The organism is Variovorax sp. VRV01 (assembly GCF_014852545.1).
Lineage (GTDB): Bacteria > Pseudomonadota > Gammaproteobacteria > Burkholderiales > Burkholderiaceae_C > Variovorax > Variovorax beijingensis_A.
This window is the reverse complement of record NZ_JACVBS010000008.1, coordinates 170,391-226,286: the sequence shown is the minus strand read 5'-3', so window position 1 is coordinate 226,286 and position 55,896 is coordinate 170,391. Positions and strand designations below refer to the sequence as shown.

The following is a 55,896-nucleotide window of genomic DNA, read 5'->3' as shown; positions in this document are numbered from 1 at the left end:
GTGAACATCAGTGCGTCGGTCGACGAATTCATGGTCAAGTTCTTCGCGGCCCTGCTGGTCGTCATGCTCGTGAGCTTCCTGAGCATGGGCTGGCGCGCGGGCCTGGTGGTGGCTGCCGCGGTGCCGCTGACGCTGGCCGTGGTGTTCGTGGTGATGGCCGCTACGGCCAAGAACTTCGACCGCATCACGCTCGGCTCGCTGATCCTCGCGCTCGGCCTGCTGGTGGACGACGCCATCATCGCCATCGAGATGATGGTGGTGAAGATCGAGGAGGGCTACAGCCATGTGGCCGCATCCGCCTATGCCTGGAGCCACACGGCGGCGCCGATGCTCTCGGGCACGCTGGTCACCGCCGTCGGCTTCATGCCCAACGGCTTCGCACCGTCGACCGCGGGCGAGTACACGAGCAACATGTTCTGGATCGTCGGCATTGCGCTGATCGCCTCCTGGGTGGTCGCCGTGGTGTTCACACCGTACCTGGGCGTCAAGCTGCTGCCCAACTTCAAGAAGATCGAAGGCGGCCATGCCGCGATCTACGGCACGCCGCGCTACAACCGGCTGCGCGGCGTGCTGGCGCGCGTCATCGCGCGCAAGTGGCTGGTGGCGGGCGCGGTCGTCGGCCTGTTCGTGGTGTCGATCCTCGGCATGGGCGTGGTCAAGAAGCAGTTCTTTCCGATCTCCGACCGCCCCGAGGTCCTGGTCGAAGTGCAGATGCCCTACGGCAGCGCGATCACCCAGACCAGCGATGCCACGGCCAAGATCGAGGCCTGGCTGTCGGCGCAGCGGGAGGCCCAGATCGTCACCTCCTACATCGGGCAGGGCGCGCCCCGCTTCTACTTCGCGATGGGCCCGGAACTGCCCGACCCGTCGTTCGCGAAGATCGTGGTACGCACCGCCAGCCAGGAGGAGCGCGAAGCGCTGAAGCACCGGTTGCGCGAGGCCGTCGCCGACGGCCTCGCGTCCGAGGCGCGGGTGCGCGTGACGCAGCTCGTGTTCGGGCCGTACTCGCCGTTTCCCGTGGCCTACCGCGTCAGCGGACCCGATGCGAACGAGCTGCGCAGGATCGCAGCCGAGGTGCGGCAGGTGATGGATGCCAGCCCGATGATGCGCACCGTCAACACCGACTGGGGCACCCGCACGCCCACGCTGCACTTCACCCTGAAGCAGGACCGCCTGCAGGCCGTGGGGCTGAGCTCCAGCGCGGTGGCGCAGCAACTGCAGTTCCTCCTGAGCGGCGCGCCGGTGACCACCGTGCGCGAGGACATCCGCACCGTGCAGGTGGTGGCCCGCTCGGCCGGCAGCACCCGGCTCGATCCCGCCAGGCTCGCGGACTTCACGCTCGCCGGTGCCGGCGGCCAGCGCATTCCGCTGTCGCAGGTCGGCGAGGTCGAGGTACGCATGGAAGAGCCCGTGATGCGGCGGCGCGACCGCATGCCCACGATCACGGTGCAGGGCGACATCGCCGAAGGGCTACAGCCCCCCGACGTGTCGAAGGCGATCACCGCGAAGCTGCAGCCGCTGATGCAGAAGCTGCCGGCCGGCTACCGCATCGCCGAGGCCGGCTCCATCGAGGAATCGGAGAAGGCAACCGCGGCGATGCTGCCGCTCTTCCCGATCATGCTGGCGGCCACGCTGCTCATCATCATCTTCCAGGTGCGCTCGATCTCCGCGATGGTCATGGTGTTCCTCACGAGCCCGCTCGGGCTGATCGGCGTGGTGCCGACCCTGCTGCTGTTCCAGCAGCCCTTCGGCATCAATGCGCTCGTCGGGCTCATCGCGCTGTCGGGCATCCTGATGCGCAACACGCTGATCCTGCTCGGCCAGATCCACCACAACCAGCAGGAGGGGCTCGATCCGTTCCATGCGGTCGTCGAGGCGACCGTGCAGCGTGCGCGGCCCGTGATCCTCACGGCGCTGGCGGCGATCCTCGCGTTCATTCCGCTGACGCATTCGGTGTTCTGGGGCGCATTGGCGTACACGCTGATCGGCGGTACTTTCGCGGGAACGATCCTCACGCTGGTGTTCCTGCCGGCGATGTATTCGATCTGGTTCAGGATCAAGCCAGGCAACGCGACCCAACCCGCGCACTGACGCGCCTCATCACCATTCATCAAGATCGAAGGAATTGCCATGTCGAGTTCATCAGTCGTTGTCGTGACGGGCGCGTCCTCGGGCATCGGGCGCGCCGCTGCGGAAATGTTCGTGGCGCGGGGCTGCCGGGTGTTCGGCACCGCGCGCGACCTGCGCAAGGCACCTGCGCTGCCCGGTGTCGAGTTCGTCGAGATGGACGTTCGCGAAGAGGGCTCGGTCCAGGCAGGCATCGAATCCATCATCGAGCGGGCCATGCGCATCGACGTGCTGGTCAACAACGCGGGAATGATGATGATCGGCGCGGTCGAGGAAACCGCGACGGCCGAGGCCGCGGAACTGTTCGACACCAACGTCTTCGGCCTGCTTCGCACGACGCGCGCCGTGCTGCCATACATGCGCCAGCAGCGCCGCGGGCGGATCGTCAACGTGAGTTCGGTGCTCGGCGTGCTTCCGGCCCCGTACATGGGGCTCTATGCGGCCACCAAGCACGCGGTGGAAGGGCTGTCGGAATCGCTGGACCACGAGGTGCGCCAGTTCGGCATTCGCGCGACGCTGGTGCAGCCGGCCTTCACGCGGACCAACCTCGATGCCAACGCACCGCGTGCCAAGACACGGATCGCGGGCTATGACCGCGAACGCGACCAGGTGGCGCTCTCCGTGGCCGCCAGCGTCGGCGGTGCGCCCGGGCCGCACGGCGTGGCGAGCACCATCGTCGAGGCGGCGCTCGGCCCGTGGCGCATGCGCTGCACGCCGCCGGAGGAGGCGTCCTTGCTGACGAAGCTGCGCCGCTTCATGCCTGCGGGACCGGTGGACGCGAGCCTGAGAAAAAAACTCGGACTCGGTTCCTTCTGAGCGCGCGCCCCGTCCGGCAGCGAAGGAGAACATCATGGACAGCCTGGATCTCCTGCGCACCTTCAGCGAGGTGGCCTCTTCCGGAAGCTTCTCCCGCACTGCCAAGCATCTCGCGCTGTCGCGGGGGACCGTCAGCAAGTACATCGCGGCCCTCGAGCACCGCTTCGGCGTGCGGCTGCTGAACCGGACCAACCGCGCCGTCAGCCTCACGGACGCAGGCCTCCTGCTGCTCGACAGGAGCAGGCCGATACTGGAACTGGCCGACGTGACGCGCGCCGAACTGCAGGACCGCGCGCGCATCCCGAGCGGGCGCCTGCGCATCTCGGCACCGCACGGCATGGACCTGACGCAGCTGCCGGCACTGATCAACGACTTCCTCGGCCACTATCCGGAGGTCAGCATCAGCCTCGTGCTCTCGAACCGCCTGGTCGACCTCTCGGAGGAGGGGGTGGACATCGCGCTTCGCTTCGGCCCCTCGGCCAACGAGAACCTGATCGTTCGAAAACTGGTGCCGATGGCGCTCAGCGTCTGCGCCGCGCCCATGTACTGGCGCAAGCACGGCGTGCCTGCCCATCCCGCCGAGCTTGCGCATCACACCGCGTTGATCAGCACCCAGCTCCATCCGCTGCCGAAGTGGCGCTTCGAAGCCGACCGCCAGCCGATCGAGGTGGCGGTCCGCGGCAGGCTGGACGCAACGGAAACCGGCCCGCTGATCCAGGCGGCGCTTCTGGGCGCAGGCGTGGTCTACCTGCCGTCGGTGATGCTCGAGCCTTACATCGAGAGCGGGCGGCTGGTGCCCGTGCTGTCCACATTCGTTCGCAGCGACATGTGGCTGTCGGCTGTCTATCTGCAACGCCGGCACAGCACCGCGGTGCAGCGTGCATTCCTGGATTTCCTGGCGGTGCGGCTCAAGCCTGCAGGCAAGGAGGGCAGGACGGACCGTTCAGATCCACCGCGCCCTTGAGCGCGAGTTCAGGCGTGACCAGCAGCTGCTCACGATGGATCTCCTGATGGTTCGATTCGGTGCGTCAAAGGGCCTGCCGGGCTTCATGGATCCGCATGGCTGTTCAGCCACGCTGCAATCGCTGCGACGCTGCGGAAGTCGTCGCAGGCGCGCGCGGGAACGCCGGGATGGCGCTGGTTCCACATGCGCGAGAGCGCCTGGCCCGGCCCCACCTCCAGCACGCAGCGCACCTGCCGCGCCATGATGTTTTCCATGCATTCGTCCCAGCGGACCGTCTGTGCAATCTGGGCAGCCAACGCCGCGCGGGCAGACCCTGCATCGCGGACGCGGTCCCCTGCATTGCTGAACAGCACGACGCGGGGCGCCTGGAACGGCACCTGCGCCAGCGCCAGTGAAAAGCTCACCGCCGCTTCGCGCATCCAGGGCGTGTGGGACGCAACGCTGACCCGCAGGCGCGTGCACTGCGCACCGGCGGCCAGGGCGATGCGCTCGGCATCGTCCAATGCAGCAATCGGGCCGCCGAGGACCACGCTGGCGCTGCCGTTGCGAATCGCGAGTTCGAGCCCCGCGTCGATGCGCAATTGCTCCAGCTTCTGCCCGGGCAACCCGCTGACGGCCAGGAGGCCGCCGGGCGCACGGGCGGCGCAGCGGTCCATGGCCTCGGCCCGCAGTGGCGCGAGTGCTGCGGCCGCGCCCGCATCGATCACGCCGGCCGCGCTGAAGGCCGCCAGTTCGCCGACGCTGTAGCCGGCGACCGCGGCGGGCGGCGGAACCATGGGCGCGAGTTGTGCCCAGGCCGCCAGGGCAAGGCCGGTCAGCAGCGTCTGCGCGTTGTCGTTGCGTTCGGCCCAGTGCGGGTCTGCGAGGGCGCGGCGCCAGTCGGCGACCCCCAGCCGCACGCACATGCCGTGCACGAGTGCGTCGTCCGCGAGCCAAGGCAGCATCGCGGGATGCTGGGTGCCCTGGCCGGAGAAAAGCAGCGCGAAGCTCATGGGCCTGGACACACGCGCTGGAGCCAGCAGGCGGCGGCCAGCGTGTCTGCCGCGCCGCCGGGCGACAGGCGTCGCCGCACGAAATCGTCTGCAATGGCCTGCGCCTCCTGGAGCCCTTCGGGCCGCGCGATGCCGCCTCGATCGAGAAAGCCTTGCGCTGCGTGCCGGGCGTCGCGCAAACCGGCCAGGCCGCCACGGTGCGCGAGATTGCTGTCGTCCAGCACGGCGATGATGTGGAACAAGGTATCGAGCCGGGCCAGGCGGGGCGCGAGGCCCCGGGCCAATGCCTTCCTCAGTGCCGGAAGCGCCGTCTCGAACAGCACCGGAAACACCAGCGCCGCCTCTTCCGATGCGCTGCGCAGGCCATGGCGCCGTGCAGCGATGCCGCCGGGGAGGGCGGACGGCCGTTGGCTCCGCTTGGCGAGTGCGTCGCCCCAGTGCCGGCGCAGCGCATCGCGCAGCGCTGCCGGGTGCAGTGGACCGTCTTGCTCGCGCAGTGCCGCGCCCGCCGCCGCGCACAGCAGGCCGAGCATGAAGATCGCGCCGCGGTGCGTGTTGATGCCGCCGGTGGCAGCCAGCATGCGCGCCTCCGCCGCGATGCCGTGGCGTTCGAGCACCGCGAAATCCGCGCCCGCAGCCCCGGCCTCGGCGATCCGGACGAAGTAGCGGCGCAGCGAGAACAGGCTGCGCATGAAGGTGTGCGCGTCCATGTCGTCGTGGCTGCCGCAGTCGATCAAGGTGACCAGGCCAGGCTTGGGCGACAGCGACAGTTCGTCGTACAGCGCGAGCGTGGCGGCGCGACCGATCGCTGCCAGTGTCGGCCGTGACTCCGGGGCCAGAGAAAAGGCGGCGTTCCTCATGCGACCGGCTCCATGATCTCGGCTTGCCCGCACCAAGTGGTATCCCGCTGCAGGCACACGCCGTCCAGGCGCTTGACCATCACCGCCCGCGCACGTCCGGCGCGCCACTCGCGCCATTCACGCCAAGCCACGGCCGCGCCGTCCGCGAACATGAGCTCGCCATCCAGCCGGGGCCGTTCCGCCTCGAAGGACCCGAGCGCACGAACCACGGCATCCGCATGTGCCGCGTCGTCGACGGGGATCGACAGGTCGAGATCGGAATCGTCCCGTACGTGATCGAGACCGCTGATCGCCTGCCAGCCGAAGCTGCCGAACACGCGAGGGGTCGCATGGCTTGCGTCGAGCCTGCCGAGCAGTTCACGCACTGCGCCACGCGCCGGCGGGGGCAGCAGCTTCTGCATGTCGTCGAGCCGCGGGAATTCGCCGAGGCCGTGCACCGCGGCGTGCGGCACCTGCAGCGCAATCCGGCGCCTGTCCCAGCGCGCAGGCGCAGGCAAGCCGAGCGCGATCCATCCATCGGCCATGGCGTCTGCCGGCTGGCGCGTCACGACCAGCGGTAGCCGGTGCGATGCCCAATGCGCGAGGCAGTCGCGCGCCTGCGCATCCCACGGCCGGCCGAGCACGGCGGCCCATCCGCTCGTGGAGAGGCGGGCGAGCTGGTGGCGGCGCAGCGGAACCATGGCGGTCATCACATTCAGGCGGAATTCAAGCGGCGTCCAGCACGCGCTGCACGACCGAGGCGGCGAGCCGGCGGCCACCCCGTTCGGCGCCGTCCCGCGCGCGCTGGTCCTCGGTCGGCGCATGGGCCAGCGCCTCGCGCAGGCAGGCCTGCAGGTCACCTTTCCAGAGCGAACGCACGCCGCCCATCGCCACGTAGTTCTGCACGCCCGGTGCGAACACCGGGTTGGACTGCGACAGCGCCGTGAGCTTGTCCTCCGGCAGCTTGGTCACGCGCGCCATCGCGGGGATGCGCATCACGCGGATCTCGGCGTCGGGCAGCGCATAGCAGGCGTCGGCGATCAACCCCGAGGTGATGAAGCCGCCGGACAGCGCCTGGTCGTACACCAGGCCGAGCACGCGGTGGCCGCGGCGCCGCGCCAGGTCGATGCTGGCGCCCAGGTGCGCCATCGCCCGGTTGATGCCGAGCAGTTCGTCGCGCCGGCGCAATTGCTGGCCCTGGGTGTCGATCAACAGCAGGATCGGCCGGCCCGGATGCCGTGCGATGGTGTCGAGCACCACGCGGGCCTGCGCCAGCGCGAGCCGGACACCGATCGGCGCGTGGTTGGTGGTGCCAATCACCGCCACCGGCTCACCGTCGAAGATGACTTCGCCTTGCAGAAAATCTTCGTCTTCGCGCATGCCGTGGTAGGGGCCGAAGAGCTGGGTGACCAGAGAACTCCATTGCATGTGATGCTCCTCGTTCAGATGGTGCGAAGCGCGCGCACGGCTTCGACCGAAAGCTCCGGCACCTGCTGCGCGTCGGCAATGCCGAGTGCGCTCCAGAGCAGCGCCGCCTCGTCGCGGTCCGTGGTGTCGGTGGTGTCCAGGGCGTGCAGGCGTTGCGTGAGCAGCGCGTGCTCCTGCTCCAGTGCCGCGAACGTGAACGGCTTCGATGCACCGATCGCCGCGATGGCCGCCGCGCGGAAGGCGGCAACGTCGTCTTCGACCAGCGCATCGCAATCGCCGGTCAGCCAGCGGTGCTTGCCGCCGGTCGTGCGCCAGACCAGCGCGCGGTCGCGCGAGTCGAACTCATCCACACCGTGAGAGGCTTCGATTACCTCGGGGCCCGACATCGCCAGCCGGCCGACATCGCTCATCACGATGTAGTCGGCACAGCGCGCCACGATGCCCATGCCGCCGAAGCAGCCATTGGCACCGCCGATCAGCACGAGCACCGGGATGCCGGCGGCGCGCACGTCGAGCAGGGCGCGCATCACTTCCGATACCGCGATCAACCCGGCATTGGCCTCGTGCAATCGCACGCCGCCCGATTCGGCCAGCAGCAGCACCGCCGCCGGCCGGTCGCGCAGCGCCCGCTGCAGCAGGCCGACCAGCTTGGCGCCATGCACCTCGCCGACGCCGCCGCCCATGAACGCGCCTTCCTGGGCAGCCACGAACACCTCACGGCCATCGAGCATTGCGCGGCCGACCGCCACGCCGTCGTCGAAGGCCGAGGGCACGCCGAGCTGTGCCAGGTGCGGGCTCATGACCCGCTCGCTCGGCGGCAGCCATTCGTGGAAACTGCCAGGATCGAGCAGCAGCGCCAGCCGCTCGCGCGCCGAGCATTCGGCATAGCTGATCATGGCCGGCCTCCGGTGATTTCGGCCACCGCCTGGTCCAGGCGCAGGCTCACCACCGCGGGCGTGGCCCCCATGTCGTTGATCGACACGCGCACGCCGGCCAGCGGATGGCGCGCGTGGAAGTCGTTCATCACGGCCTGCCAGATCGGCTCGAAGCCGCGCGCCGAAGTCTCGATGCGCACTGCGCAGCCATCGCCGCCGGCCGGCTCGAGCAGCACCTCGAGGTTGCCGGAGCCGACCACGCCGACCAGCACCGGCGCAAAGGCCCCAGCCGGCTTGCCGCCGGAAAAGGAAAAGTCCAGGGTTTCGAGCCCTGCGGGAACGTCGCTCATTGTCGGATCTCCTGCTACCAGTTTCTGAAGCGCCTGGGCGGCTGGTACAGCCCGCCGGAGGCGCGCACCAGGTCGCGCATGCTGCGTGCGGCCAGCAGGTTGCGCGTGGCCTGGCGGGGGTCGATGCCAAGGTCCTGCGGCCGGCGGATCACGCCGCGGTCGCGCAGGTTCTCCACCGCGCGCCTGTCGCGTGCCAGGCCCACCGCGGTGTAGCCGGCCACGCCGCGGATGGCCTGTTCGCGCTCCGCGTCGCTGCGGCACAGCAGCAGGTTGGCGATGCCTTCCTCGGTGAGGATGTGCGAGACGTCGTCGCCGTAGATCATGATCGGCGGCAGGTCCATGCCGGCCTGCTCCTGCAGCGTCCAGGCGTCGAGCCGGTCGACGAAGGCCGGCTGCATGTGCTCGCGGAAGGTCTCGACCATCTGCACCACCAGCTTCTGCCCGCGCGGCGTGCCGGCCGCGCCGCTGCGCCCGGCACGCGCCTCGCGCCCGGCCTTGAGCCAGGCCGGGCTCGCATGGCGGCGGCCGCGCGCATCGGCGCCCATGTTGGGCGCGCCGCCGAAGCCGGCGATGCGGCCCAGCGTGGCGGTGGAGCTGTTGCCGTCGAGGTCGATCTGCAGGGTCGAGCCGATGAACATGTCGCAGGCGTAGTGGCCCGCCGCCTGGCAGAACGCGCGGTTGCTGCGCAGGCTGCCGTCGGGGCCGGTGAAGAACACGTCGGAGCGCGCGCGGATGTAGTCCTCCATCCCCAGCTCGGAACCGAAGGAATGCACGGACTCCACCCAGCCCGCTTCGATGGCGGGTATCAGCGCCGGATGCGGGTTCAGCGCCCAATGCTTGCCGATCTTGCCCCTGAGGCCGAGCGACTCGCCATAGGTCGGCAGCAGCAGCTCGATGGCCGCCGTGTCGAAGCCGATGCCGTGGTTCAGGCGCTGCACGCCGTACTCGGCATAGATGCCCTTGATCGCCATCATCGCCATCAGGATCTGGACCTCGCTGATCTGCGCCGGGTCGCGCGTGAACAGCGGCTCGATGAAGTTCGGGCGCGGCGCCTTGACGACGAAGCTCACCCAGTCGGCGGGAATGTCGATGCGCGGCAGTGTGGTGGTCCTGCCGTCGACCATTTCGTTGACCTGCGCGATCACGATGCCGCCCGAGAACGCCGTGGCCTCGACGATGGCGGGCGTGTCCTCGGTATTGGGGCCGGTGTAGAGATTGCCTTCGGCATCCGCAGCCTGCGCAGCGACCAGCGCGACCTTGGGCGTCAGGTCGATGAAATAGCGCGCGAACAGTTCGAGGTAGGTGTGGATCGCGCCGATCTCGATGCGCCCCGCCGACACCAGCTTGGCCAGCCGCGCGCCCTGCGGCCCCGAGAAGCTGAAGTCCAGCCGGGCCGCCACGCCGTTCTCGAACACGTCCAGGTGCTCCGGCAGCGCCAGCACCGACTGCACCATGTGCAGGCCGTGGATGCGCTGCGGATCGACCTGCACCAGGGCCTGCGCCAGGAAGTCGGCCTGCTTCTGGTTGTTGCCTTCGAGGCAGACACGGTCGCCGGGCGAGAGCACGGCTTCGAGCAGGGTGGCAATGGCTTCGGTCTCGACGCGCTTGCCGGCGAGCCGCGTCCCGAGCGCATCGGCCGCGCGCGCGAGCCGGGCATTGCGGTCGTCAGCCTTGGAGGTCCAGGAACTGGGGGTCATGAGAGGAGGAGGGGGTTGAAAGTCGATCGAATCGGGGGAAGTGCCTCAGAGCACCACGAAGAGCAGCCACACCACCACGGGAGCCACCAGCGTCACGATGGCGCCATACATCATCAGCTGCCGGAAGAACAGGTCGCGGTCCACGCCCTTGGCGTTGGCGAGCACCAGGGCGCCGTTGGTGGAGAACGGGCTGACGTCGACGATGGTCGAGGACACGGCCATGGCCGCGATGAAGCCGATGGCGCTCACGCCGCTGCCGCCCTGCAGGAACGGCACCGCCAGCGGGATCAGCGAACCGAGCACGGCGGTCGACGAGGCGAAGGCCGAGACCACGGCGCCCACGAAGCACAGCAGCAGCGCCGCGACCATCGGCGAGGTGAGCCCGGCCACGCTGTGGCCGACGAAGTCGATCGTGCCCATCTTTTCCATCACGCCCACGTAGGTGCTGACGCCCACGATCAGCATGATCTCCGGCCACGACACCTGGCCCAGCGCGCGCTTTTGCAGGTTGGGCGCCATCAGCGTCAGCACGAGGCCGATGGTGATCGAGACGAAGCCGATGTCCTGCTTGAAGAACAGCGTCAGCACGGCCAGCGCCAGCAGGCCGGCCACGGTTGCGATCTGGTAGCCACGCGAGCCTGGGTTCGCGGCCCCGGCGGGCGCCGATTCCATCAGCGAGTTCTCCGCCCGCGCCGCGGTACGCCGCTCCTCGGGGAACGATTCGCCCTCGGCGTCGCCATACACCTGGGCGCCGCTCTGTCCATGCGAGGCGCGCGGCACGACCGGCGCACTGCCATCGGCATTCGCTCGCTGGCGCATCAGCTTCATGCCGCCCATCAGGAAGAACAGCAGCAGCGACACCGACAGGTTGACGCCAAGGCTCGCCAGCATGGTGGCGATCTCGTTGAGCGGCAGGCCGGCCTTGGCAACGATCTTGTTGGTGATGCCGCCGTAGATGCTGATCGGCGAGAAGCCGCCGCCCTGCGCACCGTGCACGACCATGAGCCCCATGAGCAGCGGATTGATGCCGTACCTGGCGGCAAAGCCGAGCGCGATCGGCGCGATGATGGCCACCGCCGCCGGGCTGACCGCGCCCACCGCCGTGAGCAGCGCGGCGATCAAGAACATGATCCACGGGATGGCGGCGATGCGCCCGCGCACGGCGCGCACCGCCAGCCTGACGAGCCAGTCGATGGTGCCGTTGTTCTGCGCCAGCGCAAACAGGTAGGTGATGCCCACCAGCGTGAGAAACAGGTCGGCGGGAAAGCCGCCCATGATCCCCTTCGCGTTCATGCCGGCCACCAGCGTGCCGACCAGGAAGGCACCGACGAAGGCGATCACACCCATGTTGATGGGCAGCACCGTGGCCAGCACGAACATGCCGACCAGTGCGTAGATCGAAATCCAATGTGAACTCATCGAGGCGTCTCCGGTGTTTTGGGTGCGACGCACATGCACCGTGCGCCTGGGTCCGTACGTTACGGACCCCCTCCGGGACGATCAATGAAGCGGCGTGGCCGACCCTTACGCCTTGCGAAACGATCGAGGGTTAACCCGAATCGGGCCGGTACCGCGCGTTCAGCCGAGTTCGGCCTTGGCCAGGCGGCACACCGACAGCAGCGCAAGCAGGTTGGGATCGCGCTCGCGGGTGCGCAGGAAGTTGAGCGCGATGGTCTGGCGCATCAGGTACCTGGGCTGCAGCGGGATCAACTGCACCTTCTGCGGCATGACGCCGCGCACCCGCCCCGGCAGCAGCGTGTAGCCGACGCCGCCGCTCACCAGGTTCATCAGCGAGAAGATGTCGTCGGTCTTCATCACCACGTTGGGCGTGAAGCCGGCGATGCGGAAGGTCTCCACAAACCCCCGGTAGGTGGCGAAACCTTCGCTCAGGCTCACGAAGCGTTCGCCGGCGCAGCTGCTCAGGTCGATTTCCTTCAGCGCGGCGTAGGGGGAGCCCACTGGCGCAGCAAACTGGATGTCGTCCTCGAACAGGGGCTCCGATTCGACATCGGAAACATCCTCGGGAATGGCCATGAGCGCGGCGTCGATCGCGCCATCGCGCAGCTTCTGCAGCAGGTGCGCATTGGAGCCGAGCACGAGCTCGGTGTGCAGGTCGGGCTTGCGCAGCTTCATGCCCATGATCAGCTGCGGCACCGTGCGGCTCGTCAGCGAATAGAGGGAGCCGATGCGGATGCGGTCGGACGAGTAGCCGGCGACCTCCCGCGTGGCGCGGATGCCCTGGGCCATGGTGCGAAGCACCTCGCGCGCCACCTCCGCCAGCGCATGTGCGGCTTCGGTCGGGTGCAGGTTGCGGCCTTCATGCCGGAACAGCGCGCAGCGCAAGCCGGTTTCCAGCGAATGCAGGGCCCGATGCACGCTGACGGCGCTGATCTCGAGCTTTTCCGCCGCGCGGGCCAGGTTGCCGGTCTCCATGAAGGCCAGCAGGATCTCGAGCTTGCGGAAGGTGATCTCTTCGTCGACGTGGAGGAGCATGGAGGGCCTGCGGATGAGGCCCGATCGTAACCCTGCACTCATCTGCCGCGCCTGCGCGTGGGCGTGGCCGCCGCCTGGCGCGACGACTCCGAGCGGGCAACTGGAGCGATGGCATGCGCGCGTGGCACCCGAAAGCCGGTCGGTGAGCTTCTTCGGCACCTTGATCTCGATGGTGAAGCAGGCTTCGGCACGGCCGTGATGCCCACGTTCGCAATGACCGCCTGCAAGCGCCATCATGTCAACGCAGACGTCCGGCGCGGCATGTGCGTCTGCTGGCCTTCTCAGGCACGCCTGGCTGGAGAGCTGATGCCCCTGAGGCCATCCGGCGGGAAAGCTATTTGCCCGCACGCTGGCGCAGTTCTTCGGTCGTCTCGTCGGGTCCTATGGCACTCCACCCAGGTGGCATCACAACATGGGCCAGTTTGGCCTTGAAGCCACGCGCCGCAACGACATCTCTCACCAGCGAAAGCCACTGATCAAATTCCACCCGGAAGGGGTTGTAGCTGGTTTGAGGTTTGACCAAACCGTAGCGGCAGGGAGTGTCTGCGCGCTCCGCAATATAGGTACCGAACAGACGGTCAAACACAATCAACACACCGCCGTAGTTCCCATCCAGATACTCCAGGTTGGCGGCGTGATGCACGCGGTGGCTGGAGGGTGTATTGAGCACGTATTCCAGCCAGCCCAGTTTGGGAATCCACGCGGCGTGGATCCAGAATTGGTAGGCCAGATTCAGCGCCAAGGTCGCCAACACCAGTTGCGGGTGAAATCCCAGCCAGACCAAAGGCACGAAAAAGACCACGCTGCCGGTGAGCTTGCCCACCATGGAAACGCGGTAGGCGGCTGCCAGGGTCAATTGGTTGGGTGTGTGGTGCACCGAGTGGTTGGCCCAAAACCAGCGCACACGGTGCGAGGCGCGGTGGTACCAGTAGTAGCAAAACTCCTGACCCAGGAACAACACGGCGATCGCCTGCCACGAATCGATCGTGACAGTGGTCAAGCGATGAGCCCACGCCCAATCGAAAACGGGGGCGGCCAGGGAGAACGGAATCGCAATGGCGAACACATGGCGCGCCACCACATTGGTCAGAGAAACGCCCAGGGCTTTCCAGTCGTAGCCTTGCCTGCGCGCCAGAACGGCGGCTTCCAGCAGCGAGGCCAGCACAAGAATGGGGAGCACCACCAGGACCAGGAATTTGTTCATGCTCATGGCCTACTCCTGATCGGTTTGCCGTGCGTTGGCAGCGGTTGGGTCGGCAGCAACTGTCGGAAGAGCCTGTGCAATCCGCTCCAGCAGTACGCAAGCACTTTGCAACTGCGCGCACTCCGTGGACGTCAGTTCGGAGGCAATGACCTGTGCCAGTGAAATCTCCACGCGTTTGGCAGCGCTGCCCAGCAATGTCAAACCCGATCTGGTCAGCGTGAGTACCGATTGCCGACCGTCGGTGGCATGCGGTTCGCGTTTCACCCAGTTTTCGGCCTCCAATTCAGCCAGCAGACGGGTTAAGGATTGGACCTTGACGCCTTCTCGCATGGCTAGTTCAGTAGGTGTCATGGGGCCTGCAAGGCGGAGCTGACCGATCACACTCAATTTGGCCGCGCCAATGCCCTCGGTTTGAAGCTTGGGCCGCAAGGGGCGTGAGAGCAGGGTGACAGCACGCCGCAGTTGGCTGGCACAAGCCTGGGCGTCATTTCGATTTTTTGCCATGGTTTTCATAAGACGTTGCTTACTAGATTTATTGTAAGAACAGTCTTACTAAAATGTCAACGCACGGGCCAGCGCCCGATGTCTATCCGGATCAAGCAAAGTGCGGCGACCCCCCAGCTCAAGCGGGCCGAAGAGAGGGTCTGCGGAGGAGCCATGACGCAGTGGGCTCGGCGGGAGAGATCGAACTGCGGGCCGGCGATGCGACCCGACGCGGTATCGAGGCAGGCGTGCCCCGTCGTGCGGGCCTCCGGCGCGCGCATGTCGATGCGTCGGTGGTTCCTGTCGATCCTGCATGGGATCGCAAGGCTGCTGACATTCGATGGCTTCGCCCGACGCCTCGGGTGACAACGAATGTCACTTCTTGCCGGTGCGTTTCCCTTGCAGCACGTGCAATGCATCCATCGGTTTTACCGAATTTCTCCGTATCGAGCGATCGGGGCGAGTGGCACGCAGATTGCAGAGTCTCTTCTTTGCACATTCAAGATAGATGACACATCCCACGAACGACGACAAGAGCGCCTCGCTGCTGGATCGCCGCACTTTCTTTATCGGTACTGCAAGTGCTCTGGCACTGGGAACGACGGCTTGCGGTGGAGGAAGCGGGGGCAGCAGCTTCTCGCCCATGGGTGGCGCCGCCGCGCAGCAGACGCCGCAACAGCAGACATCGGGTGCGGCTCCCGGTGCCGCAGACAACCCTGCAGCCTCGACGCCCGAGACGACGCCCCCCGCGCCGGAAGCACGCAAGATTGGGCATCCGGGCCTGCTCGTCACGGAGACCGACCTGCAGCGCATCCGTGACAAGCTCGCAGCCAGCGCGCAGCCGTGGGTCGGTGGCTGGGGCATGCTGCTCAATGGCGGGCGGGCCAACCTCGACACCAGGCCGTTCCCGCTGGCGACGGTGATCCGTGGCGTGGACGGCCAGAACTTCGGCGTGATGATCGTGGACATGCAGCGCGCGCTCCATCTCGCGCTGCGCTGGAAGATCACGAACGACGAGAACTATGCGAAGAAGTCGGTGGAGTTCCTCAACGCCTGGTCTTCGACCCTGACCAAGCTGGACGGCAATTCGAACGTCTTCCTCGCCTCGGGGCTCTACGGCTTCCAGTGGGCCAACGCCGCAGAGCTGATGCGGACCTATTCCGGATGGGCGAAGGAGGACCTCACCCGCTTTCAGGACATGCTGCTGAAGGTGTTCTATCCGTTGTGCCACGACTTCCTGGTCAACCACAACGGCACGGAGACAAGAAAGGTCACCCACTACTGGGCCAACTGGGACCTGTGCAACATCTGCTCCGTCTACGCGATCGGCGTGTTCTGCGACCGGCCCGATCTGACCGCCGAGGCGATCAGCTACTACAAGACCGGCCGGGGCAACGGCGCGGGCGCCAACAACGTCTACTACGTGCATCCCGGTTATCTGGGGCAATGGCAGGAAAGCCATCGCGACCAGGGCCATTCGACCCTTGGCATCTCCCTGGCCGGCGCACTGTGCGAGATGGCCTGGAACCAGGGCGAGGATCTCTACGGATACTGGAACAACCGGCTGCTGGCCGGCGCGGAGTACGTCGCCAAGACGAACCTGGCGGACGCCAGCGGCAACGCCCTGTTCACGATGCCGTTCGCCCCTTACACGGGCGTCTTCGGAACGGGCACCCAGGCGGCGGGCACGGGCAGCCTGCGGCCTTGCTGGGAACTCATCTACAACCACTACGTGAACCGCAAGGGCCTCTCGGCACCGTGGACCAAGGCAGTCGTCGACAAGGTACGGCCGGAGCGAGCCGATGGCGGCGACCAGCCGGGGCTGGGCACGCTGCTCTATGCGCGCGATCCGGTCCCCGCCGCAAAGCCCAGCGGACTGAGTGCATTGCTCAACGATGGAAAGGTGCAGCTGTCCTGGTGGGGCAGCGCAGGCGCCTCCCACTACCTCGTGCAGCGAGCGGCTTCGCCCGACGGTCTGTTCACGACCCTTTCGACAGTCACCGACCCGCGCACCTACACCGATGCCCCGGCCCAGGGCACCTGGTACTACCGGATCGACGCCGTGACCGACACGGGCCAACTCGCCGGCGCGGACACCCTGCGCGTGGCCGTGCCCGGCGAGCTGTGGCTGCACCTGCCGCTCAACGGCGATGCCAACGATGCCAGCGGCCACGGCCTGCATGCACAGTTGAAGGGCGGCACGAGCTGGGGCGAAGGACGCGCCGGCGGAAGTGCTTTGCAGCTCGACGGCCGCAGCGGTCACGTTGCGCTGCCCGACGGGGCCGTGTCGGCCCTGGGCAATTTCACGATCGCGGTGTGGGTCTATTGGGATGCGACAGCCGTCAATACGCGCATCTTCGACTTCGGCTCCAACGACGTGGCCTACATGTCGCTGATCCCGCGCGATGGCAAGGACCAGCTGCGTTTCTCGGCCTCGCGCAATCAGTTCTGGAACGAGGAGTCTGTGACCGCCGGCCTGCTGCCCACGGGGCGTTGGGTGCACGTGGCGTTCACGCTCTCGGGCACCGTGGGCACGCTCTACATGGATGGCGCGCAGGTCGCCACCGGGAACGGCATCTGGATCAATCCCTTCCAGCTGGGCCGCACCACGCAGACCTGGTTGGGCCGTTCGCAGTACGGCGGCGATCCGTTCTTCAAGGGCCGCATGCAGGACTTCCGCATCTACGGCGGTGCGCAGGACGCGGCCTTCATCGCGAACCTCGCGCGCTGACGGCCGACGGATAGCTGCGCGGCGCAGCCGACCCTGACCTTCAACCGACCCGCGTGCGCCTTCCAGGACGCGTCGGGGCTTTCCTCGATCCAAACAGACTTTTCTCATGAACTTTGCTTCTCGACGATGCGTTTCCGCACTGATGACTTCGCTGCTGCTTTTCGGCTGCGGCGGAGGAGGAGGTGGGGGCGGCGGTGGGGCCGGCGTTGCGCTGGTGGGGAGCCCGACCGGCCAGTCCGGCAGCGGCGCTTCCTCCAATGCCGGCCCGAGCAGTGGCGGCCAAGGCACCGGCGGCGCTTCGGGTGGTGGTGATGTTCAAGGCGGCGGTGGCATCCAGGGCGGGGGCGACACCGCGCCCCTCATGGCCACGGTCGCCTTGGCCAGCAGGCTCGGCAAGCCCGCCCGGGTGCTGGTCGGCCTGGGCGCCACTTCCATCGACGACATGAAGAGCCAGGACATCCAACCCGACATCGTCGAGCGCTATCTGGTGGGTGTCGGGCCGGGTTCCTGGCCCACGTGGAACAGTCCCGATGGGGCCTACGTCACCTTCACCGCGCAGGCCGCCCAGGCCTACGGTGCGGTTCCCATGTTCACGCTCTACCAGATGACGGCGAACGGCGAGGGCAACCTGAGCGGCATCAGCGACAAGACCTTCATGGACAAGTACTGGGGCCAGGTCCGGTTGATGTACCAGCGCATTGCGGACCTGGGCACGCCCGTTCTGATCAATCTGGAGCCGGACTTCTGGGGATTCGCCGCGTCGCAGGCACCCGGTCGCGATCTGACGAAGATGGCCGCTGCCGTGAGCGGCCAGCCGGAATGCAGCACACTGCCGAACACCGTCGCGGGCCTCGGCCAGTGTTTCGTTCAGATGGGCAGGAAGGTCGCGCCCAAGGCGCTGCTCGGGTTCCCTCCTGCCTTCTGGAACGGCACCCCTGCGGAGATCGCTGCTCAGATGCGCACGGCCGGCGCGAATCAGGCCGACTTCATCGTCGCCCAGACCAGCGACCGCGACGCGGGCTGCAGGGAAGCTGCATCGCGGCCTGCCGAATGCCAGAACGGAAGCGCTCCGTTCTACTGGGACGCGAGCAACAAGACCAGCCCGAACTTCCACGATTCGCAGAAGCAGTATTCGGACTACCGCGCGGCGCTGGGCAACGGCCTGCCGATCCTGTGGTGGCAGACCCCGATGGGCGTGCCTTCCGACACGCCCGGCGGCACCGACCAGCACTACCGCGACAACCACGTCGACTACATGCTGCGCAACACGCAGGAGTACGGCGACATGCAAACCTTCGCGATCGTCTTCAGCGCAGGCGGCAGCCACCAGACCTCCATTGCCACGGATGGCGGCCAGTTCGCGCGGCTGTCGGCACAGTACCTCGCGCGCGGCGGCGCCGCACTGAAGTAGCGGCCTGCTGTCTTCGCTACCGCGCGGTGGCCCCGCCATCGACCGGGATGATCGCGCCGGTCATGCAGCTGGATGCGGGCGAGGCCAGCAGCAGCGCCGGTCCCTTGACCCCGTCGACCTGGGCCACCCGGCCCAGGGGGATGTGGGTGCGCATCGGCTCGGCTGACTCCGGAACGTGCTGTCGGCCGCTGTTGATGTTCGCGGCGAAGGGGCCGGGCGCAATGGCGTTCACCAGCACGTTGTGGGGCGCCAGCTCGATGGCGGCATCTCTACCTAGCCAAAATGGGACATTACTAATCGGCCGCTACATCTGCGAAAGATGCAACAATGTATCTTATGTTAAATCATGAATGAGCGGCTTGCCTGGAGGTTCCGTTTGAACCCTACGTGCGATGTGGTTCTAGTAATTCCTTTGACACTTTCCAAGTAATTTCTTTGACATGGGTTCGCTTGCTGATGAGACCGGGGCGAAATCCCTCCCGACAAATTGACCGCAACTAGGGACAGTCGGTCACACGGCAGACGCGTGATGTCCTCCGCGAAAGCGCGACGGGCGTGGTCGCCGCGCCCCCAAGTCCTGCGCGCCATCCATCAGCCGGTCGGTTGGGTTGTCACCTGCGACCGCTACGTCCCGCCCGCGAGTCTCGGGCTAAAGAGCCCTCTCGGGGTGTTCGCTTTCAGGTTTCGGCTACCGAAGTTCGAGTGACCTGTCCTGCCATAGGTTGACACCTATGAAGGACACAGAACCGGCTTGATCAAGCCGGCGGGCCGGTGCAACAGGAATTCCATCTTCAGAATCCCGTTGATGCGCTCGGTCAGCGCGTTCTGGTATCCGAGCAGCAGTGCGATATGGTGCTCAGAGAGGTAATTTCAGGGTAGCGGCGCGTAGGCTCCCATGATCATGGGAGAGCGCTCGCAAACCCTCGTGGAACAAATCACGCCCGACACCACACTTCGGGCTCCATCAAACCGAGGAGATAACATGAAGAAGATTGCCGTACTAATTGCGGTGCTTTGCATGAGCTGCGGTGCACTCGCCCACTCGGGAGGCACCGACAAAAATGGCTGTCATCGGGATCACAAAAACGGCGGCGCCCATTGCCACTGATGAGGGAGCGAACATGAAATCGATCATCTTTCTGGTAGCCGCCCTCACTCTCGGCTCGTCCGCCTTTGCCAAGGGTGGCGGCGGACACAATTCGGGCAGCTACAGCGGCTCTCATGCGTACAGCTCCGGATCGTCAGGCGGAAGCCATTCGACCAGCGGCTACACCAAGAGCAATGGAACCTATGTCGCCCCGAGTCACGCGACCAACCCGAACGGCACGAAGGCGGACAACTGGTCCACCAAGGGCAACGTCAATCCCTACACGGGCAAAGCGGGAACGAAGTCTCAGGACTGACCCGTACCGGAAACTGCGTTCTTTCGATCACGTGGCAATGAGGAATGCTGGTCGAGACTGGCTCAAGGCTGCATGCACAGTGCTTGCGATCAGCGTGGGCACATTGATTTTTCTCGCCCAGCTCATCTCACAGCCGAGCGATTCGATGTTGCAGGGCGTTGTGGCCGGCCTCCCAGGCTGGCTTCCAGACGCGGCATTTATCGGCCTCTGTGCCGGGCTACTGATGGCGATCTACAGATGGACGATTCGCCATGTCGGCCAGTTGATCCGCCGACAGCTCTGACCCTTGAGCCGCGAACAGCCGCGGTGAAGTAATCCTGACTCGCAAATTGCCACTGGCACCAGGCGACTACAAAGGCACCCCGGGCGAGCGCTGGACGGTGACCTCTCTGAAGACAAACGAGGTCGTCTACGACGGGATCGGTCCGGTCGAATACGGCGTGCAGAAGTCGGACAGGTTTGACTTCAAGCCAGCCGCCCTCGAGGCGGTTTTTTCATGCCTATGGCCCAGTCGTGGACCGAAATCGAACCGGCACCGTTCGGTGAGGGATTTTGAGTCCCCACAAAAATATGTCGCCACCAACCATCCAACCATCACGCTTGGCGTGCTTCGGAGATCTCGCTGGACGCGCCCATATGTTTGAACTCGCCGATGAGCTCCGCGCTGGCGTGGCCTCTCCGCCTGAGATTCATCGTATTCGGCGCGCCGATGCGACTCAAGCCGTCTGCCGGACCGCCACTGGCGAACCATCGAAAGATGCGGGAACGATCGTCGCTGGTTGTCCTCATGTGCAGAAAACCTGACCCGCGACGCCCTGATCGTCGACTGGAATACCGGCAGCTCGAAGTGCTGCTAGTTCTGCATCGTGGGTGATCTCGAATGGTAGCTTCAAGGTCGCCGTCGCCATGTGACAAGTGGCTTTACCCATCGATGTTCCCTCTGCGCTTTTTGGCGCACCAGTACATCTCAAGGTTTCGCCGCGCGCAATACTGCTTTCGTAGGAGACGCTTTGTCATGGGCGGTGGCAGGATGAGAGCGGGGCAATTGTCTCCCTGGAGAAGGTGCGCATCGCTCATGTGCGCATGTGGCGCAATCTCTACAGTGACTTCACGGCGAAACGCTTTGTTCCAAGACGGGTAACAAGCGGCGCCAGTTGACCATCTCACTGGAGACCGCACATGGAGCTGCGCAAGCTGCCGCTGGGAGATTTCTTCATGAACCGGCTGCGTGAAGACGCGGGCATATCGTCCACGGAGTTCGCTGTCTTCAGTGCGATCGTGGTGTCCTTGTATTTGCCCCTGCTGCTTGCTGTGCTGTTCATGAACTGAACGTGAAGCTTCCCACGGGCAAGGGCGGACTCCGCGATGATCAACGGCAAGAAGTTGGAAGGGACGCCGCACTCGTTCCACCTGAGCGCGGCCGTTGCCGCGGGATCTGGCCTCTCGGAACTGAATGCCTGAGGCCGAGCGCGTTTCACTATGCGCGGGACGATGCCATCCGGCATGCAAATCGGAAGATCGCCGACGGTGTTGAGTGCCGGACAGAACTACAAGGGCCGTAACGAATTCGCAGGAGACAGATATGCTCACCATCGATCAAAAAGAAGCCATCCTCCGCTGGGCGGGTGTCTCCACACCAGCCTTTCCCTCTCCCGGCGTTCTCTGGCGGCAGCAACGGCAACACGATGCCGCACCAAGCAGCAGGACGAACCCTCACGCCGTCCTGGATCCGGGCACGGCCGCCAAACAATGGGCCCACGCCATCAACACGCTCTTCGTCGCGTATTCGGCCGCCCGTGCCGCCCGGAGCCTGCGCAAGGCCGAAGAAGCCCGGCAACTCAGCGTTCTGCGCCAGCTGCAGTGCCACGCAGGCGCAGATACTGAAACCGGGAACGCCGCGGCATCTGGCGCAAGGAAGGTCCGAAGACCACGGCGCAGGAGCCACGCAATGGGGTGATCAAAAGGCGTTGCAGCGGCGAAAGCTGGCGTCGCTGTCAGGGGCGAGACTGCGGAAACCAGCTCGCACAAATCTCGGCGCCGGTACGACCACAGCGCACGAAGTGAAGTTGCCAAGGAGCTTTCGATGATCCGCAAACTCGCATCCCGGGAATACCGCCTCTACGCTCGCAAGGTGGACCCCAAGACAGGCAGGCGCCGCAACCTCGGCACCTTTGGTTCCAAAGAACAGGCGCAGCAGCACGAGCGCGAAATCCAGTACTTCAAGCGCCGCCAGCATTGACGGCTCGGGTGCTGCGGCTGGACTGGACGCGGCAACGCGGCGCGTCTGCTGGAAAGCGGTGAGGCGACGGCCGGCTGCCGAAGAGGCTGCAGCACGATCTTCAGCCCTGATCGCACGTCGACAGCCAGATTCGGTCTCAACACCAGTCGTTCGTTTGGCGGGCCCTTGTTGTCGCCTGTTCATTCCAAGTAGTCAATGAACTGCGGGATCACCTCGCGCGGGGGACCGGATTTCCTCTGTGGGAATGCTGCGCGACTCCAAGTCGAAATGGATGAAGGTGCCATGGGGCGTGCCGCATCCGCGCGTGAGCAGCCGGCCGTAGTACGACTCGACCATGCCGGCAGTAACCCGTTCATAGCCCGCGCCGCTGGACTACCTCGCCCGCGCAGAAGACTGCGCCGGAAAAGCCTCCCCGATCTGCCGGGCCCGCTTGACCTCGTCCGTATGGAGATAGACCGAAGTCGTCGCCACGGAGGCATGCCGCAGGTTGTCCCGCACCGTCGTGAGCTCGACGCCGCGCGCGAGCGCATGGGTCGCATGGGTGTGCCGCATCCAGTGCGGCGTGGCGCGCTTGAGCTTGTCCGCGGTGGACGGACTCACGCCCTCCAAGGCCTGCGCGGCGTGGAGGAAGAAGCGGCGCATGACCGCCCACAAGCGCGACGCGCTGATGCCGGTGCCGTCTTCGGCCAGGCCAGGCACCAGCGCGGTCTTCGGATTCCAGCGCGACCGCGTCACGGGCTGGCCCCGTTGAGCCAGATATTGGTCGAGCGCGCCGCGCGCCAGCAATGGCAAGGCGACCTTGCCGTGCTTGCTGCCCTTGCCGACCACGTTCAGCCAGTCGTCGCCCTGCGCATCGTGCTCGATGCCGCCCAGCCGAGCATCGACCATCTCGCTGGGCCGCAGGCCCGTCGCGTACCAGAAATCCAGCACGAAGCGCAGGCGCTGGGCGCCCTCCTCGCTCCATCCGCCGATCCACTCGATGCCGTCGGCCGTGGAGCGAATCAGCGTCCATTCGTGCTCCGTGAACACCCGGGATGCATCGAGGGTGCCGCCACGGCCCGTTCCCTTGACCTTCACGCCGGCAAAGGGATTGGCCAGCACATAGCGCTGCTCGATCAGCCAGCGATACAGCGCGCCGATCACGGACAGCGCGTACGCCACGGAGCGCGGCGCCAGCGGTCCCTGGAAGGGCCGCCATTCCGCGGATGTGCGCGGCCGCGCGGGGCCGACCCAGCGCTCCCGTGGCGATGGGCGCCGCAAGAAGGCGCGGTACGCGACGGCATCCTCGGTCGTCAGCGACGACAGCGCCTTGCCGCGTTCCAGGATCGCCCACAGCATGAGCCGTTCGGCTTCCTTGCGGTAGGCGCGCTGGGTCGCTGCCGCGTCCTGCAGGCCCAGCCAGGCCAGGACGGCCTCGTAGTCATTGCTGGCCGACAGGGTGCAGGTGGCTTGCGGCGCCCTGAAGGTGCCCTGGGAGCCATCGACTTCCTGCGGCACGACCAGGTGCTCCCACGGCGCGGTCTCGGTCCTCGGTACGACCACCAGCGCCCTCGCCCGTTCGGTCAGGGCCGGGTGGGCGGCAAAGAACTCTTCGATCTGGCGTGCGCTGCGTGCGCCGAGGCCGGGCACGGCAGCCCACCACCGGCGTCGGCGCGGCACACGCACCGTCAGATCGGTCAGTGTCCGGATGCCGGCGTTTTGCAGGGCCCGCGCGGCGCGCGTCGGCAGCCACCGATCGACGGTGTCCGTCACCATCGGCGCAGGCAGGGGCAAACCCTGCAGTTTCTCGATGGCATCCCTGACTGCGCGGGCACGTTGCTCGCGCTCGGCCGCCGGGTGCGCGATCAGCGAGGCCAGGTCGTCGCGGTGCCGCAGCCGCGCGTAGTTCGCCAGCTGGCGCCGGATCTCGCCCAGCATGGCGCGAGAGGACTGTCCTGTTGCCTTACTTTCGCCGAGAAATTGCACGACCGCGGCGCGCGCCGACAGGCCCGCGTACCAGGCACGCAGCGCTGCCAGCTGCGAAGCACTGGGGAAATCGCCATTTCCGGCCCCTGCCCTGTTCGCGGTGCCTACTTTCATGTCCTCCAGTTTAGCCGTGGAAACTCGCTATTGTGATAAGAAGAGTTATCTGGATAGTGGTCTTATCTCTGCGAAAGAGAGTTGCCCCTGCGCCGATTGCAAAGGAGTGCAGCCACCAGCTTGGCAATGGCCGGCGAACTCACGTTGTCCTTGCGCGACGCAATGAAATTGGCATAGGGCGAATTGCGGTCGTCCTCGATGAACAGCGCGTCCCTGGCCGGATCGAGCTTGGCCTCGAGTGCGTAGTTGGTGTTGATCAGCGCCAGGTCGACATCCCGGCAGCGCGCGCGGCAGCCGGGCCGATTCGAGTTCGCGGATCACCAGCTTCTTCGGATTGGCGACGATGTCACGCGCGGTCGACCGCGCCCTCGCGCAGTTCGGAGACCTTGCGGATCTTCTGCGAGTAAGCACCGAAGGGCTCGATGTGCACGTCGCTGTTCGGAACTTCGACGATGTCGGATTTGCGGTCCTTGGTGGAGGACTCCAGGTAGGGACGGTTCTGAAAGAAGTTGGCGTCCAGCTGCTTGTCGCTCACTGCAAGGTTCGGCTGCACACACCTTCACCTCCAGGTCCACACCTTGCGCCCTCAACTGCGGCCGGGTGAACTCCAGGATCTCCGCATGCGGAACCGGCGATGCGGCCACGCGCAGCGCCGCTTGCGCCGCGGCGCTGAAACCGAAGATGACAAGTGCAACGACCAGGTGGGCACGTCGGAATGAAAACAGCATGTCCAGGGTTCCCTCGAGAAACAGGAGGGCCTCTCGCGCTCAGCACTGCAGCATATCGCCATTGCCGAAGCTGAGATGTAGCCGCCCGACTTCTGCCGCAATGCCGTCCTTCCAGGGACCGTCGGCTTGGACAACCAGAAAACGGGGTCCCCAATGAAGCGCACGACAAGCTTCAGCTGTTTGGTACACATCACAATCGCAGGCGCATCTGCTGGTCGACAGCATGCAGAACCTGGCGCTCAACCTGGCAGCGATGGCGCCTGCCCGGACAACGGCAATCGCAGCGTCAGACCTAGCGCACCGCCCGCGTGCGGCGCCGCATAGATGCGCCCACCGTGGCGGCTGGCAATGCGCTCGCACACGCGCGCGCTGGCATGGCCGACGGCCTGCGTCGCCTCGAGAAAGCGCGCCAGCGGCGGGCTCGGATCGGACGCATTGAGATCCCTCCAATGCACGACGGCCTGGCCGCTTTCCATCCGCGCCGAGACCTGCAGCGTGGTGCCGGGTGACATGACCTTTGCCGCATACCGCGCCACCTTCGAAAGCAGTTCCTCCAGCTCTGCCTCGATGCCGAACACGGGCACCACCTCGTGCGGAACCCGGATGTCGAAGCGGATGGGCCAGCCGGACGCGCCTTCGGAGCCTTCGAGGCTCGGCAGCGACGCAAGAAGCGGCCGGAGGTCCTGCATGCTGCTCTCGCGCATCTTCTGCTGCGCTTCGCGCCGGGCCTTCGCGGCCATTTCGTGCGCTTGCGCGCCGGCCTTGAGGTTGGAAACGAGCAGGGAGGCGATGAAGGCCAGCACCGCGGCCAGGCCGAGTGCAACGGCGATAGCAATGGCCAGGCCCAGGTTGCTTGAATACATGGCTCGTGCGCCTTCAACGCCCCTGCGACGGCCGGAACTCCAGCGCACCGCCGGGACCGCGTTCGCAAGTCCCCGACAGGCTGTCGGCGCGAGGGCCCGGGAGCAACGGGCGCGCACCTTCGGCCTGGCCGTCGCACACATCCCATGCGGCCATGGGCGGCCTGTGGCCGTCGAGCGGCCCTGGCGGTGCTTCGCCGCGAAAACCCGGATGCCCGCTCCAGCCAGGCGGCGGGCCATGGGGCGGCGGTGGCGCAAGCATGATGCAGCCGGACAGGCCGGCAGCGGCGAGCAAGCCCGCCAGGTGATGGATTCTGGTCATTTGAAACTCATGAACAAGGTCACCGGCGCATGCAGCGGGGCTGCGCACTGCGCTGCCCCACCGCACACGGCCTGTCGTCAGAACGCGTGCCGGATGCCGAAGTCGTAGCCCGTGGACGAGCGCGGCAGGCCCGTGTAGCTGACGCCGGCACTGCCGTAGCCCGTGGTGCTCGCGGCGCTCAGGCTGCCGGTGTAGGCCGCATCGTTGCGGTTGTTCACGCGCGCCACCGTCGCGTACAGGGCTGTGCGCTTCGACAGGTTGTGCACATAGCCGATGGCCAGCTTCTGCGCGCGCGGATCCTCGCCCGTGATGCCGACGGCGCCTTCGTCGTAGCGCACGGTGGAGTACGACGCGCGGATCACGCCCGCGCCCACCGGCATGCTCGCGCCGATTAGGTAGCCGTTGTAGCTGTCGTGGCTGTTGCCGACGGCCAGGTCGAACTTGTTCTTCACGTTCGACAGTTCGCCGAACAGCTTGACCGGGCCGAAGTCGTACGACGCGCCGAGATTGATGGTCTGCACCTTGCGGGTCAGCGAGGTGGTGTCCACAGCGACGCTCTCGCCCATTGCCAGCGCGACGTCGAGCGGCCCGTTCGCATAGCCGAAGCGGCCACCGACGTAGCGGCCGGCGCTGCTGCTGGTTGCGGCCGTGAGGTCGGTGGCGCTGGTCCGGGTGTTCTCGTTCAGGCTGTACTGCAGCTGGCCGTAGAAGCCGCCGAGGTTGGGGGGCAGGAAGTAGCCGACCATGTTGCTGGCACGCGTGTAATTGGCATTGTTCAGGCCGGTGCTGCCGCTCACGGTGTTGATCACGCTGGAGCCCGAGCCGTTGGTGCCGAACGGGTCAAAGACCGTGTCGTTCCAGAAGGTGGCGGTGTAGTCGCGGCCCAGGCGCACCTCGCCGAAGCCGCCCGACAGGCTCACGGTGGAACGGCGGTTGAAAGTGTTGATGCCGGTGGCGCCGTCGTCGTTGGTGATCGGCGCTTCGAGCCAGAAGCTGGCAGCCAGCCCGCCGCCCAGGTCTTCGGTGCCCCGGAAGCCGATGCGGCTGGAGTTGTAGCCGGAGTTGGCGAGGCTCCACTTGCTCTGCTTGGAGGCGAGGCCCGTGGTCGCGTCGCGCGAGGTGGCCGACTGGTAGGTCACGCCGGCGTCGACGACGCCGAACAACGTGACGGACGATTGGGCAGAGGCCAGGCCGGCTACGGCCAGCGCGGCGAGTGCCGTGAGGGATTTCTTCATTCAGGTTTCTCCGGTTTTCAGCAGCTCTTCATCGAGCAGCTGGACGGATGGTCCTTTTCAAATTTGGAGGAATCTGGTCGATGCGGCCTGCTTTGCACCGACTGTTGTTTGTGCGCACGCCCAAGCCCTTCGGCCATGCAAGGCCTCATACCAGAAATCTCCCAAATGGCACGCGATGCTCGGCATCCGAAGGAGCCCGACATGACCATTGCATTGCAGAACACCATCGCAGCCTCGCTGGGTGTGCAGCAGCTCGCCAGCGCATTCAGCCCGGCCTTTTCACACCTACGTATTCTTCGCAACCTGATCATTCCCATGCCCGAGGGGAGCCCGGTTCGCACCGCCATGATCGATGCGGTGCTGGTGTGCGAAACCGGCATCTACCTGTTCGAGATCAAGGCCTGGCGCAATGCCTTCGTCTATCGCAAAAAGTCGGAGGCAGCGCCGCCGCGCTGGTTCCTGCGCCTGCAGGGCTGCAGCCGGGCACGCGAAGTGAAAGACCCCGCATGGCAGGGCGGCCGCAAGACCACGCAGCTGCGAAGCCTGCTGTGCGACGACCTGCGGCTGCAGTATTTCGTGCTGCTGCCCTGCGAGGGCGTAGAACTCGAAGGCGTGATGCCCGCTGCCGTGATCACGCAGCAGGACCTGCCCTACATTGCGCGCCTCGTGCGCAACAACGGCCGCACCGCGCGCACCTATCCGCTGCTGGATGCCGGCGCCATCGACCGCACCGCGCAGCGGCTGCTCGACATCCAGGGCGGCCTTTCGCTCGACGACCACATGCAGAACTGCCGCGAAAGAAGCGAACAGATCTCCACGCGCTGGAACGGCGCGAGCGCTGCTGCAGCCGCCGGCATCGGACTGCAGTAGCGGCGCCTCGGACACGCCCCCGCGGGACGCAGGGCGTCCCAGATTTCTCCGACTTTGGCAGGGACCATGCGGCGATGAATCCTTCCAAGTCCGCTTCCGCCCTTGCCGCACTGTTCATCTCGATTGCATGCGCTCCCGCCTGGGCCGCCGATCCGTTCACCGTCAGGGACATCCGGCTGGAGGGCCTGCAGCGCGTGGAGCCCGGAACGGTCTTTGCCACGCTCGGCATCAAGGCGGGCGACACCTACAGCGACGAGCGCGGCAGCGCGGCCATCCGCTCGCTGTTCGAGCTCGGCCTCTTCAAGGACGTGCGCATCGACGTCAACGGCAGCGTGCTGGTGGTGATCGTCGAGGAGCGCCCTTCGATTGCCGACGTGGACTTTGTCGGCACCAAGGAATTCGACAAGGCCGTGCTCCAGAAGGCGCTGCGCGAAGTGGGCCTGGCCGAGGGCCAGCCCTACGACAAGGCACTGGCCGACCGCGCAGAGCAGGAGCTCAAGCGGCAGTACATCAGCCGCAGCCTCTACAGCGCGCAGGTCATCACCACCGTGACGCCGCTGGAGCGCAATCGCGTCAACCTGACCTTCACCGTGACCGAGGGCGAGTCCGCGCGCATCAAGGAAGTGCGTGTGGTCGGCAACCGGGCCTTCAGCGAAAGCACGCTGCTCGACCTGTTCGACCAGGACAGCGGCGGCTGGCTGAGCTGGTACACCAAGTCGAACCAGTATTCGCGCAGCAAGCTCGACGGCGACCTGGAGACGCTGCGCTCCTTCTACATCACGCGCGGTTATCTCGAGTTCCGCATCGACTCCACGCAGGTCGCCATTTCGCCGGACCGGGAGACGCTCACGCTCACGGTCAACATCACCGAAGGGCAGAAGTTCACGGTGGCCGGCGTCAAGCTCGAAGGCAACTACCTGGGCCGCGAAGACGAGTTCAAGTCGCTCGTGGCGATCCGCCCCGCCCAGCCCTACAACGGCGAAGACGTGAGCGCCACCACCAAGGCCTTCACCGACTATTTCGGCACCTTCGGCTACGCCTTCGCACGCGTCAAGGCAGAACCGGAGATCGACCGCGACAACAACCGCGTCACGCTGGTGCTGCGGGCGGAGCCATCGCGGCGCGCCTATGTGCGGCGCCTGAACATCGGAGGCAATGCAAGAACGCGCGACGAAGTCATCCGCCGCGAGTTCCGGCAGTACGAGGGCGCCTGGTACGACGGCAACAAGATCAAGCTCTCGCGCGACCGCGTGGACCGCCTCGGCTTCTTCACCGACGTGAATGTCGAAACCACCGAGGTGCCGGGGTCCCCCGACCTGGTCGACCTGGCGGTCAACGTGACCGAAAAGCCCACTGGTTCACTGCAGCTCGGCGCAGGCTACTCGTCGACCGACAAGGTGTCGCTGAGCTTCGGCATCACGCAGGAGAACGTATTCGGCACGGGCAACTACCTGGGCCTGCAGGTCAACACGAGCTCGTACAACCGCATCATCTCCCTCACCGCCACCGACCCGTACTTCACGCCGAGCGGCATCTCGCGCACCTTCAACCTGTTCCACACCACCACCCGCCCCTACTACGAGGCGGACGGCAACTACAAGCTCGCGAGCGACGGCGGCTCGGTGCGTTTCGGGCTGCCGCTGGGAGAGCTGGACACGGTCTACCTCGGCATCGGCGTGGAGCGCTACAGCTTCACGCCGGGCACCAACGGCGCCTACACGCTGGTCGACGGCTCCTATGTGTACACCGGCACGCCGCAGGCCTACCTCGACTATTTTCAATGCACGGGCACTGCGCCGAGCGTGGTGTGCGCATCGAAGAACATGGTGGGCATTCCCGCGACCATCGGCTGGGCGCGCGACGACCGCGACAGCGCGCTGGTGCCGACGAAGGGCCGGCTGCAAAGCGCCAATCTCGAGGTGGGCGTGGGCAGCGAGCTGCGCTACCTGAAGAGCACCTACCAGTACCAGCAGTACTTCGCTCTCTCCAAGCAGTACACGCTGGCGATCAACGGCCAGCTCGGGTATGCCAAGGCGCTGGGCGGCACCGCGTATCCCATCTTCAAGAACTTCTATGCAGGCGGGCTCGGCTCCATCCGCGGCTTCGAGCAGAACTCGCTCGGACCGACCGATGCGGTCACGGGCGGCGCGCTCGGCGGCACGCGCAAGGCCATCTTCAACATGGAGTTCAGCACGCCGTTCCCGGGCGCGGGCAATGACCGGTCGCTGCGGCTCTACACCTTCCTGGATGCTGGCAACGTGTTCGCGGAGCGCACCGCGAGCATGACCGATGCGCAGTGGAAGGCGCAGAACCGCCTGCGCGCATCGGCAGGGGTGGGCATCAGCTGGATTTCTCCGCTCGGCCCGCTGCGCCTGGCCTATGCGGTGCCGCTCGTGTACCAGAAGCTCGACGAAGCCAACCGCATTGCGGCGGACCGGACGCAGCGCTTCCAGTTCCAGATCGGCACGTCGTTCTGAAGCGGGGCATCGATCCGTGAGCCGCATCCTGCTGGCCGAAAAAGGCCGCGAGATGGCCGCCGCGCTGCTCGAGGGGCTGCAGCGCGCCGGCCACCATGTGGAGCACATCGCCGACGGTGCGGCCGCGCTCGACCGCATCCTCACCTCGCCGCCGGCCCTCACACTGCTCGACACCGCGCTGTCGCGCCTCGGCGGCCTCAGGGTGCTGGAGAAGGTGCGCTTGCACAGCGACCATCCGATCATCGTGCTGACGGCCCGCACGCGCGAGGCCGACCGCCTGCGCGGCCTCGACCTGGGCGCCGACGACTACGTGTGCAAGCCCTTCTCGCCGCGCGAAGTGGTAGCGCGCGTGAACACGGTGCTGCGCCGGCATGCGCAGCGCCAGCGCAGCGCCATGCCCTCGCCTTCCGTGGCGTTCGGCGGCAGCGCCCACGGCGTGAGGATCGAGGGGCGGCTGCTTGCGCTCACGGGCCGCGAGTTGAACCTGCTGCAGACGCTCTCGCGCGAGCCGGGCCGGGTGTTTTCACGCTCCGCGCTGCTCGAGGCCGCGTTCGCCGACGCGCTCGACGTCAACGAGCGCGCGGTCGACGGGCACATCAAGAACCTGCGCAGGAAGCTCGCCGCCGCATCGCCCTCGCACGAATGGATCCGCTCGATCTACGGTGTCGGCTTCGCCTTCGAGGAACGGCCGGCCTGAGCGGCGGCGCACTTCGAAGCAGACGGCCGCGACGTGCGGCTGTCGGTTGCCATGATCGGCGCGAGGGTGGAAAGAGCTGAACTTCCTGCGCGGGCCTTGTCGGCCGCGATGCATCCGCCGCTCGCCGCCACTACGGCGCCGGCCACCAGGCCACAGGCACCCAGCAAACCCAGGAGGCGCTGCGGCAGCATGGGGCCGTGGTCTTCCGCAGCCTCGGCGCGGGTGTACCAAACGGCGCTCAAGCGCGCCGGGGCGCGATGGCCCGTGTCCGTGCCTCGCCCTCCGGGGAGGGGCCAGGGCGTTCGATAGCCCCGGGTTTGCTGTCATGCATCGTCATGGCTCTCTTTTCCTGGTGCGATACCGGTCCCGGTCGATCGGGTGGCGCGTGCCTCCGCCCACACGACCAGCAGCGCCCAGACATGGGTCACCGCCCAGAAAAGCGCCGCCAGCAGCAGCAACAGCGCGTCGATGCCCGGGTCGGACCAGAGCTCCGTCCAGGACCATCGCGAAGGTGCCGGCGCGCAGTAGGCCGGGCTCGCCCATGCGAGCGCGGGGGCCACAAGGGCCTGGAAGGTCCTCTTCGTCTTTGGGCGTCGATGCGTGAACGGGTTCATGGCACGCATCGTGCAATTCGATTCGGGAGAAATATGGGAGAGACGGTTCTCCCAATTTCCTCCTCGATTCGCAGCCATGATCGGCCGCTCCCCCATGACGCATTCCCGCCCCGTACGCATGCCGCAGAATGTGGCCATGCATCTCCCGAGCCCATGCCGCGCCTGACACTTTCCAGGAAGATCTTCCTGGCGCTGGCCGCCTTGTTGATCGTGCTGCTGCTCAGCTTCGCCGGGCTTTCCATCGTGGCGCTGCAGCGCGGCCTCGGCTCCTACGTGGCCGAGATCGAGATCCGGCGCATGGACTGGCTCTCGCAGCTGCTGCTCAAGCACTACGCGGCCAACGGCGACTGGAAGAAGCTGCAGGGCAACGACGACGCCTGGCATCGCCTGCAGATGGGCCGGCTCGCCGCCGTGCTCGACGGCGCCAGCAACGCCGACGAACGAAAGCTCCCGCCCTGGTACGAGAACAGCGCGCCGGGCGGCGCCGGCAACGGCTCCGAAGGCGGCGGCGAGAACGGATCACGCCCGCTTCCTTCTCCACCCTCGCCCCAGCTCGAGCTGCTGCCCCGGCGCTTTGCGCCGCCGCCGCCGCTGGGCTTCTTTCCCGATCCGCGCGAAGCCGCCGACTCGATCTTCCAGCGCCTGGGCGTGGTCGATGCGCACGGCGCGCACGTGGTCGGCGCCAAGGTCGACCCGGAGAATGCCGCGCGCCTGCCTATCCGGCACGGCCGCTCGGTCGTCGGCTACCTGGTGCTCGCGCCGATGCAGGGCCTGGAGAGCGAGGCCGACCGCGCCTTTCTCGCACGCCAGTCCGGCGTGATCGCCCTCACCGGCCTGTGCGGGCTGGCTTTTGCGCTGATGCTGTCTTGGCTGCTGGCGCGCCGCTGGTTCCGGCCGATCGACGAGCTCACGCAGGCCGCGCAGCACGTGGCGCGCGGGCGGCTGTCCACGCGCGTGGCAGTGCATGGCTCGGACGAGCTCGCGCTGCTCGGCAAGACCTTCAACGACATGGCGCAGCGCCTGGACACGGTGGAAGCTTCGCGGCGCGCCTGGCTGGCCGATGCGGCGCACGAACTGCGCACACCGCTGGCCGCCATGCGCGCGGAGATCGAGGCGCTGCAGGACGGCGTGCGCAGCTTCGACGAGCGCACCGCGCTGCGGCTGCACCGGCAGGTGATCCGGCTCGGCCAGCTGGTGGACGACCTGCGCAGCAGCATGCGCGAGCCGCAGAACGACCTGCTCGCGACCACTGTGTTCCCGCTCTCGCTGCTGAAGGAAGCGCTCGACCACACGCGCGACCGGTTCGCCGCGCGCGGCATCACCGTGGACCGCAGCGCCATCGACCGTGTCTCGGCGCGCGCCCAGCCGATGATCGACGGCGACGCGCACCGGCTGCACCAGGTCTTCATGAACCTGCTGGAGAACACGCTCGCCTACACCGACGCCGGCGGCCGGCTGTGCATCGGCGCCACGGTCGACGGGACCTGGACGGGCAACAGCCTGACCTTGCAACTCGACGACAGCGCGCCGGGCGTTCCCGATGCGGAATTGCCGCGCCTGTTCGACCGGCTGTTCCGCGGCGAGTCGTCGCGCAGCCGCGAACTGGGCGGCTCGGGGCTCGGCCTGTCGATCTGCCGCGCGGCCATCGAGGCCCATGGCGGCACCATCGATGCCCAGTCCTCCGAGCTCGGCGGGCTGCGCGTGACCATCACCCTTCCGCTTTCCCGGAGCGCAGCGCCATGACCCGCATCGTCATCGTCGAAGACGAGCTCGACATCGCATCGGTGGTGCAGGACTACCTGCGCCACGCCGGCTACGAGACCACGCATTTCGCCGATGGCCAGAGCGCGCTGGACCACATCGTTGCGTCGCCGCCCGAGCTCACGCTGCTCGACATCATGCTGCCGCGCCTCGACGGCATCGAGGTGCTGCGGCGCGCGCGCGCACACACCAGCCATCCGATCATCATGCTCACCGCGCGCATCGAGGAGGTCGACCGCCTGCTCGGGCTGGAGCTGGGTGCCGACGACTACGTCTGCAAGCCTTTTTCCCCGCGCGAACTGGTGGCGCGCGTGCGCGCCGTGCTGCGGCGCACCGAGCCGCCCGCGGAGCGCGGCCAGGCCTGCCAGGACATGTCCGGCCTGGTGCTGGACGACGTGCATTGGCGCGCGTCGCTCGAAGGCACGCCGCTCAATCTCACGCGCCGCGAGTTCGGCCTGCTGCAGGTGCTGTCGCGGCACCCGGGCCGCATCTTCTCGCGCGCCCGCCTGCTCGAGCTCGCCTACGACGACACCATGGACGTGACGGAGCGCGCCATCGACAGCCACGTCAAGAACCTGCGGCGCAAGCTCGGGGCCGTCACGCCGTCGCACGACTGGATCCGCTCCGTCTACGGCGTGGGGTTTGCGTGGGAGGCGCCGGGGCAGGGCTGAGCCTACATCGGGGTTCTGGCCTTGGCGCGGCCCACTCGCATCCTCGCCATGTCACTAGGTCGGCCCGCAATGTGCCATTGCACATCTCGCTTCACCCGGTTCTGCGCTCCCCGATAGCCCGAATCTGCCCACACCGCGTCCTCTTTGCCGTGAAGAAGATCTCTCACCTGTTCCACGTCCGCCTCGTTGGCCGCCGTGGTCGTCACCGTGTGCACCAGCCCCGAGTCCTTGCTCACCATCACCCCCATCGCAAATCCCGGCCGGATCGTCAACGTAGACCGGATGCTGTCCGGGACCGCCAGTTCGACTCCTACCCCCCAAAAACGTCGACAATGCCGCACCGGCCAAAGGGGGGGCGCAGCCCGATTGTTCAGACCAGATGAGCCGCTCACAGTGCGCTGTTCGGTTGATGAACATCAGCCGAAGAATGGAGGGTTTTCCCCATCGCCCGACAACTCCGCCCGGTCCGGCGGAGACAGCCCACACACAGCGCACCCCGGTGGCGGAAAAGCCGTTGATAATTTCGCCGGTCTCGGCACGACCGATGCGGCGAAACCGTCGCCTCAGCTAAACGCCGGCGCGATGCCATCCCAGCACAGGTACTTCACCTCTAGGAATTCCTCGATGCCGTGGTGCGAACCCTCCCGCCCCAGTCCGCTCTGCTTCACGCCACCGAACGGCGCAACTTCGTTCGAGATCAACCCGCAGTTGATGCCGATCATCCCGGACTCGATGGCCGCCGACGCACGCCAGATGCGCGCGGCGTCCCGGCTGTAGAGATAGGCGGCGAGCCCATATTCGGTCGCGTTGGCGATCGCGAACGCGTCCTCGTCCTTCTCGAAAAGAAAGAGCGGTGCGAGGGGTCCGAAGGTCTCCTCCCGCGCCAGCGCCATATCAGAAGTGGCGCCGGCCACGACTGTCGGCTCGAAGAAGCGGCCCCCGAGTGGATGGCGATGTCCGCCGTGCAGCACCGTCGCGCCGTGTGCAACGGCGTCCGCAATGTGCTCTTCCACTTTCCGGACGGCGGCATCATCGATCAACGGGCCGAGCTGCACGTCCGGCTCCAGCCCGTTTCCGATACGCAATGTGCGTACGCGGTCCACCAGCTTGGCGGCAAAAGCCTCGTACACGCCGGCTTGGACGAGCACCCTGTTGGCGCTGATGCACGCCTGGCCGGTGTTGCGAAACTTCGCCGCGACCACGCCGTCCGCGGCCGCATCGAGGTCCGCGTCATCGAAGATGATGAAAGGCGCATTGCCCCCCAGTTCCATCGAGCACTTCTTGATGGTGCCTGCGGCCTGGGCCAGCAACACGCGCCCGACCTCGGTCGATCCGGTGAACGTGATCTTGCGCACCAGCGGGTGCGATGTGAGTTGGGCGCCGATGTCCCGCGTGTCGCTGCCGGTCACCACGTTGAATACGCCCGAAGGCACGCCGGCACGTCGACCGAGTTCCGCCAAGGCCAGGGCCGTGAGCGGCGTTTGGCTCGCCGGCTTGACGACCATGCTGCAGCCGGCGGCCAGTGCGGGCCCCGCCTTGCGCGTGATCATGGCTGCGGGGAAGTTCCACGGCGTGATGGCTGCGCAGACCCCGATCGGCTCCTTCAGCACCACGATGCGCTGGCTGTCCTTCGGCGCCGGGATCACGTCGCCGCGCACACGCTTGGCTTCTTCGGAGAACCATTGAAGGAACGATGCCGCGTACTGGACCTCGGTCCTGGCCTCGGCCAGCGGCTTTCCTTCTTCCAGGGTGATCAGGGTGGCCAGGTCGTCGCTGTGCAAGACCATGAGGTCGTACCAGCGACGCAGCACCTCGGAGCGGTGCTTGGCCGTGGTGCGGCGCCAATCGAGGAATGCACGATGCGCGACCTCGATGGCGTGTGCGGTTTCCTCCTGTCTCAAGCGCGGCAATTCAACGAGCGGCTCGTCGGTGGCCGGATTGCGCAAGGTGTAGGTTCCATGCGGTGTGGCATGAATCCATTCGCCGCCGACGAAGGCGGCGTTGCGGAACAGGTCGGGGTCCTTCAGCAGATTTTTCATGGTTCCTCGCATCAGCCGATGCGCTTGGTTTCGAATCGGATCGGCAGAGACGTCGCCAGTCCGGCCGTGCGCGCGAGGTCGAGGATCATGCCGGCGACTACCACGTCCTGCAGTCCGGAGCCAACCGACTTGTACATGGCCACCTCGCCATCACGGCGCATGCCGCTTGCTTTGCCGGACATCAGGTCATTGAGGCTGACGCACTTGGCGTCGGGCTCGACACCGTCTCGCCGGGCCGCCAGCATGTCCCCGGATTCCTCGAGCACTTCCTCCACGTTGTCGCAAACGATGAGGCTGGCACGCGCCACCACGCTGCTGTCGACTTCACGCTGGTCGGGAAGCGTCGATCCGATGGAGACGACCGTCGCATGGGGCGCGAGCCAGGCACCGTGCAGGGTGGGCTTCTCACCATACGAGCGGGCCGCGGCGAGCACGATGTCGGCGCCGCCGACGGCTTCGGCCGGAGAATCGACCGCATGCGCGGGAACCCCCAGTTCGGCACCAAGGGCTTCGGCGAACGACGCGCGCTTGGCCGGCGTCGGACTGTAGACCCGGATTTCCTGCAGTTCACGCACCGCGGCGATGGCGAGTGTATGCATGCGTGCTTCCAGGCCGCTGCCAAGCACGGCCAGACGTGCCGCACCCTGGGGCGCAAGTCGGTCCAGGGCTGCGGCGGACGTTGCGGCCGTGCGGTATGCGGTGACCAGGTTGCCATCGACAATGGCGGCCAGCGAGCCGGTGGTGGCATCGAACAGGACGACTGCGTATTCGAGTTGCCGGCCTGTGGGCCCGAATGCCATGCCCATCAGCTTGGCGCCGTAGTAGCGGGACCCCGGCGGCACGGCCGTCATGGTTCGCAGCGAGGCACGCTCCGCCGTGCCCACGGCGATCGTGCGTCGCGGGACTGACTGCGGACCCATCGGCCGTGCATAGGTTTCCTGCAAGGCACGTACTGCGGGCAGCCACTGGAAAACGGCGGCCGCGGTTTCGGAAGAGACGAACACGGGCGCATCGGCCACATCGTTCGCGGAAAGTTCGAGGTTGGAAGAGATCATTCGAATTTCAGTTTGGCTTCGTGGATGACGCGCCTGTACAGATCGGTGTCGTAGCGCACCTGATCGATGAGCAAGCCTGGAGGGCCGGAACGCGGGAGCATCCCGAGTTCGCGGAAGCGCGCTTTCAGCGCTTCGTTTTTCAGGACATTGTTCAGCGCCTGGTTCAGGCGCTCGACGGTGGACTCGGGAGTGCCCAGGGGGACAAAAATCCCGAGCCAGGAATTCGTCTCCATGCCCTTGAGCCCCGCTTCCGCCACCGTGGGAACGTCCGGCAGCCGCGGATCGCGATTGGTGCCCGATACCGCGAGGATCCTGACCTTGCCCATCTTCGCGAGTTCGATGGCTGTCGCGTCGAACGTGAGATCAACCCTGCCCGCAGCCACTTCAGTGAGGGCACTCGAGGTGGACCGAAACGGAACGTGGACGAGATCGGTGCCGGTCAAGGCCTTGAACAGCTCGCCGCCGAGGTGGGCTCCACTGCCCGGACCGGCGCTGCCGTAGCTCAGCTTCCCGGGGTTCTTGCGTGCATAGTCGATGAACTCCCGCAGCGTTTTCACCGGCAGTTGCGCATTGACGACCAGAGCGATGGGATAGACCGACGCGATGCCCACCGGTGCGGCGGCCGTGAGCGCGTCGTACTTCACCGACGGATCGACCAGCGGAAGGATGCTGTAGGCAATATTGGTGAGCAACAGCGTGTTGCCGTCCGGCTTGGCACCGAACACGGCGGCGGTTCCTATCCGCGTGCCGCCCCCCGGCCGGTTCTCGATGATCACGGGTTGCCCCAGCGCATGGCCCAACTGCTCGCAGATGACCCGCGCGCCGATGTCGGTGAAACCGCCCGCGGCGTAAGGCACGATCACGCGGACCACATCCGAGGCGTGGGCCGATGAAAGCAGTAGACCACCGATCGCGCCGATGAGTGTGCGACGCCCGAGGAGTGTCATGGTCTTGTCTCGTTTCATTTTGGAGGCGATGACTGTCCGGCAACTGGCTTCAGCAGGGATGCCGCCCGACCATGAACTCGCTGTCTGGATCCGAGGTCACCGGAAGCCCGGAAGCCACCAAGCCCTGGCGAAGCACCTTCAGGAACCGGTCGGGGATGCGCATTGCCGGTGCCCGCAGCGGGCCACCATTGAAGCCGGCGAGCCAGTCCTGGTACTTCCACATGGTCCGGTTCAGCACCGACGTGCCCCCAATGTAGGCCTGGGTAGCCGCCCCGTTGGCACCGCGCGCCGGGTTGACCTTCCAGTACAGCTCCATTGCCTCCTCCCACTTGCCGGTACGGGCAAGCTCGAAGGCGCGCGGATAGTAGTCGCCCATCCACTGCGTGTTGCTGGTGCCGGAGAACTGCATCTTCATCACGCTCATGAGCGGGATGGCATCGCCCTCGATGGGGCAGCTGATCACAACCTCGTCGCGGAAGTGGTGGTACATCTCGCACACGCCGGCTGGCAGCGGAAAGCCCTGCTCCGACTTGATCGCCACGATGTTCGGACATGCCTTCAGAAGGCTGCGTACGAACGCGACCGACATGCCCGCAGGATGGATGCGCTCGAAGCCCCAGGCGGGTAGCGGAAACAGCATCACGGCCAGCTTGGTCGCGTCGCACAGTTCCTTGGTGTAGTCGAAGACTTCCTGCTCCGTCGTCGGCCAGAACTGCGCAGGATAGGACAGCAGCACCATGGTCGCGCCGGCGGCTTCGGCCAGCTTGACCGCCTGGATGTTCTCGGCCAACGTGTTGAAGGCCGCATGGAAGAACAGGCCGAAACCCGGACCCGCGGTCTCTGCCGCCCAGCCGGTGAACTGCGCGTTCTCCTCCGCCGTGATGGCCACTTCGGCGCACAGCAACGTGTGCTTGAATCCGAGTTCCTTGGACAACGCCACGTCGTGGCGTATGCCCCGCTCGTTCAGCCGCTTCAGATCGGCCGAGTAGCTCGGAATGGTCACGGAAGAGCAGCCGATCAGGTGGTCACGGGCCCAGGCCCGGGCGTCTGCGCGCTTATAGGGAAGCATGTTTGTCTCGTCTCGCTTGTGATGGATTGAAAAGCTGCCCTCATCGAGGCACAGCAACGATGAGAGGCACTTTAGGTTCGCTGCGCCCAACAAGCGAGCGTGCGTGCGCGATAGCAGCTATCCGCTGCAGCGAAACCTCAGGCGGCCTGGCCTTCTTCCGAGAGGATCGCGGGTGCCATCGAAAGCAGGAGCGCATGGATCTCCCGCGTCGCGAGCGTGTGCGGGCGGTGGCGCGCGACTGCAAGCACGATCGCCCGCGACAGCACCGGCTCCACGATCTTCAATGCGACGAGCCGCCCCTGATCGTGGGCGGCGATCGACGGCGCGGTGATCGCATAGCCCGCCGCGGAGGCCGCGATCTCATGCTGCAACCGGATCGAGTTCGCCTCCGCGACAACCCGCAGGGTCAGGCCCATCTTGCGTGCCAGCACAACCAGCCTCTCGCGCAGTGGATGAGGTTCACCGGGCAGCACCAGTGGCAAACCGGCGACCTCCTCGAAGCGGATTTCCTCGCGAACTGCAAGAGGATCGCTACTGGCAACAACGAGGCAGAGAGCCCCTTCCATCAGGACCGGTTCGTCCACGCTCGCCTCTGCTTCGTCCCGCAGCAGCAAGGACAAGTCCAGTCGCCCTTGATCCAGCATCTCCTGCAGTTGCGAACTCGATCCTTCCGTCAGGTGCAACCGCACTTGCGGAAACTGCTTCAGGATCCGCTCATAGAGAGGACCGGCAAGCACTGGCACTGTCGAAGGCAGCAGCCCAAGGCGCACGTCTCCCACAGCCACTCCCCTGCTTGCTCGCATGTCGTCGGCAAAGCTCTCCGACTCCGCGATCAGCCGCTTGATGCGGGGATACGCCTGCTCACCCAGTTCGGTCAGGACGACCCCCCGCCCCGTCCGGCGAAACAACCGCGCGCCTGCGTCACGCTCGAGTTGAGCGATACAGCGGCTGACAACTGACTGCGGAACATCCGCCGCCATGGCCGCGCGCGACACCGACCCCAGCTCAGCCACCTTCACGAAATGGTGCCAGGCCGGGTCGACGATGGACTTCATGCCAGTGATTTTCCCCGCCTTTCACTTCCAATGGGGATATTCACATGGGACGGCCGAGGTACTGGTAGGTCTCGAGCATGAGCGCGGCCGACTTTTGTGGATTCAACGCAGGCTCTTGCTCGTACTTGCACAGCTGCAGCGATGCATTCCATACGGTCGAGACGCGCTCGAGTCGACGATTCGAATAGGCCACCAAGGCGTCCTGAATGCTCGTCTGGGCCTTCAGGCATTGGGCGAGCACCACCGCGTCTTCAATGGCCATGCCGCCGCCGGAAGTCATCTGCGGAGTCGGCGAGTGCGCCGAATCACCCAGCAGCACGACCCGGCCGCGGTGCCAGGGGGCTGGCACGAGCGTAACGTCGAAAGGACGAACCAGGACCTGCTGCGGACTCGTGACCAACGCCAGCGAGTCCTGGATCACAGGGGCGGAGAAGCCGGCCAGCCGTTCGCGAACGAGAACATCCAACTGGTCGTCCGGCCAATGCAAGTGCTGGGCGCTGTTCTCCAGGAAGAACAAATAGCACATCTCCTTCGAGGTCGGCAGTGCACCGACGGGGCGCTTGCCGTCCGGCGAGCGATAGAGACAGAAGCCGTCCACCTCGGGCGGCCGCGGGGCATTGAAGCGCCAGGCGCTCTGGCCGGCGAACCACACCCGATGCTCGGCACCGAAGAACTGGTCCCGCAATTTCGAGTAGGCGCCGTCTGCTGCAACCACGAGATCGTAGGCAGCCTCTCGCCCATCGGAAAACTCCACCTCCACGCGGCCTCCGCGATCGATCACGCTCCTGGCGGTGAGGCCGCGCTCCATCTTTGCTCCCGCCTCGCTGGCCGAGGTCTCAAGGATTCGGGCGAGTTCCGGACGGCGAATGCCGATGCCGGGCGGTGTCGGGTTCGACATGAGCAGCTGCCCGGTGGCGTCGTACTGCTTGAAGACCTCGAAGCGCAAGCCGCTCGCAAGGCAAGGCTCGGCCAAACCGATTTCTGAAAGAGCACGCATCGTGTTATGAAGCAGGCAGATGCCCGAGCCGAGCATCGATCTGCTCGGCTGGATATCGATGCAATGGGTTTCCAGGCCCGCCTTGGCCAGCGCATAGGCCGCGGTGGCGCCGCCTATACCGCTTCCGACCACGAGGACCCGCTTGGTCTTGTTCATGGACTTGTCTCCTGTTTCGTCATGTTTGTGGGTGAATCTTTACCACCTGCGCATCGGGTGGCACGGTGTGGTTTCGCAATTGCAGATAGAAGCAGAAGGCCACCGCATCGATCGCGACCGCGGCCCAGCCGATGGCCCCGTAGCCAAAGAACTTCACCAGGGTGCCGCCCAAGATGGGGCCGATGGCTGAACCGATCATCAGCATCGCCGGCGTCGCGGACACCGCGCGCCCCGACGGGTCCAGCTTGGCCAGTATCCCGAAGGTGAAGATGTGCGTGAAAATCACCGCGGAGACGAAGAAAGCACCGCTCGCCGCATAGGCGGGAAAAGCGTTGCTCGAAACAAGCACCACCGCCAGGATGGCTTGTGCCGCGGCGCCTGCAAGCACCACATTGCGGGCATCGAGCCGGTGCTGCAAAAACGCGGCGACTGCGCCCGGGACCAGGTTGACGATTCCGACAGCGATCAACACGATATGCAGATCGGTCGGTGTGAACCCACGGTCTGCCCCCATCCGCTCCATGAAGGAGAACACCATGGCCTGGGTCACGTTCATCAGGCTGATGCCTGCCATGGCGCACCATGCGGCCTTTGGCAGCCGCACCGGCCGCACACCGTGCGCCGCGGCTTCTGCCTGCGCCGGGTGTACTTTCGGAAATGCCACGGCCGTGATGACGCTCGCCGCGATCATGATTGCGCCGAAGATGGCAAAGAGCCCTGCGCCTCCGACCTGCGCGATGATCTGCGGAGCGGCTGCCATGTAGGCAATACCAAGCACGCCAACCGCGACCTGCATGAAGCCAAACAGCCGATGCGGATTGCTCGTGAGGGCAACGGTGCCATGCGTGATGCTCAACCCGACGCCGGTTGCCACCCCCGCCAGCAGATGCAGGAATGCCAGCGTTTCGAACTGGCTGGTGCGCATGCAGGCCAGGAAGACAGCAGCCGAAACGGCGTAGCTTGCAGGAACAATCCAGCGGCGGCCGCGCAGGCGATTGAAGCGCGGTGCCAGGCCCAAGCTCGCTGTGACGGCACCCGCCAGGAACAAGGTGGCCAGTGCGCCCGCCTGCTGCGGGTCGAATCCGAACCGTGCGATCAGCGTTCCGACCCAAACGGGTAGCGCAACGATGTCAATCATTCCCGCGCAATGCGCGGCCATGAGGGCAATCCGTGCCCGCAAGCCAACTGTCGAATTCATATTGAAGCCCTCGGAAAAGTTGTCACTTGGCGGCGCGTGATGATGTGATCCACAACGCCTTCTCATCGCATTCCAGCGTCACAGGCGTGAGTGCCTGCCCCACGCATGGCCCCTTGGTGCAGACCCCGGTGTCGATATCGAACACTGCACCATGCCCATAGCAAGCGATCGAATTCCTGTCGGCACTGAGGTAGGCATCCTTGCGCCAGGCCAATGGGGCGCCGTCAACGTGCGGGCAAGCGTCGAGCCATCCCCTCATGCGATCGCCGCGCCGGACCACGAACATGGCTCTTCGCGGCATGCCCGTGGAATCGAAGCCACGGGCCGCTCCGTCAGGGATTTCGTCGAGCCTGCAGAGGTACGTGCGCATGCCCGCCCTTCAATGCGCCTCGCCGCCAGGCGGTGGGCCGCCCGGCGCCCACTTCTCACGGTGCTGAAAGAGGAAGATCTGCGATTCATCGACCTGCATGGGAGCCTCCCGTGCGACCCAGTTGTCGTCGTGCAGGTCCATGTCCGCGTCGTATTCCACATGGCAGCCCACTGGGCTGTTGAAGTACCAGAACCAGTTGGAGCCGAACTTGTGCCGGCCAGGGCCCCAATACGTCTGGTATCCCTTGGCGGCAAATTCGGTGCCGCGCTGGAGCACTGCCGTGGGACCTGACAGATGGAATGTGAAATGCTCCACCCCCTTCATGAAGGCCGGCGTCTGAATCAGGAACAGCGTGTGGTGATCCAGGGTCCCTGCGGGCCTGAGAAAGGTGCCTGCCTGCGTGAAACGGTCGGTGCAACGGAAGCCGAGCCGGTCCACGTAGAACCGGGAGGCCTTGACCTGATCGGGCACGAAGTACACGACGTGCGAAAGCGTCAGCGGCCGAAACTCCGCGTTGGCACTCGCGCCGACCACGTTGGGAGGCCGGCCCGGCTTGGCGCCCGGCGAGTTCACGGCTTCGGCTGCCACGCCGATCTCCCGCCTCGCCGAAATTTGAAAGCCCAGCACGAAGCCCATGTCGTCGGACGCCTCGATGGAGCCATCGGCCAGGCGCTTCACCTCACGGTCGCGGCCCAGTTCGTCGGCGATGGCTTCCAGCGTTGCACGGTCTGCGACGCCGTAGATCGTTTTCCGCAGCATCGTTCCCGTGTCCATCGGGGGAGGCAGCGAGGGATCCTCGCGGTGCGCGACGACGATGGAAGTGCCATCGATCGCTTCGAAGCGCCCGCCGGTTTCGTCGACGCCGACCGGCGTTAGGCCGTAGTCGGTGAAGAACTGAATGCAGGCATCGAGGTCATCGACGCCGAAGACCAGGGAATCAGGCCCCAGGATGTTCATCCTCTTTCCTTTCGAGAGTGAGAAGGCTCCATGGCCAGCACTCGAAAGCCAAGCATCTGTGCTCGCGAAGCGATGGACGAATCGGCTCCGTCGATTCCCGCAGTCCGAGGGGCCGCAGGACAGTTGCCGTCTCGCCATGCTTTCTTGCTTGTCTCTGTCTTATGTACTGGAACTTCATCAATACTATACGGATCGTCTCGTTATAAATTAAGGACAAACCCTTGAATCGAGATGCGCGTCGATCATCAGGTCGACGGCAGAAGCATCATTGCGATTTGTCCACTACATAGTGGGAGAAGCAGTTCTTCATGACCGTTTCGGCGACGCGACAGATGTCGATCACCGGCACTCTGCATGGAGAGCCATCTACGGGGTTTTCCTCCATTTTCAATACGGCGCGTATTGAATTAGAGTTGGCGCTTCCGGGCGCCGCGCATTTCCTTTCTGCGCCCGATCCGCGGAGACGACCATGACAATCACGAGAAGACAGGCGCTGGGCACCGGCGCCGGAATGCTGATGGCCACGCTTGCCGGAAAGTCGCTGGCGCAGGCCTACCCCGACAAGCCGGTGCGCATCATCGTGGCGAACCCGCCCGGCTCAGGCCTCGACGCCGATTCGCGCTTCTGGGCAGCGGGACTCGCAGCCCAACTCGGGCAGTCCGTGTTCATCGACAACCGCCCCGGGGGCGCGACGACCATCGGCACCGCGCTGGCCGCCAAGGCGGCTCCCGATGGCTATACCTTGCTCATCGGCATTCCGAGCTCGCTGTGCTACATGTCCGAGCTGTACACGAAGCTTCCATACAAGCCCACCGACTTCGACGCCATCAGCCAGCTCACCAGCTTGCGCAGCGTGCTCGTCGCCCATCCGGGCCTTCCCGTATCGACGGCATCCGAACTCGTGGCGCTGGCCAAGGCCAGGCCCGGAACCATCCCGGCGGGAACGCTCGGCATCGGCACCTTCCAGCACCTGCTGGGCGAGTGGTTCGGCGCGATCACGGGGACCGGCTACCAGTTCGTCCCGTACAACACGACCAGTCCCTATGTAGCGCTGCTTGCAGGCGAGACCCAGGTGATGTTCGACGCACTCGCGGCGTCCATGAGCAACATCCGGGCAGGAAAGCTGAAGGCGCTGGCCGTCACGGGCAAGGGCCGCCATCCGCTGCTTCCGAACGTGCCGACCCTCGAGGAATTGGGCATCGGGGACTACGACGCATCGACATGGTTCGGCCTCCTTGCGCCCGCAGGCACGCCCAAGGCCGTGCTGGACAGGCTGGCTGCCGCCTGCGCCGCGCTGGCCCGCAAGCCGGAAGTCATCCAGAGGTACCACGAGTACGGTGGCGAGCCCGTCGGGAGCACGCCGCCGGAATTTGCAGCCTACATCCGCGCCGAGCGAGCGAAATGGATTCCGGTCGTGAGGCGCTCCGGAATCAAACTCGAACTGACCTGAGCCATCCGGACTCGCCATTCCATGTCTTCCACACTGCGACTTCTCTGGTTCGTCCCTCCCTCGCTGGCCGTGGTCGCCGACGCATCGGGCATGACGGCGGGCCTGGCCCTGCAGGCCGGACGAAACGCCTCCTCCGACGCCCAATTCGAGGCGCTTGTGTCCGATCGGGCAGACACTGTGGTCACGGCCATGGACAACGTGATGGACTGGAACCTGCGCCCGGGCCCGCGAGATTTCTGCCTGGTCGCACAACTCGAGCGCACAACCCCACTGACCGTTGTCGGGCAGAGAGGGCGAGCCACGCTCGGGGACCTGCGGACCACGACCATCCTTGTCGACGCACCTGGCAACGGCTTCATCGTTGCCTTGCGCGCCATGCTCGCGGACGAAGGCATCGGACCGGACGCTTACGCGCTGGAGCCGGTGGGCGGCGTACATGAGCGGCACGATGCCATCGTCTCCGGACGTGGCGATGCCACCTTGCTGGGCCCGCCCTTCGACGCCATGGCACTCGAGTCAGGCTTGAGTCGCATCGCGACCGTCCAGGAGCACTATCCCGCCTTTCCAGGGCAAGGCCTCGTGGTGAGCGCGGGCGCACTGAAGCGGCTGCGCCCTGCTCTTTCCGCCTGGTTGCTAAGCCTCGAAAAGGCACGCCGGAGCATCGCCGGCGCGCCGGAGGCCGCGCGCCAGGCATTGGCACTTGCCGGCTTCTCTGCTTCGTCAGCGGATGCGATGCTGCGTGCCACACCTGGCTCGCTGCTGCCGAGCCGCGCAGGCATCGAACTCCTCATCGAGCAGCGTCGCCGCTGCGGCCTGCCCGGCGCCGAGACCACGTATGAAAAGCTGGTCGAAACCTCGGCATTGCCGGGCAGCTGAAATCGTTCCGGGGCGGGAAGCTCAGGCAAGCTTGCGCCGTTTGGGCGGCGCCGCGGCAGCCTGAGTCTCGGCCGGCGCCAGCATCTGCATGATCGTGGCGCAGTGTTCGTCCGCGAACTTCTTGTCCAGCGGCAGGTGCCGCATGAGGAGTCGGAAGTAGATCGGCGCATACAGGATGTCCATCTGCAATTCCGGCTCCAGGTCGCTGCGCAACTCACCCTTGCGGCGCGCTTCCTCGACCACCTCGCGCACGACCGCTCGCCGCCCGTACCAGAAGCGCTCACGGAACTCGCGCAGGACATCCGGGTCGCTCTGGCCCTCGGCCATGATCTGGGAGACGATGCGTCCTGACCAGCCGCTGTACTCCTCTACCAGCAGGTGGATGTGCCGCGTGAGCGCCTCGCGCGGGCTGACATCCTTCGGCATCGGCGTGTGGGACAGATGAGTCTGCAGGAACGCTTCGATGACCACCGCGGCCTTCGAGTTCCACCAACGGTAGATCGTGGCCTTGCCCACGCCGGCCTCGCGCGCGATCGACTCGATCGAGATCTGCGGCACGGGCGTCGTCTCCAGCAGCTTCAGCGTGGCATCAAGAATGGCCATGCGCGATGCATCGCTGCGGGCGCGTCCAGGGGAGCGCGTGCGCGCCGCAGCCGGGCCCGGAGCGGTGGAGAGTTTCGCAGCACGGGAGACGGGGGGACGGCCGCGCGCCTTGGCTGCAGTCGTTGAGGAAGGAGTTTTGGTCGGCAAGGAATTCTCGATGGCTACTGCGACGAGCCCATTATCCGGGACATGCCATCACACCTTGGCACCCGGCTCCAGATCCAGCAGCACGAAAGCCATGCGACATGTCTTGCCGGAGCGATTCGCCCAGCTGTGGTTGGTGGCTCTCTGGATCAGGATGTCACCGGCGCGCATGAGCGTCTCGCCCTCGTCCATGAGCGCATGGATCTCGCCGTCCAGCACGATCGCATAGTCCAGGGAGTGCGTCTTGTGGAACCAGAAGTGACGGGCATCGCCGGTGTCCCGCACGCCGTGCTCATCGAGAAAACGTGCCAGCTTCGCAGTCTCGTAGGTCTCGTCCGGCGGAAAATCCACCACCCGCAGAAGCGAACCCCCTTTGGAATGAAACCCGAAGGCCCGGCCGGCAGGCGCCGGATCGGTCCCGGGCGCCGCAGCCTCGCCCGTCGCCCACACCACCCGCGCGAGCGGCGTGCCCGGGTCGGTCGTGTGATTCGGCGTCGGTCCGTCCGACACGAAGACGGATTTGCCCTGCGCGTTCTCGCCGGTGACGATGCGGCGCACCGGTCGTGCGTTCGCCGGAGTCTTCGCGTCTTGTTTTTCGATCGTTGCTTCAGTATTCACGCCGAGGATCCTTTCTGATGACGATGGATGAGTGTTTTCGCATTCGCTGCGCGGAATCAGGCGGGCTCCGGCGCCTTCGACCGCACGCACACGTTGCGCTGGTTGCCGAGCCCTTCGATCTCCGAGTCGAGCACGTCGCCGTCCTGGAGAAATCGGTTGTAGTGCGTGCCGTTGCCTGCGGGAGAACCGGTCGCAATGAGGTCGCCCGGCCAGAGCTCGACGTGCGCGGAGAGATACTCGATTTGCCGCGCCACGTCGAACAGCATGTCCGCAGTCGACTCGTCCTGCATGGTCTGTCCGTTCAGCTTCAGCGTGATGCGCAGGTCCTGCGGGTCCGGCACGAAGCAGGCGGGCACCAGCACGGGGCCGAACGGCATGAAGCTCGGCGGCGACTTGGATCTCAGCCAGTCGGTGCCAAGCATCTTGTAGTCGGTGCGGGCGATCAGGTCGCGCGCCGAGACGTCGTTGACGATCGCGTATCCCGCGACGTGATCGAGGGCATCCTCGCGGCGCACGTTCCGGGCGCGCCGGCCGATGATGACGGCGAGTTCCAGTTCCCAGTCCGGCTTCTGCGTGGTTGCCGGAAGCACGATCGGATCGAAGGCACCCGTGACGGCCGAAGGCAGTTTCGGGAATGCGTAGGGCTCGCCGTGCGCTGCCCGCTCGTCCATCATGTCTTCCGCCCACTTGCGCAGCGCCGAACCCTCCAGCCCGTCGGGCCCGACGCCCATGTCGAGCGTGAGATCGACCACGTGCTTGCGGTAGTTGGCCCCGGTGCAAAGCAGCTGCCGCGGCAGATCCACGGGGGGATGCACCCGCAGGCGGTCCATCGGCAACTCGGCGTCGTGGCGCGCGGGGATGATCTCCCGCAGCGCGCGCAGCGCCACCAGGTGATAATCCCAATCCTGCAGCAGGTCGAGCACCGAGGCTTTCTCGGGCCACGCTGCTCCGCAGCGAAGCGCAAGCCCATGCAACGCGTGCAAGGGCAGCACGCGATCGCCGATGCACATGGCGGCAAACCGCTCGCCCCCGTCGTACGAGAAAGTTCCAAGGGAAAACTTCACGGCCTTCTTCTCACATGAAAGGCTTGCGCGGCGTCGGCCACCAGGTGCCCGTCTCGGGCTGCCCCATGCGATTGCGCAAGACACCGACGCCGGACACCTCCAACTCCACCACATCGCCCGGGCTGAGGCTGCGACCGAGCTCGAGCGCCGAGCCGTTGCCCATCGTTCCCGAACCGATCACGTCGCCCGGCTGCACATGGTCGCCCAGCGACACGTAGGCGACCAACTCCTCGACGCTCCACAGCATCTCCGAGGTGTCGCCCTCGCCCCAGGTCTCTCCGTTCACCCGGACGGCCATGCGGATGCGGTCCAGGTGCGGGAATTCGTCGATCGTGGTGATCCAGGGCCCGATGCCGTAGGCGAAGTCCTTGCTCTTGGTCGGCCCCATGCCGATCGCGAATTCGTTGGCCTGCAGGTCGCGGGCCGAGAAGTCGTTGAAGATCGTCACACCGAACAGATGCGAGCGGGCGGTATCGGGCGTGATGTTGTGTGCGGTCCGCCCCATGACCCAGCCGATTTCCAGTTCGTAGTCCATCTTTTCGGCGCGTGCCGGCCAAGGCACTTCGGCTTCATGCCCGATCACGGTCCATGGGGATCCCTTGAAATAGCCGGGCACCTGCAGCAGCGCGGGTGCGGGCGTGAGCTTCATCCGCTCATGGAACTGCCGGATGTGCTTGACGAAAGTGAGGCCGTCGCGCACCACCGACGGATCGCAGGCCGCGGCCCAATGCAAACCTTCGAAGGGCCTGGACGCTTCGTCTCCGCAGCGTGCCGCCGCCTCGTGCGCCGTCTCGAGGAACTGATCGCCAAGAGCGATTGCCGCCGACATGCTTTCGGGAAACACCGCTGAAGCGTATCGCAGCGCGGCCTCGCGGCTGGCGCCGCGTGACTGTTGCCGCAATGCCTCCGCCGCACGCAGATCAATAACGCGGGATTGCTCCGGCAGCACCATGCAGATGCGCTGAACTGGGCCATCGAGCCCCTGTACGACAAATCTTCCAAGTTTCACGGCAGCTCCTGTCCAAAAAAATAGTTTCGATACTATACGTCTCGTTTACAAATCAGATCCGGGTGTTTTCCCTAGACATCGATGTATAGGATGAACGGTCCTCTTCATTGACGGACCCATGATTCAAGCCTATATTTGACTCGATACGATCCGTATCGAATAAACCCGGCAAGGAGCAATCGATCCGTGCTGGTTCAGTCACTTCCATTCCCAGCCTTGGCCCCACACATGAGTAAGCGCCCTCCCGTCATCATTTCCTGCGCTTTGACCGGCGCGGGGGACACCCGAGCAAAGAACCCCGCCGTGCCCGCCTCGCCCCGGGAGATCGCGGACCAGGCCATCGATGCCGCGCGTGCCGGCGCATCGATCGTCCACATCCACGTGCGCGAGCCCGAGACCGGCAAGTCCTCCACGAAGTTCGCCTACTACGAGGAGGTCGTGCAGCGCATCCGCGCATCCCGCTGCGATGTGCTGATCAATCTCACGACCGGTCCGGGGACGATGCTGACGGTGCCGACCGACGCGCCGTTTCGCGTCCTTCCCATTTCCGATGCCGAACTCATGACACCGCATGAGCGGGTTGCGCATGTGGTCAGCCTCAAGCCCGACATCTGCAGTCTCGACGTCGCAACCATGAGCTTCGGCGACGCAGTTTTCATCAACCCCGCGAATCACCTGCGCGAGATGGCCGCAAAAATCCATGCGAGCGGCGTGACTATGGAGCTGGAGGTCTTCGACTTCGGCCACGCCCGCCTTGCGAGTCACCTGATCGCCACGGGCGCCATTCCGAAGAGCGCCTATTTCCAGCTGTGCATGTCGGTGCCGTGGGGTGCGCCAGCCACGCCAACGGTGTTGGCCGAAATGCAGCGCTTGTTGCCTACCGGCTCGCACTGGAGCGCGTTCGGCATCGGCTCGGACCAGTTCCCCATGGTCGCGATAGCCGCGATCCTGGGCGGGCATGTGCGAGTCGGCCTTGAGGACAACCTGTATGTCTCGCCGGGCAAGCTCGCACGGGACAACGCCGAGCTCGTGGCCAAGGCGGCCAGGATCATCGAGGAGCTCGGGTACGAAGTCGCCACGCCCGATCACGCGCGCGCGACCCTGCTGGGTTGAGCCATGAAGCCCGGCGAGATATCGGAAGCTGCGCTGCAGGAAGACAACCCCACTCGCGCGTTTATTGCGGATGCGGTGGCCTCGGGGCGCAGGTACCTCCCACTGGAGGTGAATCCCGCACTGGCCAGCCTGTCGGCTCTGCTGGTGGAGAGCGGCAACGGCGAGCTGGTGATCCGGTTTACCGCGCCACGCAGTGCAACCCAGGGTAACGGCGTGGTGGGCGGAGGCACGCTGGCGAACATGCTTGATCTCGCCATGGCGATGGGGGTCTTGTCGCAGCTGAAGCCGGGCTGCACCTGCGCCACCATCAGCTTGACCGTGAACATGCAAAGCGCCGGCCAGGAAGGCCAGTTCATTGCGGTGGCGGGAGTCGACCGGATCGGGCGGCAGATTGCCTTCGCGCACGCGAAGCTCTATGACGCCGAGCGCTCCCGGTTGATCGCGAGCGCGACCTCGTCGCTCGCGGTCATTCCGCCGCGCCCGTAAGGTGCGCCGGGGGGCCGCCGGGAGCGGGCCGCCCCGCCGACTTTCGCGGTCAGGGCTTCGGCGGCTTCACGGCACCGTCCCAGTGCTCGACGATCTTGCCGTTCTCGAGGCGGAACATGTCGAACCAAGTGGTGGTGTACTTGCGCGTTGAGTCCAGCGGTTCGGGGTACTCGCGCACAAAGCTCAGGATCACGATGTCGCGCTCGGCGACGATCGAGACCAATGGCGCCTTGATGCGAGCCTCCACCGGCAGGGGCGTCGGGGTCCTTCGCGAGATGAAGCCCACCATGGCTGCGCGACCGGTCGGCACGTTGGGGTTGTGCTGGATGTAGGACTCGGCAACGTACTTTTCCGCTTGCGCCACCTGCCCCGCCTCGAAGACCTCGCGCCAGAAGTCGTAGACGAGGCGCTTGTTGGCGCGCAGCGCCGGATCAGCGCTCGCCAGGAGCGCCTCCTGGTCGGCGGCCGGCTGAACCGGGACCTGCGCTGCCGCGGCAAGCGGCAGGATTGCGGCAAGTGCGAAGAGGAGATGTGCGAGCAGAGGATTCTTCATGGGCCAAGGCAGTTGTTGAGGGTGCTGGACTGCCGCCGTTATAGACGATCGGCGCGTCCCTTGTCCTTGAAAAGGCCGATGAAAAGGTTTCGGATCCAGCGGTGCGCCGGATCCGACTCGAAGCGGCGGCTCCAATGGATCGACACGGTGAAGGTGCTGCGGGGAAGCTCCGCCGCAAGCAGTGCATAGCGTTTGGCGTCGATGAACCGGCGTGCGATTTCTTCCGGCATCACGACGGCGAGGTCCGTGCGTTCGATGATGGCCGGCAATGCAAGGAAGTGCGCGGAGTTCAGCACCAACCTGCCATCGAGGCCAAGTTGCTGCAGGATGCGGAAGGTCTCCGAATGCGATCGCACGGCCACGTATTCCAGGCGCCGCAGGTCCTGGATGGTCATGTGCCCCTTCCTGGCCTTGGCCATGGGATGCCCCGCCCGCACCACGACCGCGTAGCGATCGCGCAGCAACTCGACGCGCTCCGTCCCGCTGACCGAAGGCAGGAAGCCGAGCGCGAAATGAATGGCCCCGGTTTCCAGAGCGTCGGCGATCTCCGCGTGCGGCAACGGGGTCGTGTGCACCCGCACGCCGGGTGCCTGGCGGTGCAAGGCCGAGATCAGCTCCGGCAGCAGCCGTGCCTCCCCGATGTCGTTCATGTGCATCCGAACGGTCATGCGCGAGTGCGAAGGGTCGAACAGGTCTTCGTCCCGCAGCACCTCTTGAATGGCGGCCACGGCCGGCTGCACGACGCTGGCCAGCCTTTCCGCCCGCAGCGTCGGCCGCATGCGTCCGTTGGCGCGCACGAACAGCGCGTCGCCCAGCGCAAGCCGCAACCGCGTCAACCCTTGGCTGGCGGCCGGCTGGGACAGCCCCAGCGCCTCGGCCGCAAGACTGACGCTGCCCAGGCGATAGACCGCTTCGAACAGGCGAAGCAGGTTCATGTCCAGCTTTTCACTATGCATGTTTCTTATTTTCTTATAGATGTTTCATTGTATTGATGAATAAACGACCAGCGGCAAAACTGCGGCATTCATCAAAAGGAGCATTCATGGATCAACGCGTCGAGCCGCTTGGGCAAGAGCCACTCGCAGTGGGCCGCACCCTGTCCGTGCGGGATGCCGTCTACAAGCTGCTGCGCGCATTCGGCATGACGCGCGTGTTCGGGAACCCCGGGTCGACCGAGCTGCCGCTGTTCATCGACTTTCCGGACGATTTCCACTACGTGCTCGGCCTGCAGGAGTCGGTGGTCGTGGGCATGGCCGACGGGTATGCCCAGGCCACGCACAACGCGGCGTTCGTGAATCTGCACTCCGCCGCCGGCGTCGGCCATGCGATGGGCAACATCTTCACGGCCTTTCGCAACCGCACGCCGCTGGTGATCACGGCCGGCCAGCAGGCACGTTCGATCCTGCCGTTCGAGCCCTTCCTGGGGTCCACGCAAGCGGCCGAGCTGCCGAGGCCTTATGTGAAGTGGAGCGTGGAGCCGGCGCGAGCCGAAGACGTCCCGCTGGCGATCGCGCGCGCCTACTACATCGCGATGACGCCACCGCGCGGTCCGGTCCTGGTCTCGATCCCATCGGACGACTGGGACGTCCAGACCCTGCCGGTCGAGGCGCGAGAGGTCAGCCGCCACCTGCGCCCGGACCCGGACCTTCTCGTGCGCATCGCCAAGGCGATCGACGGTGCCCGCTCCCCGGCCTTCGTGGTCGGCGCCGCGGTCGATCGCGACGAGGCCTGGAACGAGGCGGTGCAATTGGCCGAGCGGCACAACGCGCGTGTGTATGTCGCGCCCATGTCGGGCCGATGCAGCTTCCCCGAGGACCACCCGCTGTGGGGCGGCTTTCTGCCGCCGATGCGCGAGCGCATCGTCGAGCGGCTCGCCGGCCACGACTTGGTGTTTGCGCTCGGTGCGCCGGCATTCACCTACCACGTCCCGGGCCAGGGGCCGCACCTGCCCGAGGGAACCGAACTGGTGCAACTGACGGACGACCCTCAGGTCGCGGCCTGGGCGCCGACCGGAACCTCCGTGGTCGGCAGCATCCGCCTCGGGTTGCTCGATCTGCTCGAACGCAGCACGCCGCCGCATCGTACGGCACCACCTGCGCATCTGCGGCCATCGCGCGTTGCGGAGCCGGAGGCAGGGGAACGCCTGCCGGTGGCCTGGGTTCTTCAGACGCTGACCGATCTGCGCGCGCGCGACAGCATCGTGGTCGAGGAAGCGCCCAGCGCACGGCCGATCATGCACAGCCATCTGCCGATCTTCGAGTCGGAAACCTTCTACACCATGTGCAGCGGCGGCCTGGGCTTCGGTCTTCCGGCCGCGGTGGGAGTGGCACTGGGCAAGCCGGGCGCACGGGTCATTGCCCTGGTGGGCGATGGCTCGGCGATGTACGCCATCCAGGCACTGTGGAGTGCGGCGCAGCTGGCGTTGCCGGTGACGGTGGTGATCCTGAAGAACCGCCGCTATGCGGCCCTGTACGAGTTCGCCCGCATCTTCGGCTACCGGCCCGACGAGCATGTTCCGGGCACCGACCTGCCCGACCTCGATTTTGTCGCACTGGCTGCCGCGCAGGGCATGAAGGGACTGCGCGTGGATGCGGCCGAACAGTTGCGCCCCGCGTTGATGCAGGCCCTGCAATCGACCGCACCCATGCTGGTCGAGGTCGAAGTGGCCTGACGGCCTTTTGCTTTTTTCAAACTTTTAAGGAGACAGGACGATGGGCACGATATCGATGTTGATCAATGGCGAGGCACGGCAGGCTGGAAACGGCGCCACGTTCGAGCGCCGCAACCCGCTCGACGGCACGGTGGCCACCACCGCGCCCGCGGCCACGACGGCCGACGCCGTGGCCGCGGTCGAGGCTGCCGCAGCCGCATTCCCGGCCTGGTCCCGCACCGGCCCGGGCGAACGCAGGACATTGCTGTTGAAGGCGGCGCAGGCCATCGAGGCCAAGGCGCAGGCACTGACGGAAGCGATGGCGGCGGAAACCGGCGCTGCAGCGCCGTGGGCAGGCTTCAACGTGCACCTGGCCGCGGGCATGCTGCAGGAGGCGGCCGGCATGACGACCCAGATCGGCGGGGAGGTCATCCCCTCCGACACGGCCGGCAGCCTGGCCCTGGCTGTGCGCCGCCCGGCGGGCGTGGTGTTGGGCATCGCACCGTGGAATGCACCGGTGATCCTCGGTGTGCGCGCGATCGCCACGCCGCTGGCCTGCGGCAACACGGTGGTGTTGAAGGGCTCGGAACTCAGCCCGGCCACGCACGGGCTGATCGTCGAGGCGTTCAAGGATGCGGGCTTCCCGCCGGGCGTCGTCAACTTCGTGACCAATGCACCGGCGGACGCGGCTGACGTGGTCGAAGCGATCATTGCCCATCCGGCGCTGCGCCGCGTGAACTTCACCGGCTCCACCCGCGTCGGCAAGCTGCTCGCGCTGACCTGCGCGAAATACCTCAAGCCGGCGGTGCTGGAACTGGGCGGGAAGGCCCCGCTGGTGGTGCTCGATGACGCCGACCTCGAAGCCGCGGTCAACGGCGCGGCCTTCGGCGCCTTTGCCAACAGCGGACAGATCTGCATGAGCACCGAGCGCATCATCGTCGACCGCCGGATCGCGGACGCCTTCGTCGACCGGCTCGCCGCCAAGGCCAGGCAGCTGCCGCTGGGCGATCCGCGCAAGGGGCCCGTGGTGCTGGGTTCGGTCGTCGATGCGAGCACCGTCGAGCGCTGCAACGCGCTGATCGACGATGCGCTCGCCAAGGGCGCGAAACTCGTATGCGGCG

54 protein-coding genes and 2 pseudogenes (2 of these 56 running past the window's edge) are annotated in these 55,896 nt (G+C 66.1%); 22 read left to right on the top strand and 34 right to left on the bottom strand.

Annotation, left to right across the window (positions count from 1 at the left end):
- The 3 genes in view from IB278_RS16505 to IB278_RS16495 are tightly spaced (at most 39 nt apart) and all read left to right on the top strand, a layout consistent with a single transcriptional unit that may run on beyond the window.
- A protein-coding gene (locus IB278_RS16505; protein WP_192324244.1) for an efflux RND transporter permease subunit crosses the window boundary here: on the top strand, positions 1–2,091 show its 3' portion. 987 nt of this gene lie to the left of the window's left edge; the window shows 2,091 of its 3,078 coding nt (coding positions 988–3,078); the start codon falls outside the window, past its left edge; its stop codon occupies positions 2,089–2,091.
- A gap of 39 nt (positions 2,092–2,130) precedes the next feature.
- The gene (locus tag IB278_RS16500) at positions 2,131–2,943 is read left to right on the top strand and encodes an oxidoreductase (RefSeq protein ID WP_192324242.1); all 813 of its coding nucleotides are present in this window, start codon (positions 2,131–2,133) and stop codon (positions 2,941–2,943) included.
- A 34-nt stretch (positions 2,944–2,977) separates the two neighbouring features.
- On the top strand, positions 2,978–3,907 hold the full coding sequence (locus IB278_RS16495) for a LysR family transcriptional regulator (RefSeq protein ID WP_192324239.1): 930 nt from the start codon (positions 2,978–2,980) through the stop codon (positions 3,905–3,907).
- Positions 3,908–3,990: 83 nt separating this feature from the next.
- On the opposite strand, the gene IB278_RS16490 is transcribed toward IB278_RS16495, so the two are convergent.
- The 11 genes from IB278_RS16490 to IB278_RS16440 form a co-directional block, all read right to left on the bottom strand.
- Positions 3,991–4,899, bottom strand: coding sequence for an acyltransferase domain-containing protein (locus tag IB278_RS16490; RefSeq protein WP_192324237.1), 909 nt, complete (start codon positions 4,897–4,899; stop codon positions 3,991–3,993).
- On the bottom strand, positions 4,896–5,759 hold the full coding sequence (mdcB, locus tag IB278_RS16485) for a triphosphoribosyl-dephospho-CoA synthase MdcB (protein ID WP_192324235.1): 864 nt from the start codon (positions 5,757–5,759) through the stop codon (positions 4,896–4,898). Before mdcB ends, IB278_RS16490 begins: the two co-directional genes overlap by 4 nt.
- Positions 5,756–6,448 (bottom strand): malonate decarboxylase holo-[acyl-carrier-protein] synthase, encoded by a 693-nt coding sequence (mdcG, locus tag IB278_RS16480; RefSeq protein WP_192324233.1) that lies wholly within the window; start codon positions 6,446–6,448, stop codon positions 5,756–5,758. Before mdcG ends, mdcB begins: the two co-directional genes overlap by 4 nt.
- 16 nt (positions 6,449–6,464) lie before the next feature.
- A complete protein-coding gene (gene mdcE, locus IB278_RS16475) occupies positions 6,465–7,166 on the bottom strand; it encodes a biotin-independent malonate decarboxylase subunit gamma (protein WP_192324231.1) in 702 nt (233 codons plus the stop codon).
- A 14-nt stretch (positions 7,167–7,180) separates the two neighbouring features.
- Positions 7,181–8,062 (bottom strand): biotin-independent malonate decarboxylase subunit beta, encoded by an 882-nt coding sequence (locus IB278_RS16470; protein WP_192324229.1) that lies wholly within the window; start codon positions 8,060–8,062, stop codon positions 7,181–7,183.
- The gene (gene mdcC, locus IB278_RS16465) at positions 8,059–8,391 is read right to left on the bottom strand and encodes a malonate decarboxylase acyl carrier protein (protein ID WP_192324227.1); all 333 of its coding nucleotides are present in this window, start codon (positions 8,389–8,391) and stop codon (positions 8,059–8,061) included. The genes IB278_RS16470 and mdcC overlap by 4 nt, the downstream gene beginning before the upstream one ends.
- A 14-nt stretch (positions 8,392–8,405) precedes the next feature.
- The gene (mdcA, locus tag IB278_RS16460) at positions 8,406–10,088 is read right to left on the bottom strand and encodes a malonate decarboxylase subunit alpha (protein WP_192324225.1); all 1,683 of its coding nucleotides are present in this window, start codon (positions 10,086–10,088) and stop codon (positions 8,406–8,408) included.
- A gap of 45 nt (positions 10,089–10,133) precedes the next feature.
- Entirely contained in the window at positions 10,134–11,507 is a 1,374-nt protein-coding gene (locus IB278_RS16455) for an SLC13 family permease (RefSeq protein ID WP_192324223.1), read from the bottom strand.
- Positions 11,508–11,666: 159 nt separating this feature from the next.
- On the bottom strand, positions 11,667–12,581 hold the full coding sequence (locus tag IB278_RS16450; protein ID WP_145746869.1) for a LysR family transcriptional regulator: 915 nt from the start codon (positions 12,579–12,581) through the stop codon (positions 11,667–11,669).
- Positions 12,582–12,915: 334 nt separating this feature from the next.
- Entirely contained in the window at positions 12,916–13,791 is an 876-nt protein-coding gene (locus IB278_RS16445; protein WP_225612950.1) for a sterol desaturase family protein, read from the bottom strand.
- A 3-nt stretch (positions 13,792–13,794) separates the two neighbouring features.
- Positions 13,795–14,298 (bottom strand): MarR family winged helix-turn-helix transcriptional regulator, encoded by a 504-nt coding sequence (locus tag IB278_RS16440; RefSeq protein WP_225612949.1) that lies wholly within the window; start codon positions 14,296–14,298, stop codon positions 13,795–13,797.
- 613 nt (positions 14,299–14,911) lie between these two features.
- On the opposite strand from IB278_RS16440, the gene IB278_RS16435 reads away from it, so the two are divergent.
- Positions 14,912–16,999, top strand: a complete 2,088-nt coding sequence (locus tag IB278_RS16435) for a LamG-like jellyroll fold domain-containing protein (RefSeq protein WP_318646687.1) — start codon at positions 14,912–14,914, stop codon at positions 16,997–16,999.
- 142 nt (positions 17,000–17,141) lie between these two features.
- Entirely contained in the window at positions 17,142–18,410 is a 1,269-nt protein-coding gene (locus IB278_RS16430) for a hypothetical protein (RefSeq protein WP_192324219.1), read from the top strand.
- A gap of 16 nt (positions 18,411–18,426) precedes the next feature.
- On the opposite strand, the gene IB278_RS16425 is transcribed toward IB278_RS16430, so the two are convergent.
- Complete coding sequence (locus tag IB278_RS16425) at positions 18,427–18,708, bottom strand: SDR family oxidoreductase (protein WP_318646688.1); 282 nt, start codon at positions 18,706–18,708, stop codon at positions 18,427–18,429.
- A 684-nt stretch (positions 18,709–19,392) separates the two neighbouring features.
- Here IB278_RS16425 and IB278_RS16420 point away from each other — a divergent pair.
- From IB278_RS16420 to IB278_RS16395, 6 genes are all read left to right on the top strand, one after another.
- Positions 19,393–19,518, top strand: a complete 126-nt coding sequence (locus IB278_RS16420) for a YHYH domain-containing protein (RefSeq protein ID WP_192324217.1) — start codon at positions 19,393–19,395, stop codon at positions 19,516–19,518.
- 13 nt (positions 19,519–19,531) lie between these two features.
- On the top strand, positions 19,532–19,813 hold the full coding sequence (locus IB278_RS16415) for a hypothetical protein (RefSeq protein WP_192324216.1): 282 nt from the start codon (positions 19,532–19,534) through the stop codon (positions 19,811–19,813).
- 79 nt (positions 19,814–19,892) lie between these two features.
- On the top strand, positions 19,893–20,096 hold the full coding sequence (locus IB278_RS16410) for a hypothetical protein (protein WP_192324214.1): 204 nt from the start codon (positions 19,893–19,895) through the stop codon (positions 20,094–20,096).
- An 896-nt stretch (positions 20,097–20,992) separates the two neighbouring features.
- A complete protein-coding gene (locus IB278_RS16405; protein WP_192324212.1) occupies positions 20,993–21,142 on the top strand; it encodes a hypothetical protein in 150 nt (49 codons plus the stop codon).
- A gap of 253 nt (positions 21,143–21,395) precedes the next feature.
- Positions 21,396–21,770, top strand: coding sequence for a hypothetical protein (locus IB278_RS16400; RefSeq protein WP_192324210.1), 375 nt, complete (start codon positions 21,396–21,398; stop codon positions 21,768–21,770).
- 126 nt (positions 21,771–21,896) lie between these two features.
- Positions 21,897–22,052 carry a hypothetical protein gene (locus IB278_RS16395; protein ID WP_192324208.1) on the top strand — a complete coding sequence of 52 codons (156 nt, stop codon included), beginning with the start codon at positions 21,897–21,899 and terminating at the stop codon, positions 22,050–22,052.
- Positions 22,053–22,424: 372 nt separating this feature from the next.
- Here the strand turns inward: IB278_RS16395 and IB278_RS16390 are convergent, their stop codons facing one another.
- The 5 genes and pseudogenes from IB278_RS16390 to IB278_RS16370 form a co-directional block, all read right to left on the bottom strand.
- On the bottom strand, positions 22,425–24,131 hold the full coding sequence (locus tag IB278_RS16390; RefSeq protein WP_192324206.1) for a phage integrase family protein: 1,707 nt from the start codon (positions 24,129–24,131) through the stop codon (positions 22,425–22,427).
- 104 nt (positions 24,132–24,235) lie between these two features.
- Positions 24,236–24,859: pseudogene (locus tag IB278_RS16385) on the bottom strand (MetQ/NlpA family ABC transporter substrate-binding protein); the annotation flags it as partial.
- A gap of 239 nt (positions 24,860–25,098) precedes the next feature.
- On the bottom strand, positions 25,099–25,722 hold the full coding sequence (locus IB278_RS16380) for an ATP-binding protein (protein ID WP_192324204.1): 624 nt from the start codon (positions 25,720–25,722) through the stop codon (positions 25,099–25,101).
- 13 nt (positions 25,723–25,735) lie between these two features.
- A complete protein-coding gene (locus IB278_RS16375; protein ID WP_192324202.1) occupies positions 25,736–26,041 on the bottom strand; it encodes a hypothetical protein in 306 nt (101 codons plus the stop codon).
- A 77-nt stretch (positions 26,042–26,118) separates the two neighbouring features.
- On the bottom strand, positions 26,119–27,276 hold the full coding sequence (locus tag IB278_RS16370) for a porin (RefSeq protein WP_192324201.1): 1,158 nt from the start codon (positions 27,274–27,276) through the stop codon (positions 26,119–26,121).
- Positions 27,277–27,477: 201 nt separating this feature from the next.
- On the opposite strand from IB278_RS16370, the gene IB278_RS16365 reads away from it, so the two are divergent.
- From IB278_RS16365 to IB278_RS16355, 3 genes are all read left to right on the top strand, one after another.
- The gene (locus IB278_RS16365; RefSeq protein ID WP_192324199.1) at positions 27,478–28,146 is read left to right on the top strand and encodes a nuclease-related domain-containing protein; all 669 of its coding nucleotides are present in this window, start codon (positions 27,478–27,480) and stop codon (positions 28,144–28,146) included.
- A 74-nt stretch (positions 28,147–28,220) separates the two neighbouring features.
- The gene (bamA, locus tag IB278_RS16360) at positions 28,221–30,623 is read left to right on the top strand and encodes an outer membrane protein assembly factor BamA (RefSeq protein ID WP_192324197.1); all 2,403 of its coding nucleotides are present in this window, start codon (positions 28,221–28,223) and stop codon (positions 30,621–30,623) included.
- Between the two features lie 16 nt (positions 30,624–30,639).
- Complete coding sequence (locus IB278_RS16355) at positions 30,640–31,320, top strand: response regulator (protein WP_192324195.1); 681 nt, start codon at positions 30,640–30,642, stop codon at positions 31,318–31,320.
- A gap of 323 nt (positions 31,321–31,643) precedes the next feature.
- Here the strand turns inward: IB278_RS16355 and IB278_RS16350 are convergent, their stop codons facing one another.
- Positions 31,644–31,934 (bottom strand): hypothetical protein, encoded by a 291-nt coding sequence (locus IB278_RS16350; protein WP_225612948.1) that lies wholly within the window; start codon positions 31,932–31,934, stop codon positions 31,644–31,646.
- Between the two features lie 153 nt (positions 31,935–32,087).
- On the opposite strand from IB278_RS16350, the gene IB278_RS16345 reads away from it, so the two are divergent.
- Entirely contained in the window at positions 32,088–33,677 is a 1,590-nt protein-coding gene (locus IB278_RS16345; protein WP_192324193.1) for an ATP-binding protein, read from the top strand.
- Entirely contained in the window at positions 33,674–34,366 is a 693-nt protein-coding gene (locus IB278_RS16340) for a response regulator (RefSeq protein ID WP_192324191.1), read from the top strand. Before IB278_RS16345 ends, IB278_RS16340 begins: the two co-directional genes overlap by 4 nt.
- Positions 34,367–34,419: 53 nt before the next feature.
- Here the strand turns inward: IB278_RS16340 and IB278_RS16335 are convergent.
- From IB278_RS16335 to IB278_RS16290, 10 genes and pseudogenes are all read right to left on the bottom strand, one after another.
- Positions 34,420–34,650, bottom strand: a pseudogene (locus tag IB278_RS16335) (transposase); the annotation flags it as partial.
- A gap of 279 nt (positions 34,651–34,929) precedes the next feature.
- Positions 34,930–36,405 (bottom strand): NAD-dependent succinate-semialdehyde dehydrogenase, encoded by a 1,476-nt coding sequence (locus tag IB278_RS16330; RefSeq protein WP_192324189.1) that lies wholly within the window; start codon positions 36,403–36,405, stop codon positions 34,930–34,932.
- Between the two features lie 11 nt (positions 36,406–36,416).
- A complete protein-coding gene (locus tag IB278_RS16325) occupies positions 36,417–37,460 on the bottom strand; it encodes an ornithine cyclodeaminase family protein (RefSeq protein ID WP_192324187.1) in 1,044 nt (347 codons plus the stop codon).
- On the bottom strand, positions 37,457–38,407 hold the full coding sequence (locus IB278_RS16320; protein ID WP_192324185.1) for a Bug family tripartite tricarboxylate transporter substrate binding protein: 951 nt from the start codon (positions 38,405–38,407) through the stop codon (positions 37,457–37,459). Before IB278_RS16320 ends, IB278_RS16325 begins: the two co-directional genes overlap by 4 nt.
- Before the next feature lie 49 nt (positions 38,408–38,456).
- The gene (locus IB278_RS16315) at positions 38,457–39,476 is read right to left on the bottom strand and encodes a dihydrodipicolinate synthase family protein (protein WP_192324183.1); all 1,020 of its coding nucleotides are present in this window, start codon (positions 39,474–39,476) and stop codon (positions 38,457–38,459) included.
- Positions 39,477–39,613: 137 nt separating this feature from the next.
- Entirely contained in the window at positions 39,614–40,531 is a 918-nt protein-coding gene (locus tag IB278_RS16310; RefSeq protein ID WP_192324181.1) for a LysR family transcriptional regulator, read from the bottom strand.
- A gap of 40 nt (positions 40,532–40,571) precedes the next feature.
- On the bottom strand, positions 40,572–41,684 hold the full coding sequence (locus IB278_RS16305; RefSeq protein ID WP_192324179.1) for an FAD-dependent monooxygenase: 1,113 nt from the start codon (positions 41,682–41,684) through the stop codon (positions 40,572–40,574).
- A gap of 19 nt (positions 41,685–41,703) precedes the next feature.
- Positions 41,704–42,843, bottom strand: a complete 1,140-nt coding sequence (locus IB278_RS16300) for an MFS transporter (protein ID WP_263864253.1) — start codon at positions 42,841–42,843, stop codon at positions 41,704–41,706.
- A gap of 61 nt (positions 42,844–42,904) precedes the next feature.
- Positions 42,905–43,252 (bottom strand): Rieske (2Fe-2S) protein, encoded by a 348-nt coding sequence (locus IB278_RS16295; protein ID WP_192324175.1) that lies wholly within the window; start codon positions 43,250–43,252, stop codon positions 42,905–42,907.
- A gap of 9 nt (positions 43,253–43,261) precedes the next feature.
- Positions 43,262–44,209, bottom strand: a complete 948-nt coding sequence (locus IB278_RS16290) for a VOC family protein (protein WP_192324173.1) — start codon at positions 44,207–44,209, stop codon at positions 43,262–43,264.
- A 469-nt stretch (positions 44,210–44,678) separates the two neighbouring features.
- Between IB278_RS16290 and IB278_RS16285 the strand changes: the two genes are divergently transcribed.
- Together IB278_RS16285 and IB278_RS16280 are read left to right on the top strand one after the other, a co-directional pair.
- Complete coding sequence (locus IB278_RS16285) at positions 44,679–45,659, top strand: Bug family tripartite tricarboxylate transporter substrate binding protein (RefSeq protein ID WP_192324172.1); 981 nt, start codon at positions 44,679–44,681, stop codon at positions 45,657–45,659.
- A 21-nt stretch (positions 45,660–45,680) separates the two neighbouring features.
- Positions 45,681–46,535: an ABC transporter substrate-binding protein gene (locus tag IB278_RS16280; RefSeq protein ID WP_192324170.1), complete on the top strand. Its 855-nt coding sequence runs from the start codon at positions 45,681–45,683 to the stop codon at positions 46,533–46,535.
- Positions 46,536–46,556: 21 nt separating this feature from the next.
- Here the strand turns inward: IB278_RS16280 and IB278_RS16275 are convergent, their stop codons facing one another.
- The 4 genes from IB278_RS16275 to IB278_RS16260 form a co-directional block, all read right to left on the bottom strand.
- The gene (locus tag IB278_RS16275) at positions 46,557–47,138 is read right to left on the bottom strand and encodes a TetR/AcrR family transcriptional regulator (protein ID WP_192324168.1); all 582 of its coding nucleotides are present in this window, start codon (positions 47,136–47,138) and stop codon (positions 46,557–46,559) included.
- A 195-nt stretch (positions 47,139–47,333) separates the two neighbouring features.
- Positions 47,334–47,900: a cupin domain-containing protein gene (locus IB278_RS16270; RefSeq protein WP_225612946.1), complete on the bottom strand. Its 567-nt coding sequence runs from the start codon at positions 47,898–47,900 to the stop codon at positions 47,334–47,336.
- Positions 47,901–47,956: 56 nt separating this feature from the next.
- A complete protein-coding gene (locus tag IB278_RS16265; protein WP_318646686.1) occupies positions 47,957–48,823 on the bottom strand; it encodes a fumarylacetoacetate hydrolase family protein in 867 nt (288 codons plus the stop codon).
- Between the two features lie 151 nt (positions 48,824–48,974).
- Positions 48,975–49,916: a fumarylacetoacetate hydrolase family protein gene (locus IB278_RS16260; RefSeq protein WP_225612945.1), complete on the bottom strand. Its 942-nt coding sequence runs from the start codon at positions 49,914–49,916 to the stop codon at positions 48,975–48,977.
- Positions 49,917–50,201: 285 nt separating this feature from the next.
- On the opposite strand from IB278_RS16260, the gene IB278_RS16255 reads away from it, so the two are divergent.
- Positions 50,202–51,086: a 3-keto-5-aminohexanoate cleavage protein gene (locus tag IB278_RS16255; protein ID WP_192324413.1), complete on the top strand. Its 885-nt coding sequence runs from the start codon at positions 50,202–50,204 to the stop codon at positions 51,084–51,086.
- Between the two features lie 3 nt (positions 51,087–51,089).
- The gene (locus IB278_RS16250; RefSeq protein WP_192324166.1) at positions 51,090–51,572 is read left to right on the top strand and encodes a PaaI family thioesterase; all 483 of its coding nucleotides are present in this window, start codon (positions 51,090–51,092) and stop codon (positions 51,570–51,572) included.
- 49 nt (positions 51,573–51,621) lie between these two features.
- Here the strand turns inward: IB278_RS16250 and IB278_RS16245 are convergent, their stop codons facing one another.
- Both IB278_RS16245 and IB278_RS16240 read right to left on the bottom strand, forming a co-directional pair.
- Positions 51,622–52,125, bottom strand: coding sequence for a nuclear transport factor 2 family protein (locus IB278_RS16245; RefSeq protein WP_192324164.1), 504 nt, complete (start codon positions 52,123–52,125; stop codon positions 51,622–51,624).
- Between the two features lie 38 nt (positions 52,126–52,163).
- Positions 52,164–53,081, bottom strand: a complete 918-nt coding sequence (locus IB278_RS16240) for a LysR family transcriptional regulator (protein WP_192324162.1) — start codon at positions 53,079–53,081, stop codon at positions 52,164–52,166.
- A gap of 86 nt (positions 53,082–53,167) precedes the next feature.
- Between IB278_RS16240 and mdlC the strand changes: the two genes are divergently transcribed.
- Together mdlC and IB278_RS16230 are read left to right on the top strand one after the other, a co-directional pair.
- On the top strand, positions 53,168–54,796 hold the full coding sequence (mdlC, locus tag IB278_RS16235) for a benzoylformate decarboxylase (protein ID WP_192324160.1): 1,629 nt from the start codon (positions 53,168–53,170) through the stop codon (positions 54,794–54,796).
- Positions 54,797–54,836: 40 nt separating this feature from the next.
- Positions 54,837–55,896: the 5' portion of an aldehyde dehydrogenase gene (locus IB278_RS16230; RefSeq protein ID WP_192324158.1), read on the top strand. 392 nt of this gene lie beyond the right edge of the window; 1,060 of the gene's 1,452 nt are visible here — the first part of the coding sequence; it begins with the start codon at positions 54,837–54,839; its stop codon lies beyond the right edge, outside the window.

Bases quoted from the DNA above. Each gene is read 5' to 3' on its own strand.
- IB278_RS16500 (WP_192324242.1), top strand. From the start codon at position 2,131: ATGTCGAGTTCATCAGTCGTTGTCGTGACGGGCGCGTCCTCGGGCATC.
- IB278_RS16495 (WP_192324239.1), top strand. From the start codon at position 2,978: ATGGACAGCCTGGATCTCCTGCGCACCTTCAGCGAGGTGGCCTCTTCC.
- IB278_RS16490 (WP_192324237.1), bottom strand. From the start codon at position 4,899: ATGAGCTTCGCGCTGCTTTTCTCCGGCCAGGGCACCCAGCATCCCGCG.
- mdcB (WP_192324235.1), bottom strand. From the start codon at position 5,759: ATGAGGAACGCCGCCTTTTCTCTGGCCCCGGAGTCACGGCCGACACTG.
- mdcG (WP_192324233.1), bottom strand. From the start codon at position 6,448: ATGACCGCCATGGTTCCGCTGCGCCGCCACCAGCTCGCCCGCCTCTCC.
- mdcE (WP_192324231.1), bottom strand. From the start codon at position 7,166: ATGCAATGGAGTTCTCTGGTCACCCAGCTCTTCGGCCCCTACCACGGC.
- IB278_RS16470 (WP_192324229.1), bottom strand. From the start codon at position 8,062: ATGATCAGCTATGCCGAATGCTCGGCGCGCGAGCGGCTGGCGCTGCTG.
- mdcC (WP_192324227.1), bottom strand. From the start codon at position 8,391: ATGAGCGACGTTCCCGCAGGGCTCGAAACCCTGGACTTTTCCTTTTCC.
- mdcA (WP_192324225.1), bottom strand. From the start codon at position 10,088: ATGACCCCCAGTTCCTGGACCTCCAAGGCTGACGACCGCAATGCCCGG.
- IB278_RS16455 (WP_192324223.1), bottom strand. From the start codon at position 11,507: ATGAGTTCACATTGGATTTCGATCTACGCACTGGTCGGCATGTTCGTG.
- IB278_RS16450 (WP_145746869.1), bottom strand. From the start codon at position 12,581: ATGCTCCTCCACGTCGACGAAGAGATCACCTTCCGCAAGCTCGAGATC.
- IB278_RS16445 (WP_225612950.1), bottom strand. From the start codon at position 13,791: ATGAGCATGAACAAATTCCTGGTCCTGGTGGTGCTCCCCATTCTTGTG.
- IB278_RS16440 (WP_225612949.1), bottom strand. From the start codon at position 14,298: ATGAAAACCATGGCAAAAAATCGAAATGACGCCCAGGCTTGTGCCAGC.
- IB278_RS16435 (WP_318646687.1), top strand. From the start codon at position 14,912: ATGGGTGGCGCCGCCGCGCAGCAGACGCCGCAACAGCAGACATCGGGT.
- IB278_RS16430 (WP_192324219.1), top strand. From the start codon at position 17,142: ATGACTTCGCTGCTGCTTTTCGGCTGCGGCGGAGGAGGAGGTGGGGGC.
- IB278_RS16420 (WP_192324217.1), top strand. From the start codon at position 19,393: ATGAAGAAGATTGCCGTACTAATTGCGGTGCTTTGCATGAGCTGCGGT.
- IB278_RS16415 (WP_192324216.1), top strand. From the start codon at position 19,532: ATGAAATCGATCATCTTTCTGGTAGCCGCCCTCACTCTCGGCTCGTCC.
- IB278_RS16405 (WP_192324212.1), top strand. From the start codon at position 20,993: ATGGAGCTGCGCAAGCTGCCGCTGGGAGATTTCTTCATGAACCGGCTG.
- IB278_RS16400 (WP_192324210.1), top strand. From the start codon at position 21,396: ATGCTCACCATCGATCAAAAAGAAGCCATCCTCCGCTGGGCGGGTGTC.
- IB278_RS16395 (WP_192324208.1), top strand. From the start codon at position 21,897: ATGATCCGCAAACTCGCATCCCGGGAATACCGCCTCTACGCTCGCAAG.
- IB278_RS16390 (WP_192324206.1), bottom strand. From the start codon at position 24,131: ATGAAAGTAGGCACCGCGAACAGGGCAGGGGCCGGAAATGGCGATTTC.
- IB278_RS16380 (WP_192324204.1), bottom strand. From the start codon at position 25,722: ATGTATTCAAGCAACCTGGGCCTGGCCATTGCTATCGCCGTTGCACTC.
- IB278_RS16375 (WP_192324202.1), bottom strand. From the start codon at position 26,041: ATGACCAGAATCCATCACCTGGCGGGCTTGCTCGCCGCTGCCGGCCTG.
- IB278_RS16370 (WP_192324201.1), bottom strand. From the start codon at position 27,276: ATGAAGAAATCCCTCACGGCACTCGCCGCGCTGGCCGTAGCCGGCCTG.
- IB278_RS16365 (WP_192324199.1), top strand. From the start codon at position 27,478: ATGACCATTGCATTGCAGAACACCATCGCAGCCTCGCTGGGTGTGCAG.
- bamA (WP_192324197.1), top strand. From the start codon at position 28,221: ATGAATCCTTCCAAGTCCGCTTCCGCCCTTGCCGCACTGTTCATCTCG.
- IB278_RS16350 (WP_225612948.1), bottom strand. From the start codon at position 31,934: ATGAACCCGTTCACGCATCGACGCCCAAAGACGAAGAGGACCTTCCAG.
- IB278_RS16345 (WP_192324193.1), top strand. From the start codon at position 32,088: ATGCCGCGCCTGACACTTTCCAGGAAGATCTTCCTGGCGCTGGCCGCC.
- IB278_RS16340 (WP_192324191.1), top strand. From the start codon at position 33,674: ATGACCCGCATCGTCATCGTCGAAGACGAGCTCGACATCGCATCGGTG.
- IB278_RS16330 (WP_192324189.1), bottom strand. From the start codon at position 36,405: ATGAAAAATCTGCTGAAGGACCCCGACCTGTTCCGCAACGCCGCCTTC.
- IB278_RS16325 (WP_192324187.1), bottom strand. From the start codon at position 37,460: ATGATCTCTTCCAACCTCGAACTTTCCGCGAACGATGTGGCCGATGCG.
- IB278_RS16320 (WP_192324185.1), bottom strand. From the start codon at position 38,407: ATGACACTCCTCGGGCGTCGCACACTCATCGGCGCGATCGGTGGTCTA.
- IB278_RS16315 (WP_192324183.1), bottom strand. From the start codon at position 39,476: ATGCTTCCCTATAAGCGCGCAGACGCCCGGGCCTGGGCCCGTGACCAC.
- IB278_RS16310 (WP_192324181.1), bottom strand. From the start codon at position 40,531: ATGAAGTCCATCGTCGACCCGGCCTGGCACCATTTCGTGAAGGTGGCT.
- IB278_RS16305 (WP_192324179.1), bottom strand. From the start codon at position 41,684: ATGAACAAGACCAAGCGGGTCCTCGTGGTCGGAAGCGGTATAGGCGGC.
- IB278_RS16300 (WP_263864253.1), bottom strand. From the start codon at position 42,843: ATGGCCGCGCATTGCGCGGGAATGATTGACATCGTTGCGCTACCCGTT.
- IB278_RS16295 (WP_192324175.1), bottom strand. From the start codon at position 43,252: ATGCGCACGTACCTCTGCAGGCTCGACGAAATCCCTGACGGAGCGGCC.
- IB278_RS16290 (WP_192324173.1), bottom strand. From the start codon at position 44,209: ATGAACATCCTGGGGCCTGATTCCCTGGTCTTCGGCGTCGATGACCTC.
- IB278_RS16285 (WP_192324172.1), top strand. From the start codon at position 44,679: ATGACAATCACGAGAAGACAGGCGCTGGGCACCGGCGCCGGAATGCTG.
- IB278_RS16280 (WP_192324170.1), top strand. From the start codon at position 45,681: ATGTCTTCCACACTGCGACTTCTCTGGTTCGTCCCTCCCTCGCTGGCC.
- IB278_RS16275 (WP_192324168.1), bottom strand. From the start codon at position 47,138: ATGGCCATTCTTGATGCCACGCTGAAGCTGCTGGAGACGACGCCCGTG.
- IB278_RS16260 (WP_225612945.1), bottom strand. From the start codon at position 49,916: ATGGTGCTGCCGGAGCAATCCCGCGTTATTGATCTGCGTGCGGCGGAG.
- IB278_RS16255 (WP_192324413.1), top strand. From the start codon at position 50,202: ATGAGTAAGCGCCCTCCCGTCATCATTTCCTGCGCTTTGACCGGCGCG.
- IB278_RS16250 (WP_192324166.1), top strand. From the start codon at position 51,090: ATGAAGCCCGGCGAGATATCGGAAGCTGCGCTGCAGGAAGACAACCCC.
- IB278_RS16245 (WP_192324164.1), bottom strand. From the start codon at position 52,125: ATGAAGAATCCTCTGCTCGCACATCTCCTCTTCGCACTTGCCGCAATC.
- IB278_RS16240 (WP_192324162.1), bottom strand. From the start codon at position 53,081: ATGCATAGTGAAAAGCTGGACATGAACCTGCTTCGCCTGTTCGAAGCG.
- mdlC (WP_192324160.1), top strand. From the start codon at position 53,168: ATGGATCAACGCGTCGAGCCGCTTGGGCAAGAGCCACTCGCAGTGGGC.